This is a genomic window from Streptomyces sp. NPDC051636, from assembly GCF_044453765.1.
GTDB lineage: Bacteria > Actinomycetota > Actinomycetes > Streptomycetales > Streptomycetaceae > Streptomyces.
The window spans coordinates 87,138-143,599 of record NZ_JBITDA010000013.1; the positions used below are offsets into that span (position 1 = coordinate 87,138).

Annotated in this window: 49 protein-coding genes and 2 pseudogenes (1 of these 51 only partly in view); 25 read left to right on the top strand and 26 right to left on the bottom strand. The window is 73.3% G+C overall.

Translation table 11 applies throughout. The annotated features are described in order from the left end of the window. Positions 1-252: 252 nt before the first annotated feature. Together ACIBBH_RS22970 and ACIBBH_RS22975 are read right to left on the bottom strand one after the other, a co-directional pair. Positions 253-654, bottom strand: coding sequence for a hypothetical protein (locus ACIBBH_RS22970; protein WP_399407397.1), 402 nt, complete (start codon positions 652-654; stop codon positions 253-255). Positions 655-1,065: 411 nt separating this feature from the next. After that, positions 1,066-1,782 (bottom strand): aminoacyl-tRNA hydrolase, encoded by a 717-nt coding sequence (locus tag ACIBBH_RS22975; RefSeq protein WP_399407399.1) that lies wholly within the window; start codon positions 1,780-1,782, stop codon positions 1,066-1,068. Between the two features lie 76 nt (positions 1,783-1,858). Between ACIBBH_RS22975 and ACIBBH_RS22980 the strand changes: the two genes are divergently transcribed. Together ACIBBH_RS22980 and ACIBBH_RS22985 are read left to right on the top strand one after the other, a co-directional pair. Then, the gene (locus ACIBBH_RS22980) at positions 1,859-2,743 is read left to right on the top strand and encodes an ATP-binding cassette domain-containing protein (RefSeq protein WP_399407401.1); all 885 of its coding nucleotides are present in this window, start codon (positions 1,859-1,861) and stop codon (positions 2,741-2,743) included. Next, entirely contained in the window at positions 2,740-3,411 is a 672-nt protein-coding gene (locus tag ACIBBH_RS22985; protein ID WP_399407403.1) for an ABC transporter, read from the top strand. The genes ACIBBH_RS22980 and ACIBBH_RS22985 overlap by 4 nt, the downstream gene beginning before the upstream one ends. 116 nt (positions 3,412-3,527) lie before the next feature. On the opposite strand, the gene ACIBBH_RS22990 is transcribed toward ACIBBH_RS22985, so the two are convergent. From ACIBBH_RS22990 to zapE, 9 genes are all read right to left on the bottom strand, one after another. Continuing rightward, positions 3,528-4,370, bottom strand: coding sequence for a polysaccharide deacetylase family protein (locus ACIBBH_RS22990; RefSeq protein WP_399407405.1), 843 nt, complete (start codon positions 4,368-4,370; stop codon positions 3,528-3,530). 86 nt (positions 4,371-4,456) lie between these two features. Continuing rightward, a complete protein-coding gene (locus ACIBBH_RS22995) occupies positions 4,457-5,977 on the bottom strand; it encodes an FAD-dependent oxidoreductase (protein WP_399407407.1) in 1,521 nt (506 codons plus the stop codon). Between the two features lie 45 nt (positions 5,978-6,022). Then, entirely contained in the window at positions 6,023-6,844 is an 822-nt protein-coding gene (locus ACIBBH_RS23000; protein WP_399407605.1) for a PPK2 family polyphosphate kinase, read from the bottom strand. A 134-nt stretch (positions 6,845-6,978) separates the two neighbouring features. Next, entirely contained in the window at positions 6,979-7,248 is a 270-nt protein-coding gene (locus ACIBBH_RS23005) for a YbhB/YbcL family Raf kinase inhibitor-like protein (protein ID WP_399407607.1), read from the bottom strand. A gap of 303 nt (positions 7,249-7,551) precedes the next feature. After that, complete coding sequence (locus ACIBBH_RS23010) at positions 7,552-8,349, bottom strand: slipin family protein (protein ID WP_399407409.1); 798 nt, start codon at positions 8,347-8,349, stop codon at positions 7,552-7,554. Positions 8,350-8,469: 120 nt separating this feature from the next. Further along, positions 8,470-9,960, bottom strand: coding sequence for a SulP family inorganic anion transporter (locus ACIBBH_RS23015; RefSeq protein WP_399407411.1), 1,491 nt, complete (start codon positions 9,958-9,960; stop codon positions 8,470-8,472). 8 nt (positions 9,961-9,968) lie between these two features. Next, a complete protein-coding gene (locus ACIBBH_RS23020; protein ID WP_399407413.1) occupies positions 9,969-10,547 on the bottom strand; it encodes a carbonic anhydrase in 579 nt (192 codons plus the stop codon). A gap of 76 nt (positions 10,548-10,623) precedes the next feature. After that, complete coding sequence (locus tag ACIBBH_RS23025) at positions 10,624-11,019, bottom strand: hypothetical protein (RefSeq protein ID WP_399407415.1); 396 nt, start codon at positions 11,017-11,019, stop codon at positions 10,624-10,626. Between the two features lie 192 nt (positions 11,020-11,211). After that, entirely contained in the window at positions 11,212-12,330 is a 1,119-nt protein-coding gene (zapE, locus tag ACIBBH_RS23030) for a cell division protein ZapE (RefSeq protein WP_399407417.1), read from the bottom strand. Positions 12,331-12,367: 37 nt separating this feature from the next. Here zapE and ACIBBH_RS23035 point away from each other — a divergent pair, with 37 nt between their 5' ends. The 4 genes from ACIBBH_RS23035 to msrB all read left to right on the top strand — a co-directional run bounded on the left by ACIBBH_RS23035 (position 12,368) and on the right by msrB (position 15,576). Further along, on the top strand, positions 12,368-13,162 hold the full coding sequence (locus tag ACIBBH_RS23035) for a pyrimidine reductase family protein (protein ID WP_399407419.1): 795 nt from the start codon (positions 12,368-12,370) through the stop codon (positions 13,160-13,162). 27 nt (positions 13,163-13,189) lie between these two features. Next, positions 13,190-13,660 (top strand): indole-3-glycerol phosphate synthase, encoded by a 471-nt coding sequence (locus ACIBBH_RS23040; protein ID WP_399407421.1) that lies wholly within the window; start codon positions 13,190-13,192, stop codon positions 13,658-13,660. Between the two features lie 106 nt (positions 13,661-13,766). Continuing rightward, positions 13,767-15,155: a UDP-N-acetylmuramate--L-alanine ligase gene (gene murC / locus ACIBBH_RS23045; protein WP_399407423.1), complete on the top strand. Its 1,389-nt coding sequence runs from the start codon at positions 13,767-13,769 to the stop codon at positions 15,153-15,155. 13 nt (positions 15,156-15,168) lie between these two features. After that, complete coding sequence (gene msrB / locus ACIBBH_RS23050; RefSeq protein ID WP_399407425.1) at positions 15,169-15,576, top strand: peptide-methionine (R)-S-oxide reductase MsrB; 408 nt, start codon at positions 15,169-15,171, stop codon at positions 15,574-15,576. A 168-nt stretch (positions 15,577-15,744) separates the two neighbouring features. Here msrB and ACIBBH_RS23055 read toward each other — a convergent pair whose 3' ends face one another. The 3 genes from ACIBBH_RS23055 to ACIBBH_RS23065 form a co-directional block, all read right to left on the bottom strand. Next, entirely contained in the window at positions 15,745-19,491 is a 3,747-nt protein-coding gene (locus ACIBBH_RS23055) for a CHAT domain-containing protein (RefSeq protein WP_399407427.1), read from the bottom strand. Between the two features lie 187 nt (positions 19,492-19,678). Beyond that, on the bottom strand, positions 19,679-20,575 hold the full coding sequence (locus tag ACIBBH_RS23060; protein WP_399407429.1) for a hypothetical protein: 897 nt from the start codon (positions 20,573-20,575) through the stop codon (positions 19,679-19,681). Between the two features lie 10 nt (positions 20,576-20,585). Next, positions 20,586-20,972 carry a hypothetical protein gene (locus ACIBBH_RS23065; protein ID WP_399407430.1) on the bottom strand — a complete coding sequence of 129 codons (387 nt, stop codon included), beginning with the start codon at positions 20,970-20,972 and terminating at the stop codon, positions 20,586-20,588. 332 nt (positions 20,973-21,304) lie between these two features. Here ACIBBH_RS23065 and ACIBBH_RS23070 point away from each other — a divergent pair, with 332 nt between their 5' ends. Genes ACIBBH_RS23070 through ACIBBH_RS23080 form a run of 3 tightly spaced genes read left to right on the top strand, consistent with a single transcriptional unit; the run spans position 21,305 to position 23,813 of the window. Continuing rightward, the gene (locus ACIBBH_RS23070; protein WP_399407432.1) at positions 21,305-22,435 is read left to right on the top strand and encodes an ABC transporter ATP-binding protein; all 1,131 of its coding nucleotides are present in this window, start codon (positions 21,305-21,307) and stop codon (positions 22,433-22,435) included. Continuing rightward, positions 22,432-23,148, top strand: a complete 717-nt coding sequence (locus tag ACIBBH_RS23075; RefSeq protein ID WP_399407434.1) for an ABC transporter permease — start codon at positions 22,432-22,434, stop codon at positions 23,146-23,148. Before ACIBBH_RS23070 ends, ACIBBH_RS23075 begins: the two co-directional genes overlap by 4 nt. Beyond that, positions 23,145-23,813, top strand: a complete 669-nt coding sequence (locus tag ACIBBH_RS23080; RefSeq protein WP_399407436.1) for an ABC transporter permease — start codon at positions 23,145-23,147, stop codon at positions 23,811-23,813. The genes ACIBBH_RS23075 and ACIBBH_RS23080 overlap by 4 nt, the downstream gene beginning before the upstream one ends. A gap of 4 nt (positions 23,814-23,817) precedes the next feature. On the opposite strand, the gene ACIBBH_RS23085 is transcribed toward ACIBBH_RS23080, so the two are convergent. From ACIBBH_RS23085 to ACIBBH_RS23100, 4 genes and pseudogenes are all read right to left on the bottom strand, one after another. Beyond that, positions 23,818-24,420 (bottom strand): GTP-binding protein, encoded by a 603-nt coding sequence (locus ACIBBH_RS23085; RefSeq protein ID WP_399407438.1) that lies wholly within the window; start codon positions 24,418-24,420, stop codon positions 23,818-23,820. Further along, positions 24,407-24,823 carry a DUF742 domain-containing protein gene (locus tag ACIBBH_RS23090; RefSeq protein ID WP_399407440.1) on the bottom strand — a complete coding sequence of 139 codons (417 nt, stop codon included), beginning with the start codon at positions 24,821-24,823 and terminating at the stop codon, positions 24,407-24,409. Before ACIBBH_RS23090 ends, ACIBBH_RS23085 begins: the two co-directional genes overlap by 14 nt. A 60-nt stretch (positions 24,824-24,883) precedes the next feature. Further along, positions 24,884-25,360 (bottom strand): roadblock/LC7 domain-containing protein, encoded by a 477-nt coding sequence (locus tag ACIBBH_RS23095; RefSeq protein WP_399407442.1) that lies wholly within the window; start codon positions 25,358-25,360, stop codon positions 24,884-24,886. After that, a pseudogene (locus ACIBBH_RS23100) lies at positions 25,357-27,944 on the bottom strand (ATP-binding protein). The gene ACIBBH_RS23095 and the pseudogene ACIBBH_RS23100 overlap by 4 nt, the downstream one beginning before the upstream one ends. Positions 27,945-28,224: 280 nt before the next feature. Here ACIBBH_RS23100 and ACIBBH_RS23105 point away from each other — a divergent pair. Continuing rightward, entirely contained in the window at positions 28,225-29,181 is a 957-nt protein-coding gene (locus ACIBBH_RS23105) for an ABC transporter substrate-binding protein (RefSeq protein WP_399407444.1), read from the top strand. Positions 29,182-29,723: 542 nt separating this feature from the next. Here the strand turns inward: ACIBBH_RS23105 and ACIBBH_RS23110 are convergent. Further along, the gene (locus ACIBBH_RS23110; RefSeq protein ID WP_399407446.1) at positions 29,724-30,179 is read right to left on the bottom strand and encodes a tellurite resistance TerB family protein; all 456 of its coding nucleotides are present in this window, start codon (positions 30,177-30,179) and stop codon (positions 29,724-29,726) included. Between the two features lie 139 nt (positions 30,180-30,318). Between ACIBBH_RS23110 and ACIBBH_RS23115 the strand changes: the two genes are divergently transcribed. After that, on the top strand, positions 30,319-31,053 hold the full coding sequence (locus ACIBBH_RS23115; protein WP_399407448.1) for a Type 1 glutamine amidotransferase-like domain-containing protein: 735 nt from the start codon (positions 30,319-30,321) through the stop codon (positions 31,051-31,053). 119 nt (positions 31,054-31,172) lie between these two features. Here the strand turns inward: ACIBBH_RS23115 and ACIBBH_RS23120 are convergent, their stop codons facing one another. Beyond that, positions 31,173-32,096: a lytic polysaccharide monooxygenase gene (locus ACIBBH_RS23120; RefSeq protein WP_399407450.1), complete on the bottom strand. Its 924-nt coding sequence runs from the start codon at positions 32,094-32,096 to the stop codon at positions 31,173-31,175. 460 nt (positions 32,097-32,556) lie between these two features. On the opposite strand from ACIBBH_RS23120, the gene ACIBBH_RS23125 reads away from it, so the two are divergent. Together ACIBBH_RS23125 and ACIBBH_RS23130 are read left to right on the top strand one after the other, a co-directional pair. After that, positions 32,557-33,204: a ScbR family autoregulator-binding transcription factor gene (locus tag ACIBBH_RS23125; RefSeq protein WP_399407452.1), complete on the top strand. Its 648-nt coding sequence runs from the start codon at positions 32,557-32,559 to the stop codon at positions 33,202-33,204. A 22-nt stretch (positions 33,205-33,226) separates the two neighbouring features. After that, complete coding sequence (locus ACIBBH_RS23130; RefSeq protein WP_399407454.1) at positions 33,227-34,405, top strand: damage-control phosphatase ARMT1 family protein; 1,179 nt, start codon at positions 33,227-33,229, stop codon at positions 34,403-34,405. A 148-nt stretch (positions 34,406-34,553) separates the two neighbouring features. Here ACIBBH_RS23130 and ACIBBH_RS23135 read toward each other — a convergent pair whose 3' ends face one another. Next, positions 34,554-35,300, bottom strand: coding sequence for a hypothetical protein (locus tag ACIBBH_RS23135; RefSeq protein ID WP_399407456.1), 747 nt, complete (start codon positions 35,298-35,300; stop codon positions 34,554-34,556). Between the two features lie 96 nt (positions 35,301-35,396). Here ACIBBH_RS23135 and ACIBBH_RS23140 point away from each other — a divergent pair, with 96 nt between their 5' ends. From ACIBBH_RS23140 to ACIBBH_RS23155, 4 genes are all read left to right on the top strand, one after another. Beyond that, the gene (locus ACIBBH_RS23140) at positions 35,397-36,263 is read left to right on the top strand and encodes a LysR family transcriptional regulator (protein WP_399407458.1); all 867 of its coding nucleotides are present in this window, start codon (positions 35,397-35,399) and stop codon (positions 36,261-36,263) included. Between the two features lie 243 nt (positions 36,264-36,506). Continuing rightward, a complete protein-coding gene (locus ACIBBH_RS23145) occupies positions 36,507-37,067 on the top strand; it encodes a PDZ domain-containing protein (RefSeq protein WP_399407460.1) in 561 nt (186 codons plus the stop codon). 127 nt (positions 37,068-37,194) lie between these two features. Further along, positions 37,195-38,322, top strand: a complete 1,128-nt coding sequence (locus ACIBBH_RS23150) for a M24 family metallopeptidase (protein ID WP_399407462.1) — start codon at positions 37,195-37,197, stop codon at positions 38,320-38,322. A 51-nt stretch (positions 38,323-38,373) separates the two neighbouring features. Further along, positions 38,374-39,318 carry an aminoglycoside phosphotransferase family protein gene (locus ACIBBH_RS23155; protein ID WP_399407464.1) on the top strand — a complete coding sequence of 315 codons (945 nt, stop codon included), beginning with the start codon at positions 38,374-38,376 and terminating at the stop codon, positions 39,316-39,318. A gap of 44 nt (positions 39,319-39,362) precedes the next feature. Here ACIBBH_RS23155 and treZ read toward each other — a convergent pair whose 3' ends face one another. Continuing rightward, a complete protein-coding gene (gene treZ, locus ACIBBH_RS23160; RefSeq protein ID WP_399407466.1) occupies positions 39,363-41,111 on the bottom strand; it encodes a malto-oligosyltrehalose trehalohydrolase in 1,749 nt (582 codons plus the stop codon). A gap of 175 nt (positions 41,112-41,286) precedes the next feature. On the opposite strand from treZ, the gene ACIBBH_RS23165 reads away from it, so the two are divergent. The 3 genes from ACIBBH_RS23165 (at position 41,287) to ACIBBH_RS23175 (ending at position 43,761) form a co-directional block, all read left to right on the top strand. Beyond that, positions 41,287-41,838 carry an FHA domain-containing protein gene (locus ACIBBH_RS23165; RefSeq protein WP_399407468.1) on the top strand — a complete coding sequence of 184 codons (552 nt, stop codon included), beginning with the start codon at positions 41,287-41,289 and terminating at the stop codon, positions 41,836-41,838. Positions 41,839-42,010: 172 nt separating this feature from the next. After that, positions 42,011-43,336, top strand: coding sequence for a M14 family zinc carboxypeptidase (locus ACIBBH_RS23170; RefSeq protein ID WP_399407470.1), 1,326 nt, complete (start codon positions 42,011-42,013; stop codon positions 43,334-43,336). Then, positions 43,333-43,761, top strand: coding sequence for an SSI family serine proteinase inhibitor (locus ACIBBH_RS23175; RefSeq protein ID WP_399407472.1), 429 nt, complete (start codon positions 43,333-43,335; stop codon positions 43,759-43,761). Before ACIBBH_RS23170 ends, ACIBBH_RS23175 begins: the two co-directional genes overlap by 4 nt. A gap of 41 nt (positions 43,762-43,802) precedes the next feature. Here the strand turns inward: ACIBBH_RS23175 and ACIBBH_RS23180 are convergent, their stop codons facing one another. Next, on the bottom strand, positions 43,803-45,053 hold the full coding sequence (locus ACIBBH_RS23180; protein WP_399407474.1) for a M14 family zinc carboxypeptidase: 1,251 nt from the start codon (positions 45,051-45,053) through the stop codon (positions 43,803-43,805). 126 nt (positions 45,054-45,179) lie between these two features. Next, entirely contained in the window at positions 45,180-46,598 is a 1,419-nt protein-coding gene (gene lpdA / locus ACIBBH_RS23185) for a dihydrolipoyl dehydrogenase (protein ID WP_399407476.1), read from the bottom strand. 77 nt (positions 46,599-46,675) lie between these two features. Between lpdA and ACIBBH_RS23190 the strand changes: the two are divergent. Beyond that, positions 46,676-47,676: pseudogene (locus ACIBBH_RS23190) on the top strand (LysR substrate-binding domain-containing protein). A gap of 27 nt (positions 47,677-47,703) precedes the next feature. Here ACIBBH_RS23190 and treY read toward each other — a convergent pair. Further along, positions 47,704-50,073: a malto-oligosyltrehalose synthase gene (gene treY, locus ACIBBH_RS23195; protein WP_399407478.1), complete on the bottom strand. Its 2,370-nt coding sequence runs from the start codon at positions 50,071-50,073 to the stop codon at positions 47,704-47,706. A 72-nt stretch (positions 50,074-50,145) separates the two neighbouring features. Continuing rightward, complete coding sequence (glgX, locus tag ACIBBH_RS23200) at positions 50,146-52,263, bottom strand: glycogen debranching protein GlgX (RefSeq protein WP_399407480.1); 2,118 nt, start codon at positions 52,261-52,263, stop codon at positions 50,146-50,148. Positions 52,264-52,459: 196 nt separating this feature from the next. Here glgX and ACIBBH_RS23205 point away from each other — a divergent pair, with 196 nt between their 5' ends. The 4 genes from ACIBBH_RS23205 to ACIBBH_RS23220 form a co-directional block, all read left to right on the top strand. Further along, positions 52,460-53,275 carry a Tat pathway signal sequence domain protein gene (locus ACIBBH_RS23205; RefSeq protein ID WP_399407482.1) on the top strand — a complete coding sequence of 272 codons (816 nt, stop codon included), beginning with the start codon at positions 52,460-52,462 and terminating at the stop codon, positions 53,273-53,275. A gap of 68 nt (positions 53,276-53,343) precedes the next feature. Then, positions 53,344-54,663, top strand: a complete 1,320-nt coding sequence (locus ACIBBH_RS23210) for a copper amine oxidase (RefSeq protein ID WP_399407484.1) — start codon at positions 53,344-53,346, stop codon at positions 54,661-54,663. Positions 54,664-54,765: 102 nt separating this feature from the next. Continuing rightward, positions 54,766-56,007: an SAV2148 family HEPN domain-containing protein gene (locus ACIBBH_RS23215; protein WP_399407486.1), complete on the top strand. Its 1,242-nt coding sequence runs from the start codon at positions 54,766-54,768 to the stop codon at positions 56,005-56,007. Between the two features lie 112 nt (positions 56,008-56,119). Then, a protein-coding gene (locus ACIBBH_RS23220) for a 3'-5' exonuclease (protein WP_399407488.1) crosses the window boundary here: on the top strand, positions 56,120-56,462 show its 5' portion. The gene runs 380 nt beyond the window's last position; 343 of the gene's 723 nt are visible here — the first part of the coding sequence; the start codon lies at positions 56,120-56,122; its stop codon lies off the right edge, out of view.

A 56,462-nucleotide genomic window follows, 5' to 3' on the forward strand; every position in this document is an offset into this window, starting at 1 on the left:
TGGTGACGCGTCGGGTGAGTGTGCCCGTCTTAGGGCTGCGATGGCAGGACCTCGTGCCGCGACTGCATGATTGCCGGGTTCAGGATGGGCAGGCCATGATCCGGCCTGGGCCGTGGTGACGCGTCGGGTGAGTGTGCCCGTCTTAGGGCTGCGATGGCAGGACCTCGTGCCGCGACTGCATGATTGCCGGGTTCAGGATGGGCAGGCCATAGGCGTGACATCCGGTCGGCGGTGTACACCGACGCCCAGCACTCACCCCCGACGAGCTGATCCCTCCGGCCACACGACGTCGACAGGCAAGCCGACGCTGCGGGCCTCGAGCACCGTGTCCGCCGTGCCGCCGCCCTTTCCGGACGGAGGTTCGCCGTTCCAGACGGCGACAAGACGGTCCGCACGCTGGAGGACCGTGCGGTTGGCGTCCTCGTACGCCGAACGGTTCGCGGTCTCGTGGTCCAAGACGAGCACTTCGGCGGCGGCCTCGATCAGCCGGTCGAACGTCTCGGCGTGATCCGGCTTGACCTTGTTCTGCCGGTAGTCCCTCGATGGGATGACCGCGACCAGACGTCCGCCGAGGTCCAGCACAACGTCGGCGAACAGCGAGTCGGCCCCCTTCGCGATGCACGAGACGCCGGTCAGGTCCGCCGCGTGCGGCATCAGCGTCTCCCGCAGGACAGCACGCGCTGGCCGACGCGGAGGCACTTGATGCGACGTGAGCGCCTTGTGATGATCACGTACCTCGCGGCCCGGTGACAGGGGCCCATGGCGGCCGTTTCGGGTCAGGGCCGCACCCCGATCGCCCTTCCCGTCGTGGTCCGGAAGACACGGCGGGAGGGGTCTGCAAGACGCCCGTCTCGGCGCCGACCTTGCACAGGTCGAGACCGGGGCGGGCCGTACGCGCACATCAGCTCACGGAGAGAGGACTTTCGCATGACTGTTGCGCCCGAGAGGCTCGCCGTCGCCCTGCGGCACGGCCGGGATCTCGTCCCGCCGGAACTGTTCGAGCGGCTCACCGACTTCTGCGCCGAGGAGTACGGCGCCGAACGCTGCGTCGCCGAACGCGTCTCGTCATCGCAGTGCGGGATGGTCGGCGACCACCGTGCAGGAGCCGGGAGCGATCTCCGTGAAGCCCGCGTCGCGCACCAACGGCAGGCCCGAGTCCGTCAGTTCGGGCCAGCGGTCGGGGTCGGCGGTGCGCACGGCGAGGGCGAAACCCGTGTCACGCCAGGCGGTCCGCTCCTCGTCGGACAGTTCCCACCAGGCGAGCTGGGCGCCGTGGCCGGCCTGGGCCATCGCCTTGCCCGCCGACATCTCCAGGTCCGGGTTCAGCCACAGCACGGGTGCCGCGGGGCCGGCGTCGACGGGCGGTTCCGGGTCGTCCAGCTCGGTGCCGGACACCTGGAGCCTGGCCAGGTCCTTGGGCCAGCCGTCCAGCGGGACGGGCGGGAAGACCCGTGCCTCCGCCGTCTTTCCGGTGACCGAGATCCCTGGCAGCGCCTCCGCCCGCCGCCACTCGGCGCCCCGGGCCCGCCTGACCACCTTCCGGATCCGGGCGTCCTGCCAGTCCCGCACGGCCTGCGCCCACTCGCCGTCCCCCGCCGACCGCTCGTCGGCGAGCATCATGAGCACGGCACGGGCGGCGGTCTCCAGCGCGTCGGTACGCGCCGGCGGTGCCGCCTTCTCGATCCGCACGACCAGGGGCAGGACGAACTGCGGGCCCTTTTCGCGCGCGGTGGGCTCGGAGCGGAAGGGGCTGTCGCCGGGAACGACGGGGTCACTGGTCACGTCCTCCAGTCTGCCAGGCGGAAGATCCTTCTTCCGTGCGCGTACCGAGGCGGGACGAGGAGCGAGGATCTCTGCCATGCAACGTGAGCTACGGCTCGAACGGGTCGGCCGGCGCTACGGCCTGCGCGGCCCCTGGGTGCTGAGGCACATCCATCTGACCGCCGCCCCCGGAACACTCACCCGCGTCGAAGGCGCCAACGGCACCGGCAAGTCCACGCTCCTGCGCCTGCTCGCCGGGATCGACGCCCCCACCGAGGGCCGCGTCACCGGCCGCCCGCGCACCGCCTACGTCCCCGAGAGGTTCCCGTCGGCCCTGCCGCTCACCGCCGTCGACTACCTGACCCACCTCGGCCGCGTGCACGGCCTGTCCCGTACGGCGGCGGCCCGCGCCGCCGGCGAGTGGCTCGACCGCTTCGGCGCCGCCGCCTACGCCCGTACTCCCATGGCCCAGCTGTCCAAGGGCAGCAGCCAGAAGGTGGCGGTCGCGCAGGCCCTGCTCGCGGAGCCGGAGCTGCTCGTCCTCGACGAGGCCTGGACCGGCCTGGACACCGCGGCCCGGGCCGAGCTGGAGCGGGCGGTGGCCGAACGTGTAGCCGCCGGGGGCGCCGTCGTGTTCGTCGACCACGACCCGCGCCGCCTGGCGGGGGCGGCCGACGCCACGTACGCGGTCGTCGACGGCGGGCTCGACCACCGTACGGAACAGGCGACGTCACCGACCGGGCCGCACACGCTCGTGACCGTGCAGGGCCCGCCGGGCGGCCGCCTGCCCGACGACGTGGCCAAGGCGGTCACCACGACGGTCACCACAGCGGAGGAGGAGACACCCGGCACCCACCGGCTCCTCGTTCCCGCCTCCCACTCGGACGTCGTTCTGCGCGCCCTGCTGACGGACCGCCCGCCCTGGCACGTGGTGAGCGTGCGCCCAGGCCACCGTGACCTCGACCCGGAGGGCCGCGCATGACCGCCCTCCTGCGCTACCAGGCCGCCCTGCTGCTGCGCTCCCAGCGCTGGCTGCCGCCGTTCATCCTGTACGCGGCCTTCCTTGCCGTCGGTGTGCAGGGCGGGCAGCCGGTGCTCGACTCGCTCGGGTACAACGCCGCCGCCCTGCTGCCGGTCGCCGCCTGGCTGGTGCGGATCTGCGTCACCAACGAGCCGCCCGCGGCCCGTACCTGCGTCGCCGCCGCGGCCGGACCCGCCAGGGCCCACCTCGCCTGTCTGCTGGTGGCCCTGTCCGCGTCGGCGGTGCTCGGCGCGGCGGCCACCCTGGTCGTGACGTGGATCAGCGATCCCGCGAGCGCCGGGCACCGCGTCCACGTCGCGCGCCCCGACGCCGGTGCCGCCGGGATCCTGGCCGCCCTGGCCTGCGCCCTGCTGGGTACGGCCGTCGGCGCCCTCACCAACTGGCCGCTGCTGCGCTCACCCGGCCGGGCGGTGCCCACCATGCTGCTGGCCGCGCTGCTGTTGCTGGTGGTGGCGGGCTCCCCGGCGCAGGCGGCGGTGCGCGGCCTGGTCAGCGGCTCGCGGTCCGGCCAGGTCCCGGTGCCGCTGCTCCCGCTGGCCGGGGCGGCCCTGCTCGCCGCCGCGTCCGGCGCCGTGGCCTGCGCGCTCACCGGCCGCCGGTCACCTTGAGCAGGCGGTGCGCTGCGCCCCCTGCCTCCCCCACTCTCGGCTTCGCTCGAGCCGGGGACCCCCATCGCATAAGGCGGCCCGTCGGCCCTGGCGGCTTCGTGGCATCGGTGAGCGGGTCACCGCCGTGCGCCCGTGGCCCCGATCAGCTCCGAGACCTTCACGAACCGGTAGCCCTGCCTGCGCAGTTCCGGCACGACCGTGCGCACGGCTCGCTCGGTCGTCGGGGCCGCGCTGCGCGTGCAGTGCATCACGACGACCGACCCCGGCTTCACCCCGTCCAGCACCTGCCGGGCCACCGCGTCGGCGTCCGTCGCGAACGCGTCGCCGCTCACCACGTCCCACTGCACGGCCGTGACCCCGAGGCCGCTCAGCGCGCGCAGCGCCCGCTGGTCGTAGCAGCCGCCGGGGAAGCGGAAGTACGGCAACGCGTGCGGCACGCCCGCCTTGCGGATGGCGGTGTACGCCCGCTCCACGTCCGCCCGCATCCGGTCCGCGGAGACGGCGGGCAGGCCGTAGCAGTCGCCGGTGAAGGCGTAGTGGCTGTAGGAGTGGTTGGCGACCTCGAACCGCGGGTCGTGGCCGAGGGAACGGGCCTCGGCCGGGTACTCGTCCGCCCACCTGCCGGTCATGAAGACGGTGGCCGGCACCTTCAGCGCGCGCAGCGTGGCGATCAGCGCCGGGTTGTCGAAGTGCTCACCCCTTGCCGCGCGCGGCCCCTGGTCGGCGGTCATGTCGGCGTCGAAGGTCAGGGCGACCGTCTTGCCCTTCGTCCGCGGCCCGTGCTCGAAGACCGGGGTCAGGCCGCCCGGTCCGGCAGCGAGGGTGGGCGGGCGCACGGCGGAGGGGGCGGGCTTGGCGGGGGCCGGGTGGCCGGCCGGGGGTGCTCCGGCGGTGCCGCAGGCGGCGAGGGCGGCGCTCAGGGCGCAGGCTGCGGTAATGCGTCGTACAAGTCCGATCACCGTACGAACGTAGGGCGGTATGTCCTGATGTATGACGATCCGCAGTGCGGCTCGACGGTACGGTCACCCGCCCGGCGGCAGCCCGGTCACACGTCCCGCTGCTCCAGCGGCTTGATCGCCGGGCCCTGGATCACCTTGCCGTCGACGTCGAAGCGGGAGCCGTGGCAGGGGCACTCCCAGGCGCGTTCGGCCGCGTTGAAGGCGACCAGGCAGCCCATGTGGGTGCACCGGGCGGAGAGGGCGTGCAGGTGGCCGCCCTCGTCGCGGTGCACGGCCATCCGCTCGTGCCCGGCCTGCACCACCGCGCCCTCGCCGGGGCCGATCTCGTCCACGGAGGGCGAGGACCGCAGCCGGTCGCCGACGAAGTGCCGGGCGACCTGCGCCTGGTGCTTGAGGAACGACGGCGCCTCCCGCACGGTGGACTTCACCCGGCGCGGGTCGTACAGCTCCCGCCACGGGCAGGCCCGGCCGGTGATCAGCGAGGTGAGCAGCAGACCGGCCATCATGCCGCCGCTCAGGCCCCAGCCGCCGAAGCCGGTGGCGACGTACGTGTGCCGGGCGCCCGGGTGCAGCGGGCCGACCAGCGGCACGGTGTCGGTCGGGTCGTTGTCCTGGGTGGCCCAGGCGTGGGTGAGCTCCACGCCGGGGAAGTGCTCGCCGGCCCACGCCTCCAGGCGCTCGAAGCGGGCCGGGGTGTCGCCGGTGCCGGGCGTGAAGTGCTCGCCGGTGACGAGGAGCAGCCGCTGCCCGTCCTCGCCGTACGGCGCCGTGCGCACCGAGCGGGTGTCCTCCTCGGGGGTGATGTACATGCCGTCGGGGTCCCGGCTCGCGTCCAGGCGTCCGGCGACCACCAGTTCCCGGCGCGGGGAGAGACGGGTGAACAGCAGGGCCCGGTCGAAGATCGGGTAGTGGGTGGCGACCACGACGTGGCGGGCGGTCACCGTGGCACCCGAGGCGGTCGTCAGCCGGCACGGCTCGCCCTCCTCCAGGCCGGTGACCGTGGTGTCCTCGTACACCTGCCCGCCACGCGCGAGCAGGTCCTGGGTGAGGGCCAGCAGGTACTTGCGCGGATGGAACTGCGCCTGCCCGGTCACCCGGACCGCGCCCGCCACCGGGAACGGCAGGCCCGTCTCCGTCACGAACGAGGCCGGCAGCCCGGCCTCCCGGGCGGCCTCGGCCTCCGCCCGCACCTCGTCCACCCGGCTCTCGTCGCGGACGAACGTGTAGGCGCTGCGGGTCTCCCAGTCACATGCGATGCCCAGTTCCCCGACCAGCGCGCCGGCGTGCTCGATCGCCTCTGACTGGGAACGCGCGTACAGCCGGGCGCCCTCCGGCCCCCGCGTGCGGCGCAGCTTGTCGTAGATCAGCGTGTGCAGCGCGGTCAGCTTGGCGGTGGTGTGCCCGGTCACCCCGGCCGCCACCCGCCGCGCCTCCAGCACCGCCACGCCGAGCCCGGCCCGCGCCAGCTCGTAGGCCGTGCTCAGCCCGGCCACGCCCGCGCCGATCACGGCCACGTCGACGTCCAGGTCCTCGGTCAGGGCGGGGCGGGACGGCCCGGGCGCCGTCTCCAGCCAGTACGAACCACTGACGTGCCGGTACTCGCTCATGGCCGCCGGGTACCCCGTCCCGGCGCGCTTGACCGTGTCCTGCCGTCAGCCCTCCTGCAGCAGCCGTTCCCGGCACTCGGCCACGTCGAAGTCCGCCGGCGGATAGCGCGGGTCCAGGTCCTCCAGGTGCGCCAGGAGGAGGCGGCTGATCGCCCAGTTGCGGTACCACTTGTGGTCCGCCGGGACCAGGTACCAGGGGGCGGCGTTCGAGCAGCGCTGCAGGGCGGTCTCGTAGGCCTCCCGGTAGGCGGGCCACCTGGCGCGCTCGTCGATGTCGCCGGGCTCGAACTTCCAGTGCTTGTCCGGGTTGTCGAGGCGTTTGAGCAGGCGGCGCCGCTGCTCGTCGTAAGAGAGGTGCAGGAAGCACTTGACCACGGTCACGCCGTCGTCCCTCAGGGCCCGCTCGAAGTCGTTGATCTGCGGGTAGCGCAGCTCGATCTCGGTGCTCGGGGCGAGGCCGTGGACCCGGGCGATGAGGACGTCCTCGTAGTGGGAGCGGTCGAAGATGCCGATCTCGCCCGGCTCGGGGAGCGCCCGCCGCACGCGCCACAGGAAGTGGTGCCGGCGCTCCTCGTCGGTGGGCGCCTTGAAGGCCTGGATCCGGCAGCCGGACGGGTTCAACTGGCCGATCACGTGCTTGACCGTGCCGCCCTTGCCGCTGGTGTCCATGCCCTGCAGCACCAGCAGCACCCGGCGGCGGTCCCCCGCGGTGCTCGCCGCCCACAGGCGCTCCTGGAGGCCGGCCAGGCGCTTGCCGGTCCGCGCGGTGGCGGCCTGGGCGGCGGCCTTGCCGCCGGGGGCGCCGGGGGTGGCCGCGGCGTCGTACGCGGCCAGGTCGACCCGCTCGCCGTCGGGGAGGCGCAGCAGCTCGCGAAGGTCGGGGAGTGCGCCGTTCTTCGTGTCCGCCCTCTTCGTGTCCGTCCGCGGGTCCTTGCCGGCCACGGCTGCCCCTTCCGCTCGGGATCCCTCGATCGTGCGCCGCACGGCCGGGGCTTGCCAAGTCAGCGGCCGTAGCGGCCGGTCAGCGTGCCGTGGGCGAGGGTGTGGCCGGTCAGGGCGCGCCGGACGGCGTCCGCGGTGGCGCCGGAGGCCAGATCGTCCAGGCGTCGGTCGGTGGCGTACACGGAGAAGACGTAGTGGTGCGGCCGGCCGCCCCTGGGCGGGCACGGGCCGCCGTAGCCGTCCTTGCCGAAGCCGTTGCGGCCCTGCGTCGCGCCCGCGGGCACCTGTCCAGCGGCCAGCCGCGTCTCGTGCGGGTCGATGCCCCACACCAGCCAGTGCGTGAACGTGGCCGTGCGGGGCGTCGGGGTCCTCGGCCAGCAGCACCAGCCCCGCGGCCCCGGCGGGCACCCCGGAGAAGGCGAGCGGCGGGGAGACGTCCGCGCCGGTGGCGACGCGGAATCGTGCCGCCCTCGGCGAAGGCCGTGCTCGTCACCGTGATCCGCCGCGTGGCGGTGGGTGAGAGGGCGAAGGCGGGCGCACCACCGCCGTCGCCGTTTCCGCACCCGGCCGCGACGGTCACCGCGGCCACCGCGGACACGACGCTCGCGAGGCTCCGGCGCATGCCCGGCACGCTATCCCGGCCGGACGCCCGCGTCACCGTTGGCCGCCGGCTGCTGGGCCCTCTCCAGGAAGCGCAGCAGCTCCACCGGGAACGGCAGGACCAGCGTGGAGTTCTTCTCCGCCGCCACCGCCACTATCGTCTGAAGCAGCCGCAGCTGCAGCGCGGAGGGCGTGTCGGCCATCTGCTGGGCCGCCTCCGCCAGCTTCCTGGACGCCTGCAGTTCGGCGTCGGCGTTGATGATCCGCGCCCGGCGCTCACGGTCGGCCTCGGCCTGCCGGGCCATGGAGCGCTTCATCGTGTCCGGCAGCGACACGTCCTTGATCTCGACCCGGTCGATCTGCACGCCCCAGCCGATGGCCGGGCTGTCGATCATCAGCTCCAGCCCCTGGTTGAGCTTCTCCCGGTTGGACAGCAGGTCGTCCAGGTCGCTCTTGCCGATGATCGAGCGCAGCGAGGTCTGCGCCATCTGCGAGACGGCGAACCGGTAGTCCTCGACGTTGATGACCGCGGCCGCCGCGTCCACGACCTTGAAATACACGACCGCGTCCACCCGCACCGTCACGTTGTCCCGCGTGATGCCCTCCTGCGCGGGCACGGGCATCGTCACGATCTGCATGTTGACCTTACGCAGCCGGTCCACGGCGGGGATGATCACGGTGAACCCAGGCGATCGCACCTCGCCACGCAGCCGCCCGAGCCGGAGGACCACCCCGCGCTCGTACTGCTTGACGATCCGCGCCGCGCCGGCCAGGTACACCACGCCCACGCCGGCGGCCGCCGCGATCGCACCCAGCAGCTCCTGGAGCATGTCGACCCCCTCGTCGAGAGGTCCTTTGTATGGTGTTGCAACGATATGCCCGGCCCGAGACCCGGGTCGAGTCCAGGACCGGGCATCATGGTGTGCCGCTGGTCAGCGGCGTACGTGCGGCTAGGCCGCCATCAGCTTCACCGGCTCCGTGCCCGCCGCGCTGTGCCGTTCGGCCCAGTTCTCCAGGGCCGTGCGGCAGGCGTGGTCGAGGTGGTGCAGGCCGGTCAGGTCCAGCCGGACCGGGCGGTCCTGGGGCAGCGCCTCCAGGGTGTCGAGGATCTTCGGCAGCCGCAGGAAGGTAGCGTTGCCGGTCAGGTACGCCTCGACCGGACCGGCGCCCTTGTCGACGACCTCCAGCCTGACGTGCGAGGCCTCCCAGGCGGTCTTGACGACGGCCAGCGCGAGACCGATGAGCACGCCCTCGAACATGCTGACCGCGACGATCGACACGGCTGTGACGGTAAGGATCACCGCCTCGCCGCGGTGCTCACGCCACAGGGCGGCGAGCGCGCGGACGGGGACTAGCTTGGCGCCCGAGTAGATCAGGATGCCCGCGAGGGCCGGGATCGGGATGTAGCCGAGCACGTCCGGCAGCAGCGCCGCGAACAGCAGCAGCCACACGCCGTGCAGCACCCGGGACGCCTTGGTCCGCGCGCCCGCCTGGACGTTGGCCGCGCTGCGCACGATCACCGCGGTCATCGGCAGCGCGCCGAGCACCCCGCACACCGTGTTGCCCACGCCCTGGGCGAGGAGCTCCTTGTCGTACTGGGTGCGCGGCCCGTCGTGCAGCCGGTCCACGGCCGCCGCGCTGAACAGCGACTCGGCGGACGCGATCAGGGTGAACGCGACGATCGTGCCGAGCACCCCGACGCCCGCCAGCTCGCCGAAGGAGCTCAGCGGCGGCGGCTGGACCGAGTCGAGCAGCCCCTTGACCTCGACGGTGGCCACCGGCAGGGAGAGGACGAGGGCGGCCAGCGTGGCGAGACCGACCGCGGCGAGCGGACCGGGTACCGTACGCACCTTCGCCGGGGCGTACTTCCACAGCAGCAGGACGGCTGTGGTGCCCGCGCCGAGCGCGAACGAGGCCATGGCCCCCGTCTTCCCGAGGGCGTCCGCGAACGCCCCGGGGAGCCCGGCTATCTTGCCCAGGCCCGAGCCGGGGGCCTTGGCGGCCAGGGCGGGGTAGAGCTGTCCGGCGATCAGCACCAGGCCGATGCCGGCCAGCATGCCCTCGACGACCGAGACGGAGATGGCCCGGAAGTACCGGCCCAGTTTCAGGGCGCCCATGAGGATCTGGAGCAGGCCGGTGGCGAGCACGATGGCGCCGAGCGCGGGCAGCCCGAACTCCTCCACCGCCTCGAAGACGAGCACGGTCAGCCCGGCGGCCGGCCCCGACACCTGCAGGCTGCTGCCGCGCATCAGCCCGGTGACGATGCCGCCCACGATGCCGGTGACCAGTCCGAGCTCGGCCGGGACGCCGGAGGCGACGGCCACGCCCACGCACAGCGGGAGCGCGACCAGGAAGACGACGAGGGACGCGGCGAAGTCCTGCTTGAGGTACGGGAAACGGGACTTCGGGGGCGTCGGGGATATGGGGGTCACGTTGGTCATCGGCGCGCTCACAGGGCCTCGAAGGTGTCGGTCTGCGGGCGGTGCGCCCGTACGGCGCCGGTGTGCACCTCGTAGTACCAGGCGTGCAGCGTGAGCTGACCCCGTGCCAGCTTCTCGTCGACGCACGGGTACGAGCGCAACCGCAGCAGCTGGGTCAGGATGTGGCTCTGCACGCCCTCGGCGACCGTCGGGTCCTCCACGGCCCCCTTGGGCCGGGGAGTCGCGTGCGACAGCCAGTCGCGCACGGCGGGTACGGCGTCGAGGTCGTCGCCGCGCACCAGCGCGCCGACGGCTCCGCAGTGGGAGTGGCCGCAGACGACCACGTCCCGGACGCCGAGGACCTCGATGGCGTACTCGATGGTGGCGGCCTCGCTGGTGGGGTGCTCCGAGGCGTACGGAGGCACGATGTTGCCCGCGGTGCGCAGCTCGAAGAGCTCGCCGGGACGGGCGCCCGTGATCAGGGCCGGGACGACCCGGGAATCGGAGCAGGTGATGAACAGCACCTGCGGGGACTGGCCTTCGGCGAGCTCGGCGAACTCCTCAGGGCGCTGTCCGAACGTACGGGCGTTGTCGATGAGGGGCTGCATGTGGGGTCTCCTCCTGGCGCGCCTCGACGGCGCGTCGGGCTTGCACGACGGATGGGGGGGGAACGGCACCCGGCTCTCAGCAGCGGAAGACCTGCAGCGCGGCCGGAGAGAGGGCTCTCCCGGATCTTGCTGTGCGGTGGTGCGTGACGCGCGGTGCGGCCGCCGGGTGCGCGGCCGCCGGATCCCGGATCGGCAGCGGGCGTTCGTGCGCCCACCCGGAGGCGGCGGTGCGGTGGCGGTCGCGGGTCTGCGGTGGACCGGACGGGTCCCCGCCGGAGTCGAGATCGCGGAACGTGTCGGAATCGTCGCGCAACGGCATTGGGGAGGGCTTAATTCCGGGCGGAGCCTTGGCCTCCACCTGACGGGAAGTGTGCGCGGATGCGAAGATTCCACCGGGTGCGAAGAGCTGCAGGGTGAGCAGAGCCGCGGTGAGGAGGGCGAGCACGGTCCGGGCCGTCGTACCTCGGAACATGAGCCCCCCTCTCCTTTGTTCACGCGTTTGGTCCATGCCAAGGGTTGGTCAATGGATGGTCAAGAAACACGTTAACCCTGCAACGTTGTTTGCAGGGTCAACTCGGTGTTTCCCGCGGAAGAGAGCGTGAAAACTGCTGGTGGCGTGGCCTGAAATGATCCTTGACCGGCGCGTTTGGACCGGCTATGGGCCCTACTTGGCCGGCACGAGGCCCTTGGCGTCCCGCGCGAGTGCGGTGAGCCGGGATATCGCGCGGAAGTACTTCTTGCGGTAGCCGCCGTTCAGCATCTCCTCGCTGAACAGCTGGTCGAACGGCAGCCCCGAGGCCAGGACCGGCACCTCACGGTCGTACAGCCGGTCCGCGAGGACGACGAGCCTGAGGGCCGTCGACTGGTCGGGCACCGGGCGCACACCGGTGAGGCAGACGGCCCTCAGGCCGTCGGTGAGCGCGCCGTACCGGCTGGGGTGCACCCGGGCGAGGTGGTCCAGCAGGTCCGGGAAGGCGTCGAGCGACGCGCCCTCGGCGGCGTGCGCCGCCCGGGTCACCTGCTCGTCGGAGAACGGCGCAGGCGCCTCGGGCAGACCGCGGTGACGGTAGTCCTCGCCGTCGATGCGCAGGGTCCGGAAGTGGGCGGACAGGCCCTGGATCTCGCGCAGGAAGTCGGCCGCCGCGAACCGGCCCTCGCCGAGCTTGCCGGGCAGGGTGTTGGAGGTGGCGGCGAGCGCCACGCCCGCCTCGACCAGCTTGCCGAGCAGGGTGGACACGAGCACGGTGTCACCCGGGTCGTCGAGTTCGAACTCGTCGATGCACAGCAGGCTGTGCCCGGAGAGCGTCTGCACCGTCTTCTGGAAGCCGAGGGCGCCGACCAGGTTGGTCAGCTCGACGAACGTGCCGAACGCCTTGCGCGACGGCTCGGCCGGGGTGGCGTGCCAGAGGGAGGCGAGAAGGTGGGTCTTGCCGACGCCGTAGCCGCCGTCCAGGTAGACACCGCGGGGCCCGGCCGGGGCCTTGGCCGTCTTCGCCCTGCCCTTCGCCCTGCCGAAGCCGAACAGGCTCCGCTTGACGCCGCCACCGGCGCTCGCGCCGTCGATCCCGGCCGCGAAGCCCTCGAGCACCCGTACGGCCTCGGTCTGGCTCGGCTGGTTCGGGTCCGGGATGTACGTGGCGAAGCGCACCGAGTCGAAGCGCGGCGGCGGCACCATCTCGGCGACCAGCCGGTCCGCGGGGACGTGCGGCTCGCGGGCGCACAGGGACAGCGGGGCCGCGTCGGCCAGGGAGCCGGTCCCGGAGGCGGCGGTGGAAGTAGGCACGCTTCCCTACTGTAGGCGGCGTGGAACACTGCACCGCATGCGACGCCTGTTCCCTGTGACCGAAGAAACAGCAGCCCGGGACTCCGGCGAGCTCGCCGACCGCGAGTGGAGCCTCGCCGAACTCGCCGCCGCCTACGCGTACCCCGAGCCGACGGCGACCGGCGGGCGGGTGCCGTGGCTGCGGGCCAACATGGTCTCCACCCTCGACGGCGCGGCCCAGCACGAGGGCCGCTCGCACCCCATCTCCAGCGCGGCCGACATGCGGATCTTCGGCACGCTGCGGGCGCTGGCGGACGTCGTGGTCGTCGGCGCGGAAACGGTACGTCAGGAGGGGTACCGCCCGGCCCGGGAGCGCGCGGAGTTCGCCGCGCTGCGGGCCGCGGCGGGCCAGGGCCCGGCCCCGGCGATCGCGGTCGTCACCGCCAGCCTGGAGCTGGACTTCTCGCTCCCGCTGTTCACCTCGCCCCTTGTGCCCACCCTCGTCCTCACCGGTGCCGCGGCGGCCCCGGACCGGGTCGCCACCGCCGAGAAGGCCGGCGCCCGCGTGGTGATCGCGGGCGACGGCGTCGGCGTGGACCCGGCCCGCGCCGTCCAGGCCCTCGCGGACCTCGGCCACACCCGGCTGCTCACCGAGGGCGGCCCCCGGCTGCTCGGCCAGTTGGTGGCCGCGGAGGTGCTCGACGAGCTGTGTCTGACCGTCTCGCCGATGCTCACGGCCGGGGACGCGCAGCGCATCGCCGGGGGGCCGTCGGTCGCCGTGCCCCGGCGGTTCGAGCTCGTGTCCCTGCTGGAGGAGGCCGGATTCCTGTTCAGTCGTTACCGTCGGTCCTGAAAAGTTTCCGCAGGAGAAGGGGCGCTGGTGTTCACAAGCGTATTGATGATCGAGAAGGCCCTGACGTCCGCCGACGTGGAGTTCGTCACCACCTTGCACGGTGACGAGCCGGTCGTCTTCCACGTACTGCTCCAGCCACGCGGCGACCAGGCGGACCGCCTGCTGAGGGCCATCGACGACATCGCGCTCGGCGAACTCGACGAGGCGGCGCGCGAGGTTGCCACGCCGGAGACAGACGCCGAGGCGACCGCGCGGCAGGCCCTGGACGTGTCCCTCACCGCCCTGCGGTCGGCCGGCAGCGAGGCGGAGGGGCGGCTGGTGGAGGACCATCCGCTGGACGCGCTGAAGACCCTCGTCGACGAGGTGGGGGCGGACGAGGTGATCGTGCTGACGGATCCCCACTACGTGGAGGAGTTCTTCCACCGGGACTGGGCTTCGCGGGCCCGGCACAAGGTGGGGGTGCCGGTGCTGAAGCTCTTCTCGCACAGCAAGGCGTAGCGGTCCCTCGGTGTCCGAGTAGGTGGACAGCACGCAATAGGGTGGGGGCGCGCCCCTTGCACGGGGCGCGCGCTGACCGTCGTACCGCATCCTGGGAGATACGCACATGGCACCCGGCCTTCCCTCCGCCATGGACCGACCGCACTTCATCGGCATCGGCGGCGCCGGGATGTCGGGTATCGCGAAGATCCTCGCGCAGCGCGGGGCCGAGGTGGCGGGCAGTGACGCGAAGGTGTCGGCGACCGCCGAGGCACTGCGGGAGCTCGGGGCGACCGTGCACATCGGGCACGCGGCGGAGCACCTCGCCGACGACGCCAGCTGTGTGGTCGTGTCGTCGGCGATCCGGAAGGACAACCCGGAGCTGGCCCGCGCCGCCGAGCTGGGCATCCCGGTGGTGCACCGCTCCGACGCCCTCGCCGCGCTGATGGACGGCCTGCGCCCGATCGCCGTCGCGGGCACCCACGGCAAGACGACCACGACGTCCATGCTGGCGGTGTCGCTGACCGAGCTGGGCCTGAACCCCTCGTACGCCATCGGCGGCGACCTGGACGTGCCCGGCTCCAACGCACTGCACGGCGACGGCGACATCTTCGTGGCCGAGGCGGACGAATCGGACCGCAGCTTCCACAAGTACGCCCCCGAGGTCGCGATCGTCCTCAACGTCGAACTCGACCACCACGCCAACTACGCCTCGATGGACGAGATCTACGAGTCCTTCGAGACCTTCGCGGGCCGGATCGTGCCCGGCGGCACGCTGGTGATCTCCGCCGACCACGAGGGCGCGCGGGAGCTGACCCGGCGGCTGGCCGGGTCGGTGCGGACGGTGACGTACGGAGAGGCGCGGGACGCCGACGTACGCGTGCTGTCCGTGGTCCCCCAGGGCCTGAAGAGCGAGGTCACCGTCCTCCTGGCAGGCGAGGAGCTCACCTTCGCGGTCTCCGTCCCCGGCCGCCACTACGCGCACAACGCCGTGGCCGCGCTCGCGGCGGGCGCGGCCCTGGGCGTCCCGGCCGCGGAGCTGGCGCCCGCGCTGGCCGCGTACACGGGCGTCAAGCGGCGCCTGCAGCTGAAGGGCGAGGCGGCCGGCGTCCAGGTGATCGACTCCTACGCCCACCACCCCACGGAGATGACCGCCGACCTGGAGGCGATGCGCGCGGCCGCGGGCGACGCCCGGATCCTGGTCCTCTTCCAGCCGCACCTGTTCTCCCGCACCCAGGAGCTGGGCAAGGAGATGGGCCAGTCCCTGGCCCTCGCCGACGCCTCGGTCGTCCTCGACATCTACCCGGCCCGCGAGGACCCGATCCCCGGCGTCACCAGCGACCTGATCATCGAGGCGGCGCGGGCGGCGGGCGCCGACGTGACGGCGGTGCACGACAAGGCCCGGGCGCCGGCGGTGATCGCGGGAATGGCGAAGGCCGGTGATCTCGTTCTCACCATGGGCGCGGGCGATGTCACGGACCTCGGACCGCGGATCCTGGACCAGCTGTCGAAGTAAGGGGCTGAGGCTCATGTCGTACGACGTCGAGAAGCCGGACGAGCAGTGGCGCGCGGAGCTGAACCCGGCCGAGTACGCGGTCCTGCGGCAGGCCGCCACGGAGCCCGCCTTCACCGGTGAGTACACCGACACCAAGACCAAGGGCGTCTACTCCTGTCGCGCCTGCGGTGCCGAACTCTTCACCTCCGACACCAAGTTCGAGTCCCACTGCGGCTGGCCGTCCTTCTACGACCCGAAGGACACCGACGCCGTGGAGCTCGTCGAGGACCGCGCCCACGGGATGGTCCGCACGGAGGTCCGCTGCGCCCGCTGCGGCTCCCACCTCGGGCACGTCTTCGAGGGCGAGGGCTATCCGACCCCGACGGACCAGCGGTACTGCATCAACAGCATCTCCCTGCGGCTGGCTCCGGAAGAGGACTGAACCGGGGGTCGCCGGCGCTCCGCGGGCCGCCGACCGGTGCGCTTCGCGCTGTTCTGTTGTGTCCTGATCGTTTGCAGCTCCCCCATCACTCGCGGACCAGGGCGGCGGATTCGCCGCTTGCGCAGCGGATCACCCACGAGTCCCGCTGACATCCGGGCCCCGCCCCGCTCACGCCCCCGCGTGCACCAGGGCCGCCCAGGTCCAGGGCCGGTCCGGGTCCGCGGTGCGGAGGGCGCGGACGGTGTGGTGCAGGGTCAGCGCGGCGGGCAGCGGGCCCGGGTCGGACAGGGCGGGGGCGAGGGCGCGGTGGAAGTCGGCGGCGGCGGTGGCCGCGAAGGCGTCCCCGACCTCCCAGAGCGTGGCCACGGACTGGGCGTAACCGGCGAGCTGGAAGGCGGAGGCGAGGTGGATGACCTCGTCGACCAGGGCGGGCGCGGCGCTGCCACGGGCCGTGCCGCAGGCCGAGAGGTAGGCCAACTCCGCTGTCTCCAGGCGGAGTTCGGCGATGTCCCGGATGAGCAGGTCGCCGTCGGACAGCAACAGCCGCCCGGTCGCGGGGTCCTCGGGGTCGCTGTCGGCGTGACAGGCGAAGTGCACCACGGCCGCGTCCAGCACGGCCGTGCGTACCGCCTCCCGGGTGGCGTCCGGCCCCACCAGCGGCACGCCTCCGCCCGCTGACGCCGCCGCGGTCGCCTCGGTGACCGTACGGCCCAGCGGCGCCTGTCCGGCGGTCTCCGGCATGGCCACGGCGAGGACGCGCCGCCGGCCGGGTGCCGCGCGCCGGCGAGCCCGGCTGTGGAGCAGGGCGCGCAGGGTCGGGGTGTAGGAGGAGGCGACCCGGTCCAGGACGGCCGCGCCCTGCGGTGCGTCGGGTTCGTGGTGGCCGGCGGCGTGCAGCGGGAAGGAGTTGAGCACGCCGGACGGCGACCACCACAGTCGGGGCCAGGGCGCTCCCGGGAGCGGCGGCCGGGTGTGTCCGAGGGCGTCCAGGACCGGTTCGGCCAGGACGTCCCACAGCCAGGCCAGCGTCCCGGTGAAGACGTCCCGCGCGTCCTCGAACAGCGGGTCGCGCGGCCCGGCGGCCAGTACCTCGACCGCGAGCCGGAACGACTCGGCCTGGGCGACCAGGTCCGAGGCGCACAGCCGGGGCAGCGGCACCGTGCGCAGCCCGTCCGAGCACAGCGCGAGGGCGTCGCAGCGGCGCGGGTTGACGTTGATGCTCACCACCGGGCCCTCCTCGGCGGCGGGCCGCAGGTCGTCCAGGCCCAGCGGCAGCGGGGTGAGGAAACGCTGGAAGCCGGGCCGCCGCTGCAGTTCGGCGACGAGCCGGGCGGCGTCCTCCACGGCGGCGCGCAGGGTGGCCTCCTCCTCCGTGGTGGGCCGGTGTCCCGGTTCCATCGCCCGGTACAGGGCGCGCTGCCGTTCCAGCGCGGCGCGCAGCCGGGCGTGCAGGTCGGCGTCCGCGCCGTGCAGGACCTCCATCTCCCGGCGGGCGTTGAGCGCCTGGGACAGCAGGTGCGCCCGGCCGTCCTCCAGCGTCTCCAGCGCCTCCACGGGGTCCCGCCGGTCGAGCGCCTGGGCGGCGCCGTCGGAGGCGAGCCGGGTGGTCGGGTTGGGGGACTGGCCGGCCTGCGGCGGCTGACTCCCCACCAGCCGGGCGCTCTGCAGGCGCGACTCGGCGGCGGAGGTCCAATACGTCAGCAGGCCCGCGGAGCGCGGGTCCGGTTCCGGTCCGGCGGTCAGCTCGCGGGCGATGGCCCTGGCCTCCTCGTAGTCGGACTCCTCGGCCCACCGGGTGTGCCGGACGAAGAGGCAGATGGCCAGCGAAGCCAGCGCATCGGCGCGCTCCGGTGCGTCGGGGGCGAGGTCCGCGAGCCTGCGGCGGGCCGCCCGCACCCCCTCCTGCATGGCCTCCAGCTGGTCGAACGGTGACTCCTCGGCGAACGCCAACGCCGTGTGGCCGCCGAAGAGTTCGGGTTTGATGCCCATCTCCTCCAGCTGGGCCGGCAGGCTCGTGAGCAGTTCCCGCATCAGCGGCAGGGTCGCCCGCATCGACCGCAGCCGTTCCTCCGTGCCGTCCGGCGCGTTCGCGGCCTCGTGCATGAGCTTCACGAGACGCAGGTGTTTCTGGGTGGTGCTCAGCAGGGGGCGCATGCGGTCGTCGGCCGGCAGACGGGGGAGGACACGCTCGTGGATCTCCAGCAGCTCGTCCAGCTCGCTGGTGTCCACCGGTCCCTCGAACAGACCGGGTAACCCGTCCGGCGCTTCGCCGCCTTCCAGGAACTCGGCGAGGGCCTGATCCCGTTCCTCCTCGGGCAGCTGGGCGATGTGCCGGGCCTGCCGCTCCACGACCTTGGCGAAGATGTCGCTCAGGGAGACCTGGTCCGGGTAGCCGAGCACCAGCTCGCCGAACTCCATCAGCTCCTGGCCGCGGCTTTGACTGCCGCTCCCGCCGCCGGCCGTCCCGCCGAGGCCGAGCAGCTTCAGTACGGCGCCCAGCGGATGATCGGACGCCTCGCCGGACAGCAGGGAACGCATCAGGTCGTCGATGGCCTGCTCGTCCGCCAGTTGCTCGGTGGTGAGGTCGTCCCGGGAGGACAGCTCCGCCTGCACCATGGCCGCCTCGAACAGCAGCGCCTGGGCCTGCTCCTGCCGTTCGGTGTCCCCGGCGAACAGGGGCTCGGCCTCGGCCAGCAGGCCCAGGGCCTCCTGCGGCTGCCTGGCCACCACCAGGCTGTGGGCCAGCCGCAGCAGGACGTCACCGCGCTCGGGATGGTCGTCGGAGGTGAGGTGGAGCAGCAGCCGCAGGGCCTCCACCGCCTCCTCCGCCTGCGCGGCGGCCCGCGGCCGGTCGCCCTCCGGCAGGCCGATCAGCGCGGCGGCGGCCAGCCGGTCGAGGCGGTCGCGCAGCGCGGCCTGCTCCTCGGCGGGGGTGAGTTCCAGGGCGCGACGGAGCGCGGCGACGGCCTCCTCGCGCACCTCCGGGCCCACCTCCTCGCCCTCGTCGGCGCTCAGGGCGTAGGCGGTGAGGGCGTGGCCGAGGTCGGAGTGCATCTGGGCCACGTTCGCGTCGGCCCCGGTGGCGGTCCGCGTCGCCGTCCGCAGCATCGCGATGGCCTCCGGCAGGCGGGTGCGGTCCTCGGCCTGCGCGGCGGAGGCGACCAGGGCCAGACCGAGGCCGTTGGCGCAACGGGCGTGGTTGGGGTGGCTCTCGGGGGTGGCGGCGAACGCGGTGCGCAGCACCTCGACGGCCTCGGTGATCCGCTCGGGCGGGGCCTGGCCGGAGTGGGCGCTCACCAGCAGCGCGTACCCGAGGTTGCAGCCGGCGAGCGCCCGGTCGGGGCCCTCGGGCGACAGGTACGGCATGGCCTCGCGGGACAGTCGGGCCGCGACCTCGAGGGCCTCCGGGTACGGCAGCGCAATGCCCGTCTCCAGCAGCAGTATCGCCACGTTGACGAGGGAGGCGGCATGCTCCCGGACGATCTCGTCGGGGTCCTCGGGCCGCCCGCCCCCGGGACCCAGCATGTGGTCGAGCCCCGCGCGCAGGGGCGGGGGAAGCGCGTCCGGCTGACCGGGGAGATGGCAGTAGAAGGGGGCGAGCAGCAGCAGGCCGTACCGGCCGTCCGCCTCGGCGGTCGGCGCCTCGGGCCGGTCGTCCGCGCGCAGCAGGCACGTCACGCCGAGGACGTACGCCACCTCCGGGTCGAGCCCGAAGCCGCCGTCCGGCGCGGGTCCGACCAGGTGCCACAGCAACCGGTCGGTCTCCCCGCGCGCCTCTTCGGTGTGCAGACGGGCGTTGCCCTGCGGACCGCCGGCCCGGTCCAGCCGCTGCCGCACGGCCTCCAGTAACCGCTCCCGTTCGGCCTGCCGGTGCTCCTCCGGCGGCCGGTGTGCGTCGGCCGTGTGCGTCGTCATGTGCGGTACTCCCGATGTCCGGCGCCGGGTGCTGTGCGCGTCTCTTCCGGTGGAAGCCGTGCGGTGTCCGTGTCCGGGGCGGGGCGCTCGCGTCTGGGCGCCCGGTGCCGGTCCGGTGTGCCTGTCGTCATGTCCGTACCCATATCCGCACCCCCTCGTCATGCTCTGCCCGCTTCCCGTGGCCCCGTCAGGACCGCCGCGGCCCCGCCCCCTTGCGGAACCGCTCGGTGACCGCCGGGCCCAGGCTCGCCCGGGCCGGGTGGGTCTCCTCGTCGAACCGTTCGAAGAGGTCCGGGAGATGGACGTCGACGGCCGACTCGACGAGTTCGGCGTACTCCTCGGCCCGCTCGCGGCAGCGCCGCCAGGCCACCAGGGCCGCGCCCGTCCCGGCCAGGGCGCTCGGCCACCACAGTGCGCCCAGCGGCAGGTACAGCAGGGCCCAGCCGCCGAGCCGCATCGCCTCGTCCAGGCGCTGCCGGGCCTCGGCGAGCGGCTGGCGGGTTGAGTCGGGCAGCAGCAGCCACAACCGGGGCCAGCTGTCGGCCAGTTCGAGCCGGTACTCCAGCCTGATCCGTACCGCCGGGGCGCGCAGCCGGTCCCCGATCCAGGTCGGGCATTCCGGCCGGACCAGCGCCACCTCGTTGCGCCGCGCCTCCAACTCGCCCACCAGGCCCGTGTCCGCACCCTCGGCGCGTGCCGCCCGGCAGGCCTGGTCACGCGCCTCCCAGATCCGGTGCCGCCGCCCGGTGAGCGCGTCGCCCACCCGGCCCAGCGGGCCCGGCCAACCCCCCAGCAGCGCCTGCTCGTACGGCCCCGCCAGCGCGTCGGCCAGCAGCCCGGCGGCGAAGGACGCGGCCAGCACGCCCAGCAGCAGCACCGCCGTACGCGTCGAGCCGGAAGCGGCGCCCTCCCCGGTCAGCGCGGTCAGCTGCCGGTGCAGCAAGTCCATGTCCCGCCAGTGCCGCTGACGCAGTGTCAGCGCGGTCGCCGCCACTGCCGTGAACACCAGTCCGGGCAGCACCACCGCGCCCGCCCAGCGTTCGGCGAGCTTCCGGCCGACATCCGTGACGAATCCGGAGAGCATGCCGGCCCGTTCAGCTCTCGGGGTCGAAGCGCAGGGCCAGGTCGAAGACCTCGCACACCGGCCGCTCCGCGTCGGCCGGCCGCTGCTCCCGGCGCGTACAGACCCCGCGCGGGCAGACGTGGGCGCCGAACAGGGCCCGGGGCGCCGCGTCCGCCACCGGGGTCGGGAGCGCCGGCCCGCGCTGGGCCGGCGCCGCACGATCCACCGTGGGGCCGGTGCGCAGCCCCAGGGTGTCGAGGTACTCGCCGATCGGCTCACCGGCGCGGGCGGCGCGCACGGCGCGGTCCATCACCCGTCGCCCGGCCGCACCCACCGGCCCCCGGTGCAGGACGCGCAGCCGGGGCAACTCCTCGCAGAGCAAGGCCAGTTGTTGGTCACGTTCCTCCTGTGACGACACCTCACCCATGGTAGTCCGATCCTCCGCCCTCGATCCGGGTTCCGCCGAGACCGTTCAGGCCCGCGCAGCTGCCGGGTGCGCCCGTCTCCTGGCCGTCACCGGAACCGGTCGGCGTGCCGCTGCCGCTCCTGCCGCTGCTGGTCCCCGGCCCGACCGGTCATCCCGCTCGGCCGCTGTCCGCCGCCCATGCCTGCGCCCATGCCCCCGGCCAGGCGGTCGTCCGCCGGAGTACGGAAACACTCGCGGTCTAGACTCTCCCCGCAACGGCCTGCGCACCGACGACCGTGGCCGAGAACGGGCAGCGTCTGCCACACCGAAGGGTATGCGGCGTTTTGATACGGATAGATTCAGTCACCAAGCGGTACCCGGACGGCACGGTGGCGGTCGACCGGCTGTCGTTGGAGATCCCGGACCGCTCGGTCACCGTCCTGGTGGGGCCGTCCGGCTGCGGCAAGACGACGACCCTGCGCATGATCAACCGGATGGTCGAACCGAGCGAGGGCACCATCCTCCTCGACGGCGTCGACATCCAGAAGCAGCCCGTCAACACGCTGCGCCGGTCCATGGGATACGTCATCCAGAACGCCGGTCTCTTCCAGCACCGCACGATCGTCGACAACATCGCCACCGTGCCCCGCCTGCTCGGCTGGAGCAAGGACAAGGCCCGCAAACGAGCGGCGGAACTGATGGAACGGGTGGGGCTCGACCCCTCGCTCGCCAGACGCTACCCCTACCAGCTGTCCGGCGGGCAGCAGCAGCGCGTCGGCGTGGCACGGGCGCTCGCCGCGGATCCGCCGGTGCTGCTGATGGACGAGCCGTTCTCGGCCGTCGACCCGGTGGTGCGCAAGGGCCTCCAGGACGAACTCCTGCGTCTTCAGGCGGAGTTGGGCAAGACCATCGTCTTCGTCACCCATGACATCGACGAGGCCGTCAAGCTGGGCACGATGGTCGCCGTACTGCGCACCGGCGGCAGGCTGGCCCAGTTCGCCCCGCCCGCCGAACTCCTCTCCGCCCCCGCCGACGCCTTCGTCGAGGACTTCCTCGGCGCCGACCGCGGCATCCGCCGGCTGTCCTTCTTCCCGTCCGCGGGGCTGGAGTTGCAGACCGCCCCCGTCGTCGCCGTCGACGCGAGCGCCGAGCAGATCGCCGCGCGCGCCACCGCCGACGTACCGTATCTCCTGGTGACCGGCCTCGACGGCAGACCGCTCGGCTGGAGCGCGCCGAAGGACCTCACCCACGGCGAGATCGCCCCGGAGCGGCTCCTGCCGTACGGGCGGCCCTTCGTGCCCGGCACGGACTCGCTGCGGGCCGCGCTCGACGGCGCCGTACTCTCCCCGACCGGCTGGGCGGTCGCCGTGGACGGCACCGGGCGGGCCGTCGGCGTCGTCTCGCAGCAGGTCATCGGCGAGGCCATCCGCAGCGCCCACGCGGCGCAACCCAGCGCCGCGAAGGTGGCCGGATGAACGACCTCTTCCACCTCCCGAGCGACCTCCAGAACAGCTACTTCGGCCTGGTCGGAGTGCATCTGCGCGAGGCCCTGCTGCCGGTCCTGGGCGGCCTGCTGGCGGCGCTGCCGATCGCCCAGCTGTGCGTGCGGCTGCGCTGGCTGTACGCGCCCGTGCTGTGGGTGACGACCGTGCTGTACGCGATCCCGTCGCTCGCCTTCTTCGTCGTCCTCATCGACTACACCGGCCAGACCGAGACCACCGTGATGATCCCGCTGGCCGTCTACAGCCTGGTCGTGCTCGTCCCCGCGATCGTCGACGGCGTCCGCTCGGTGCCGCAGGAGACCCTCGCCGCCGCCACCGCCATGGGGCTCGGACCCGTACGCCGGTACGTCCAGGTGCAGTTGCCGATCGCGGTGCCCGCGATCATGGCCGGACTGAGGGTCGCGACCGTCTCGAGCATCTCCCTCGTCAGCGTCGGCGCGCTCATCGGCAACCAGGGCGCGCTCGGCAACCTCCTCCACGACGGCATGGTCTACCACCAGCCGCGCCTGGTATGGCTCTCCGTGATCGGCACGGCCGTCCTGGCCGTCCTGGTGGACGCCGCGCTGGTCGTGGTCCGCCTGCTCCTGACCCCCTGGATGCCGCGCGGCTCCCGCGGGGCGCGCCCCGTCGACGCCACGGCCCGGCCAGAACCGGCCGCGGTCGCCCTGGAGGACGCCGTCCGATGAACGTACTCCACTTCGCCAACGCCTTCTTCAGCGACAGCGCCCACTGGCACGGCTACGACGGCATCCCGACCCGGCTGCGCGAGCACGTCCAGTACTCACTGCTGGCGCTCGCCATCGCCGCCGCCATCGCTCTCCCGGTGGGTCTGCTCACCGGTCACACCGGACGCGGCGGCAACGTCCTCGCCCTCATCGCCACCGCCGCCCGCGCGTTGCCCAGCTTCGGGCTGCTGGTGCTGATGTTCGTCCTGATCGGCTTCGGCCTGGTCCCCGTGATGATCCCGCTGGTCGCCCTGGCCGTCCCGCCGATCCTGGTGACGACGTACGAGGCGGTGCGCTCCGTCGCCCCGTCCCCCGTGGACGCCGCGCGGGGCATGGGCATGGCGGAGCCGCGGATCCTGTTCCAGGTCGAACTGCCGGTCGCGCTCCCGCTGATCCTCAGCGGCCTGCGCTCGGCGGCCGTCCAGATCATCTCGACGGCCACCATCGCGGCGTACGTCAGCCTCGGCGGGCTGGGCCGGTACGTCATCGACGGCCTCTACCAGCGCAGCTACGAGAAGGTCGTGGGCGGCGCCACCCTGGTGGCCCTGCTGGCGCTGGTCACCCTCGCGGTGTTCTCGGCCGTGGCCCGGATCGCGGTGTCACCCGGGGTGCGCCGCGCCGACTGACCGGTCAGCGCGCCTCGGTGCGGTCCAGCGCCAGCTCCAGTACGACGAGCAGCGCGTCCCGCACCGAGCCGCGCTCGCGCGCGTCGATGACCAGCACCGGGACACCGTCGGTGAGGTCGAGCGCCCAGCGGACCTCGTCCAGGGTGTGCTCCACCTTCCCGTCGAAGGCGTTGACCGCCACCGCGAACGGGATGCCCTTGTGCTCGAAGTAGTCGACGGCCGCGTAGCAGTCGTCCAGGCGCCGGGTGTCGACGATGACCAGCCCGCCGACCGCGCCCTCCACGATGTCGTCCCACATGAACCCGAACCGCTCCTGCCCGGGCGTGCCGAACAGGTACAGCTTCAGCGTCGGGTCGATGGTGAGGCAGCCGAAGTCCATCGCCACCGTGGTCGTGGTCTTGCGCGGGGTGTGCGTGAGGTCGTCCACGCCCGCCGCGACCTCGGTGATCGCGGCCTCGGTGGTCAGCGGCTCGATCTCCGAGATCGCGCCCACGGCGGTGGTCTTGCCCACACCGAAGCCGCCCGCGACCACCATCTTCACCGGCAGCGGCGGCCGTACGGCCGTCCGTCCGGCCGGGCCGCCGGTCGGAGCTTCAGTCGGTGTCACTCAGTACCCCCCGGGAGTCGGGGATGGCGCGGAGGCCATCGATAACCCTGCGCAGGACGGACGCGTCGTGGGTGGCGTCGGAGTCGGGCACGTACACCGTCAACTGCCCGGCCGCCCGCAGATCCTCGGCCAGCACCCGGACCACGTTCAGGTGCAGCCGCAGCCGGGCCGCGAGCTCGGCGATCGACTGCGGCAGCCGGCAGGCGGCGATGATGTCGTGCTGCTCGAAGGAGAGCCGGTCGAGCGCGTCGAGACCCTCCGCGGTGGCCACCACCTGGGTCTCGACGGGCACCGTCCGGCCCGAGCCGCTGTCCGCGACCCGGCCGGCGGTGACCAGGAACGGCCGTACGGCGGGGGCGGGGCCGACCGGGTCGGGGCCCGGGGGCGGGGAGCCGTCCGCCATGACTGCCTACTCTTCCTCTCTTGACTGTCTCGAGCGGCGCCTTACGACCGGACGGGCCGGTCAGCGCGTCGACGGGACGCCGACGGTGTTCTTCAGTTCGAGCACCAGCTGCGGGCTGAGCGCCGCACCGGCGCGGTTGGCGAACAGCGTCATCTCGTACGCGATGTTGCCGAGCTTGGCCTCCTTGTCGGCGACCACGCCGAGGACGGCGCCGCTGCCGATCGCGGAGACGATGACGTGGCCGCCCTCCAGATCGATGATGACCTTGTTGAGGCCGCCCAGGCCGTAGTTGCCGGACGCACCGGCGGCCAGGCTGGTGATGCCGGAGACGATCGCGGCCAGCCGCTCGGAGTGGGCGCGCTCGCGCAGCTCCGACACGGCGATGAGCAGCCCGTCGGAGGACACGGCTATGGCGTCCACGACGCCCGCGGTCTCGGTCGCGAAACGGTTGAGCAGCCACGTGAAGTCGGCTGCGGCGGCCTGCAGGTCGGTCGGCGGGGTGCCGCCCGCCGGGGTGTCACCTGTCGACGTGCTCACTGCTCGGCTCCTTCCGGGTGGTGGTCCTGGTCGTGCGTGTGATCCGCCGTCCGGGGCCCGCCGGTCACGCCAGGCCGGGGGAAGCCGCCGGCGTCACTGTCCCTCCGGGCGCGTTCCACCGCCGCCTCGAACTCCTCCAACGCGTCCCGCACGGCGTCCGCGTCGGTGGCCCGCGCCACCTGCGGTACGACCCGCGCGGCACCGGCGGTCGTACGGAGGGTGGCTCCGCGCACGCGGCGGCGGAGGGCGCGGGAGCCGGCCGAGTCGGTGTCGGCGGAGGAGGGTGCGTCGGTGTGTGTGCCGGGAGTCCCGGTGGGGGCGCCGGACGTGCGCGGGACCGGGCCGTCGGTCGGCGCCGGTTCCTCGCCCGCCGACTCGCGGCGCGGGACCCGGCGGGGGAGCGGGGCGGGGTGCTCGTGCCCGAAGGCCGCGCCCGGGGACGCGGGGTGGCTGCGGACGGTGGCCGGGGCCGCCGCCGACGCACCGGAGGACGCCGGGGCACCGGCGGTCGCGGGCGCGCCGGAAGACGTGGGGCCGACGGGAGCGGCGGACGTACCGAGCGCGGAGCCGCCGGAGGCCGACGCACCGGACGCCCCAGAACCCCCGGCAGACGCCGACTCGCCGGCAACCCCCGTCCCCGCCGAACCGCCGGAGGCAACCGTCAGCAGCAGCCGCGCGGGCAGTGTCACCTCCGCCGTCACGCCCCCGCCCGGGGTACGGCTCAGCTCCACCCCGATCTCCCAACGGCGCGCCAGTGTGCCGACCACGAACAGGCCCAGCACCTTGGTGGGCACGACGTCCAGGCGTTCGCGGCGGATCAGGCGGGCGTTCTCCTCGGCGAGGCGTTCGGCGCTCATGCCGAGGCCGTGGTCGGTGATGACGATGTGGGTGCCCTCGGCGCCGGAGCGGACGGCCACCTCGACGGGGCTGCCCTCGGGTGAGAACGACACCGCGTTCTCCAGGAGTTCGGCCACCATGAGGGTGAGGTCGCCGATGATGTCGGGCTCGACCGTCGCGTCCGCCGCGGCGTGCAGCCGCACCCGCTGGTAGCCCTCGATCTGACCGAGCGCGGCCCGTACGACGTTGCTGAGCGCGGCGGGCCCGGCGTCCAGGACGGTCTCCCGGATGCCGGCCAGCAGCATCAGGCTGTCGGCGTTGCGGCGCAGACGCACGGCGATGTGGTCGATGGAGTACAGCCGCTCCAGCAGCGCCGGGTCGGTCTCGCCCCGCTCCACCGCGTCGATCAGCGCAAGCTGCCGGGTGGTCAGATTGCTGACCCGGCGGCCGACGTTGCCGAACATCTCGGCGACGTTGCGCCGGCTGAGCACCTGCCGTTCCAGCAGCGCGGCCGCGGTGGTCTGCACGCGGTTGAAGGCGTCGGCCAGGTCGCCGATCTCGTCGCGCGCGGTGACGGGCATGTCCCGCAGCCGGGGCGGCCCGTCGTCCTCGGCGTCGTCGTCGGCCACCCGGGCCAGTTCCCGGCCCGCGACGTCGGCGACCTCCTGCGCCACATCGGTGAGGGCCTGAACCGGCCGGATCACCGAGCGGCGGACCACGACGGCGAAGGCCAGCCACAGGGCGAAGCCGATCAGTGCGACGCTCAGCAGCAGGCCCGCCCGCCACTGGGCCGAGCCCGCCGCCTCGTCGGCCCGGTCGGCGATCCGGTCGATCAGCGAGGTGGTGATCTTCAGCCGGTCCCCGGCCTGTTCGGCGTAGTCGGGGTAGTCGCTCAGCGCGTCCTTGACCGCCGCGCGGATCTCGGCCTGGCTGCCGGCCGCCAGCGGCCGGGGTCGATCTGCAGTTCGGCGTACGACTCGGCGATGTTGCGCTGCGCGGGGGTGTGGTCGATCCCGGCCAGCGCCTCCGCCTGGTCCTCGTCGGCGAACCGGGCGAACCGGTCGGCCTGGTGGTCGTACAGGTCGTAGGCGCCGACCGCGTTGGTGAACTCGATCAGCGCGTTGGTGTCCCCGGTCGTCGCCGAGAACACGCTGGTCTCGAAGGAGCTGTGGGCGGCGTCCGCGCGCAGCAGCGAGTCCAGCAGGTTGCCGGTGAAGGTCGAGGCCAGGGACGCGTTGCGGTCCAGGCCGAGGCCGTCGATCAGGTCGCCCGCGGCAGTGGTGTACGCCGGGTCGATGTTGTCGGCGGGGAGGTAGCCGCCCTCGACGGTCCGGCGCAGGCTGGTCAGGCCCTCGACCTGCCGCAGGGCCTGCGCCTCGCTGTCCGGCAGCCGGTCGCCGAAGGTGCCGCGCACCTTCTCCGCCTGCGCCTTCACGGCGTCCTGCGCCGCGCGGAAACCGGCGGGCGAGGGCTTGCCGGCGCCCGCCTCGTAGTGCGCGGAAAGCAGGATGGCCTGCTGGTGTTCGGCCTCCACCAGGTTCACCAGCCGGGCGACCCGGGCGCTGTCGCGGACGAGCCGGGCCGCCGACCGGGCGCTGTTCGACTGCTGGACGAGGTCGGTGATGAGGTAGGACAGCAGTACGGCGATCACCGCGAGCGGCACGCCGACCAGGATGTTCAGCTTGCGCCGGAAGGGCCAGCGGTCGGCGAAGCCCCGGCCGGGCGCGTCCACCGCGTTCGTGGACACCGGGCCTCCTTGGTAGGGGTGTCTCCACCCGAACTGATGAGCATCGACACCGAAGCGCGCCCCGTACACCGCTGTGACCGACGTCAACTGCGGCGAGACTACAGCGTCCTTGAAGCGTCGATCGGCTCGACTTGTGTCAAGAATCCGTTACAAAACAACCGCAACTAGCAAGGGATTGAAGTCAATCGGTGACCAAGGGCCTCTTGACTGACCGAGAAGTGGCTGGATTGGATCAGTCGCAGAGTTGTCCACCGCCCCATCTGAGCCCGGAACGGGAACCGTGACCTCCAACACCCACACCAGCAGGTCCATCCGGAGACACCCCGGCGCGGTGATCGTCGCGCTGGCCGCGGCGACGGCCCTGCTGGCGGGCTGTTCCTCCTCCGACACGTCCGACGACCCGCTCGCGGGCGAGAAGGCGAGCAAGGGCACCGTCGTCGTCGGATCCAACAACTTCCCCGAGAGCATCCTGATCGCCGACATCTACGGCGAGGCTCTGAAGGCCAAGGGGATCAAGATCAGCTACAAGCCGAACATCGGCAGCCGCGAGACCACCTACGGTCTGCTCAAGAACGGCACCATCTCGGTCCTGCCCGAGTACAACGGCGCCCTGCTGGCCTACCTCGACCCGAAGGCCACCCCGAAGAGCGTCGGGGAGACCACGGACGCCATCAACGCCAAGCTCGACTCCAGGCTGACCCTGCTGAACCCGGCGTCGGCGCAGGACAAGGACTCCGTCACCGTCAACAAGGAGACGGCGGACAAGTACCACCTCACCGGGAAGTCCTCCGTCGCCGACCTCAAGGACGTCGCGAAGGACCTGGTCATCGGTGCCTCGCCGGAGTTCCAGACCCGGCAGCAGGGCCTGGTCGGCCTGAAGTCCGTGTACGGCCTTCGGTTCAAGTCCTTCAAGGCGCTCGACGCGGGCGGCCCGCTCACCCAGGCGGCGCTGAAGAAGAACACCGTGCAGGTCGCGGACATCTTCACCACGGACCCGACCATCTCCGAGGAGAAGTTCGTCGTCCTGCAGGACCCGAAGAACCTCTTCGGGTTCGAGAACGTGCAGCCGCTGGCCTACAAGTCCGCGCTCGACCAGAAGGGCATCGACACCCTCAACGCGGTCTCCGCCAAGCTGGACACGGCCGCGCTGCTGGACCTGGGCACCCAGGTGCAGTCGCAGAACAAGGACCCGCTGGACGTCGCCAAGGCCTGGCTGAAGCAGGCCGGCCTCGACTGACCCTCCGCCCACGGACACGACCGCCGGCAGAGCGACGCGGGTGCCCCCGGCCTCCGGGGACACCCGCGTCGTGCTCGGCGGCCGCGGCCTGACCGGGATCGTCCGGCTCGCCGACGCCGCCGCCGAACCCGCCGTACCGCCCGAGGCGCTGGGCCGGGTCCGCCGCTCCTGGGAGACGGCGGCGCGGCCGGCCGCCGGGGGTCGCCTGTGCGGGCGCGGCACCGGCGTCGGCGCCCACCGCTCGGTGGCGGTCGGCCCCGACGACGAGACGGCCACGGCCTGCGGCTGCTGCGCGGCCACGCGGGCGGCGCCGGCCCCCTCCTCCCCGGCACCGTCCTGGCGGCGACCGGCACCGGCCCGGTCGGCTACCCGCCGATCGTCGCCGACCTCACCCAATTCCCCGCGCGCAGCGGCGCGTTGCTGTGCACGGGCCTGCTGGTCCTGGCCGCCTTCGCGGTGCACCAGCGCCGGATGGCGGCCACCGGCCGCAGCCCCCTGCTGGAGCGATGCCCCCATCCTCGCGGACGCCACGGGAAGAGGGCTCAGAGGTCGAACTCGTGCGGCGGCAGCTCCAGCGTGAAGCAGGCCTCGCGCACCACGGCCTGCTCGGTCTTGTCGAAGTTCCCGTCCGCACCGCCGATGACGATCCCGATCTGGATGACGGCACGCGCCTCCGCGGGCTTCTTCTTCGCCTTGGCGATCTCCTGCAGCACGCTCACCTTGCCGAAGGCGAAATCGGTGGTCAGCTTGTTCAGGTTGTCCTCGAAGCGGCGCCGCAGGTCGTCGGCGGGGAAGTTCTGCAACACCTCGTTCGTGGCGATGAGCTGCGCCACGCGCTGCCGCTCGGACGGGTCGATCGTCCCGTCGGCGGCTGCCACGAGCGCGCACATCGCCATGCTCGCGTCGCGGAACGCACCGCTCTTCAGATCGTTCTTCTTCGCCACCAGCTGGGTCTGCATCGTCGACGCGGACTCCTTGACGCGGTCCCACAGAGCCATGCGAACTCCTCACACAAGCCGAAACACCCAGTCGATCACCTCTACAGCGAAGTGGAAACTACTGGGCCGGCCGACAAGTTCCGGCGCCCGTGACCTGTTCGGGGGACCGCGGCGGCGATCGGCGGTTAACATCCGGATCATGGCCACCGCGGAACCCACCATCCTCGCGACCTCCGGCGGACACCGCGGGGGCAGCCGGACGATGGTGGAGTTCGACGCCCTGGTGCACCACGCGGTCGACCTGTCGGGGGCGCACGGCCGCCGGCCGCGCGTGATGTACGTCGGTACGGCCATCGGGGACGCCGAACACTTCACCGCGCGGATGACCGAGGCGGCGCGGGTGGCGGGGTTCGACCTCACGCCGCTCCACCTGTTTCCCCGGCCCAACCTGGACGACGTCGAGGGCGCCGTCCTCGAACAGGACGTCGTCTGGGTCATGGGCGGCTCGGCGGCGAACCTGCTGGCCGTGTGGCGGGTGCACGGCCTGGACCGGACCATGCGCCGGGCCTGGGAGTCCGGTGTGGTCCTCAGCGGTGTCAGTGCGGGCTCCATCTGCTGGTTCCGGGGTGGCACCACCGACTCCTTCGGCCCCGAACTCCGCCCGCTCACCGACGCGCTCGGCTTCCTCCCGTACGGCAACGGCGTCCACTACGACACCGACCGGGGCCGCCGCCCCCTGGTCCACCGCCTCGTCGCCGCCGGGACCCTCCCCGTCACCCACTGCACGGACGACGGCGTCGGCCTCGTCTACCACGGCACGGAACTCACCGAGGCGGTCACCGAGACGCCGGGCAAGGGCGCCTACGTCGTCGCCCGCGACGGCGACACGGCGGTGGAGGAACGGATCGAACCGCGGAGGCTGCCGGGGGTGTGAGGCCGCGGCGGCAGCGGCGTCCGCCCCCGCCGGGAGCTAAACGGGTTCCCCCGCCCTCTCCGGGAGGTCACCGACGCGGGCGCCGCGGTCTACGTCAACTGACCGTCACGGGCGAGGCGTCAGCGCCGACGCAGACGCAGAGCGAGGGCGGCGCCCCCGATGAGTACCAGTACCGCGGCGGCGCCGCCCGCCAGCAGGGGGGCGGAGGGTCCGGATCCGGCGTCCGTGTCGGAAGCCACCGGAGTGCTGTCGGCGGCGGTGCTCGCGGCCCGGGGGGCGGTGGTCGCCGACCGGGCCGCCTTCCCGGTTGCCGCACCGGCCGAAGCGGAGGCCGATGCCGGGGCCGACGCCGAGGCGGATGCGGAGGCCGAAGTCGGAGCCGGAGCCGGCGCGGCGGCCTTCTTCTCCGGAAACACCACGTCGGAGCACGAGTAATAGGTGTCCGGTGTACTGCTGTTCTGCCAGATCGTGAACAGCACGTGCCGCCCCGTCCGGTCCGACGGGAGCGTGCCCCTGATGTGGTACGCGCCGTCGGTCAGCGCCGGGTCCGTGACCTGGGCGAAGGGCCGCGCGGGCAGGTCCGCCCACGTCAGCGGCTCGGCCGGGTCGTAGCCGGGCTTGGTCAGGTACAGCTTGAACGTGCCGGTGTGCGCGATGGTCGAGGCGTACGTCATCGTCAGACGGGCGCCCGGGGTCAGCCGGGTCGACGGCCAGTCCGTACGGGCCAGGTCGAGACCCTTGTAGGCGGGCAGGCCGCCGCTGCACAGCCGCCCGTCCGGGATCACCTGCCGGTCGCGGCCGTTCACGCCCGCCACCCGCAGGTTGTCCCACATCGTGAAGGACGCCTTGTTCGCGGCGACAGCCGCCCGGCACGCCGCCGACCGGGCCGCGCTGCCGCCCTCGGGGGAGCAGGCGTACACCCGGCTGACCGGATCCGTCGGCGCGCCGTGCGCCGCGGCCGGTCCCGCCGCCCACAGCGACAGCAGGGCCGAGGCCGCCACGGCGGCACCCGTGACCCTCAGGTGTGCGGTCATCCGAGTCATCGGGGACGCCTCCTCGGCCGGTGCGGCAACGGTGTGTCCCCTGCAGTACGGGAACCGGGCCGGGAGTGTTCAGATCAACTCCTCGCCTCCCTTGCCTCCTCGGCCACGACTTCGGTGACCTCCAGGGCCGGTTGGTGCGCGCACGCACCGACCGGCCCGTCCGTTTGAGGTCCCGTTGAGAACCGCCCGACCTCCTCGTATCGTGGCGATCACCGGCGCCGGGGCCCAGGGTTCGCCATGGCCTCCGGAAAACGGCCAAAGACCGAGGAAGGGGCCCGCTTTGACCTCGTCCACTTGTGGACCTTCACAGGTGCCGGGGCCGTCCTCTACGTCACTTACACGTGTCGGTCACCGAGTCCGCACAACCTGCTCCGTCGCCGCATGGTGAGCTATCGTATGCGCGGGGTAAAAAACAAACGGCACGCCCCGTTGGTTTCTGGAGTCAAGGAGTGTTCCGTAGATGGCGAGGCAGTTACGCGCCGAGCAGACCCGAGCGACGATCATCACCGCCGCGGCCGACCTCTTCGACCGTCACGGCTACGAATCCACCAGCCTGAGCGACATCGTCGAGCACGCCCGGGTCACCAAGGGCGCGCTCTACTTCCACTTCGCCGCCAAGGAGGACCTGGCGCGCGCCATCATGGAGCTGCAGGCCCAGGCTTCGCGGAAGGTGGCCCGGGAGGCGGAGAAACGCGGCTGCTCCTCGCTGGAGTTCCTGATCCGCACCACGTTCGGGATCGCCCGGCTCGCGGTCGAGGACCCGATTCCCCGGGCGGGACTCCGCCTCGCCACCGCGGACGTCGCTGTACGGCCGCCGCTGAAGCACCCCTTCTCGCAGTGGCTGGAACTCTCCACCCGCAAACTCCTCGGTGCCGTCAAGGAGTCCGACGTGCACCCGGACATCGACGTCGACGCCGCCGCCCACTCCCTTGTGTACTTCTTCGTCGGCACCCGTGTCGCGGGCCGCTCCCTCGACCCCGACGGACGGCTGCCCCGCAGGGTCGCCGAGATGTGGCACCTCATGATCCGGGGCATCGTCCCGGTGCCCCGCCGCGCCCGCTACCTGACCCTCACCACCCAGCTGGAGCGGGAGGCCAGAACCGCCTGACCCGCGCGGTACGGTGACGCCCATGCCCGACACCCCCGCCGCGCCCGTGATCCTGGGCGACGAACCCGGCTCGTTCCCGCGGAGCGTGCTGGCCGAGCGGCATCCCGCGATCATCCGGCAGGTACGGGACGCCTTCCCGTACGGCCCCGAGCAGCACCGCGCGCTCGACGCGCTGCTGACCAGCTGTACCGAGGGCGTGATCGAGGCGCTGCCCGCCGACGCGCCCGACCGCGACCGGTGGCTGACCTGGGGTGCGGACCGCTGCGCCGGCCGCTCCTGGTCCGACGTGCCCTGGCTGTGGTCCGAGAGCTACTTCTACCGTCAACTCCTCGGCGCCACCGGCTACTTCGGACCCGGACCCTGGACGGGCATCGACCCCTTCCGCCCCTTCAAGCGCGCCGAACTCGACGCCGAGGAGACGGACGAGGAACTGGCCGCGCTCGACGCGCTGGAGGACCTCCCCGCGGACGAACGGGCGCGCGCCCTGCTGCACGGCTCGCTCTGGGGCAACCGCGCCGACCTCGGCTTCCGCCTCTCCGCCGCCGGCGCCGAGGCCCAGGAGGCCGTTCCCGCCCTGGTCGCCGACGACAGCGAGGCCCTTTGGGCCCTGCTCCCGCCCTCCGGCACGGGCACCCTGTGCCTGGTCGCGGACAACGCGGGCCGCGAACTCGTCCCCGACCTGCTCCTGATCGCCCACCTCCTCGCCGAGGGGCGCGTCGGCCGGGCCGTGCTGCACGTCAAGCCCCACCCGTACTACGTCTCCGACGCCACCACCGCCGACGTGGCCGACGCCCTGCGCCGGCTCGTCTCGGCTCCGGGCACGGCCGCCGGGTACGGTCGGCGCCTGTGGGCGGCGATGGCCGACGGCCGTCTCTCGGTGCGCGCCCACCCCTTCTCCTGCGCCCCGCTGCCGTACGCGGACATGCCGGACGACCTGCGCGCCGAGTTCGCCGCCGCCACGCTGACCGTCGTCAAGGGCGACCTCAACTACCGGCGCCTGGTGGGCGACCGGCTGTGGCCGCCGACCACGCCCTTCCAGGACGTCACCGCGTATTTCCCCGGCCCGGTCGCCGCCCTGCGCACGCTCAAGTCCGACGTGATCACCGGCCTGGACGCCGGTACCGAGGCCGCTCTCGTCGCCGCGGAAGGACAGCGCTGGCGCACCGGAGGCACCCACGCGCTGATCCAGCTCAAGCGATAGTCGGCCGAGGCGCACCGGCAGTGACTTCAGCCCGTTGACGAAGTCCGACACCAGCCGCTCGGCACGCCCGGCGAGCCGGAGTGCGGGCAGCGCCCGCAGCGCCTCCTCGTACTCCCGGACCGGCCGCCCGCCGCCCCCGCGCTGCCCGTCAGCCGACCTGCGGCACCCGGGCCGCCGCGTGCCCGGCCGCGGCCCGCGCCAGCGCCCGCAGCACCGGGTGCGGGCGCGAGCCGTCACCGGACAGCTCCGGCTGGAAGAGGGTGGCCAGGAAGAAGGGGTGGCCGGGGAGTTCGGCGACGCGGACCTGGCCGTCCTCGTCGTGCCCGGAGAAGCGCAGACCGTGCGCGCGCAGCACCTCCAGGTGGCGCGAGGGGCCGTACGCGCAGAAGTACCGCTCGACCGTCCGCTCCGAGCCGATCACGGACTCGGCGAGCGAGCCCGGCTCGATCCGCACCGGAGCCTCGTGGCCCACGAGGGAACAGGCCAGCGGCTCGATGAGCGGGTCCTGCGCGTCGGGGTCGTTCTCCGCGTGCGCGACCCGGGTCAGTCCGCACACGTTCCGGGCGTATTCGAGCAGCGCGTGCTGGAAGCCGCCGCACGTGCCCAGGAAGGGAATGCCGGACTCGCGGGCGGTCCGTATCGCCGCGAGCACGCCCGCCTCACTGCGGTACGGGCTGCCCGGCAGCACCCACACGGCGTCGAAGCCGCGCACCGTGTCCGCGGCCTCGGCGTCCTTCGACGGGATCCAGTAGGCGTCGAGAACGAGCCGGTCGCGTGCGGTGAGCGCGTCGAGCAGGCGCGGGATCCGGGCGTGCGAGACGACGTTGGGGGAGCGGTCCCCGACCAGGGCGATGGTGGCGGTGTGCGTCGCGGGGTGGGCTGCGGTGTTCGGCATGGCTCTCATCCTGGGTGCGATCTCGTGTTCACGTCCAACGATGATCAGTGCACCTTCGATAAGCACTGCTGATGGGCGGGTGGGATCCTGATCGCCATGGATCCGCACCTGCTGCGCACGTACGTCACCGTCGCCCGCCTCGCCTCCTTCTCCGAGGCCGCGCGCGAGCTGGGCTACACGCAGTCCGCCGTGTCCCAGCACATCGCGGCGCTCGAACAGGACCTCGGTGCGCCGCTGCTCACCCGCCGCCCCGTCACGCCCACCGCGGCGGGCGAGCGGCTGCTGGAACACGCGGGTCCGCTGCTGCTGCGCCTCGACGCGGCCCGCGCGGACGTCGTGCGGATGGCGGCCGCGCCCGAGCAGGGGCTGACCCTCGCCGCGACCCCCACCGCGCTGCACCCCCGTGTACTCGCCGCGCTGCCGGGCGTGGGCGTGACCCTGCGCGTCCTCGCCCGGGACGCGATCCCGGCCGCCGTCGCCACCGGCGCCGCCGACCTGGGCCTGGCCGACGGGCTGGCCGCGCCCAGTGACCCGCTGCGGCTGCCCGACGTGGCGCCACTGACCACGCACGGCGTCGGCGAGGATTCCGTCGCCGTCCTCCTGCCCGTCGGCCACCCGCTCGCCGGCCGCCCGGGCCTGCGCCTCGGCGACCTCGCCGACGCCCGCTGGCTCGACGCCCCCGAAGCGGGCCTGCCCCTCGCCCAGCTGCGCACCGCGGCCGGCGGCGGCGCCTTCCGCCCCGCCCTGCGCTACGAGGGCACCGACGTCCGCACCCTCACCGCCCTCGCCGCCGCCGGTCACGGCCTGGCCCTGCTGCCCCACCCGACGGCCACCGGCGTGCCGGGCACGGTCGCCGTCCCGCTGACCGAGCCGCGGGTCGTCCACCGCACGGAGCTGCTGTACGCCGGGACACCGGGGGGAGCGGCGGGGGCGCTGGTGGAGAGGCTGCTGGGAGGGGCCTGAGCGGCGGGCGGGTGGAGCTGCGGGGCGCGTCGGCGGTGCGGGGCCGGCCCGCGGCGGGCACGGCCGCGTGGGGCGGGCGCCTCTCACGCGGGACTGCCGACCTGCGGCGGGTCCCGCTCGTCCGGGGCCGCGACCCCTGTACTTTCCCGTTGCTGACCCGGGTTCAGTCTCACTCGTTCGTGGCTCGTCGTACCCCGGTGCGCCGGGTAGTGCGCCTGGTAGAGCACCAGCCGGAGGCGATCCATGGAACAGACTGCGTTGCGCCCCAAGCCGATGCCCGGTCAGCAGCGCCGGGGCGACGGTCCCGGCGGGCCCACGCGGCGCCCGCACGCGGCGCGCCGCCGCGGCCGACGGCTGCGGACCGTGCTGTTCGGCCTGTCCGTCGGTACGGTCCTGGTGCTGTCCGGCATCGGGCTCGGCACGGTCGGCGCCACCGTGATCGGCATGAGCAGGCTCGCCGAACTGCGCCACCAGGCACCGACCGGCCCCTCCGTGCCGGCCACGCCCTTCGCCGCCCACAACCCCGCTCAGGCGCCGCCCGCCGCGACCCTCGGCCTGGAGGTCATGGACGCCGAGAAGGCGGGCGCGCTGGTCGTCGGCGTCCACGTACCCGGCCCGGGCTACACGGCGGGCCTGGTCCGCGGCGACGTACTCCTCCAGGTCGACCGGACCCGCGTCGACACCGCCGCCGACCTCGCCCGGGCCGTCTCCCACGCCCGCCCCGGAGCCCGGATCACCCTCACGGTGCGCCACCGCAGCGGCGGCTACCAGCAGCTGACCGCCGTCCCGGGACTCGTCACGTGAGCACGGCCCCCGGCCGGGCCCGTACCGGGGCGCAGGACTCCGTAACCGGCTCGCGCCGCCCTCCGTGTCCGGGCAGGATGCTGCCGTAGCCCTCGCCCAGCACCTTCCCGCGTTCACGGAGGCCCGGATGACCGGTCGTACGCCCGTGCCCTTCACCGCCGACGACTACAGGGCCCGCATGGAGCGCGCCGCTCACGCCGCCGCCGACGCCGGTCTCGCCGGGCTGCTCGTGGCGCCGGGCCCGGACCTGGTCTGGCTCACCGGCTACGCGCCCACCGCGGTCACCGAACGGCTCACCGTGCTGGTCCTCGCCCCCGGCCAGGACCCCGTGCTCGTCGTGCCCACGCTGGAGGCCCCGGATGCCGAGAAGGCGCCCGGCGCCGCCGCCCTGGCCCTGCGGGACTGGACCGACGGCAAGGACCCCTACGCCGTCACCGCCGCCCTCCTCTCCCACGACGGCCGCTTCGGCATCAGCGACAACGCCTGGGCCATGCACCTCCTCGGCCTGCAGAAGACGCTGCCCGGTACCTCCTACGCCCCCCTCAACGACGCCCTGCCCATGCTGCGCGCCGTGAAGGACGCGGCCGAGCTGGAGCTGCTGGCGGCGGCCGGAGCGGCCGCCGACGCGACGTTCGAGGAGATCCGGAAGGTGCCCTTCGCCGGCCGCCGGGAGTCCGACGTCGGCCACGACCTCGCCGGCCTGCTGCGGCGGTTCGGACACTCCCAGGTCGACTTCACCATCGTCGGCTCGGGCCCGAACGGCGCCAACCCGCACCACGAGGTCGGCGACCGCGTCATCCGGCGCGGCGACATGGTCGTCCTCGACTTCGGCGGCCTGAAGGACGGCTACGGCTCCGACACCACCCGCACCGTCCACGTCGGCGAGCCGACCGAGGAGGAGCGCAGGGTGCACGACGTCGTGCGCGCCGCCCAGGAGGCCGGCTTCCGCGCGGTACGGCCCGGCGTCGCCTGCCAGGAGGTCGACCGGGCCGCCCGCGCGGTGATCACCGACGCGGGCTACGGCGAGTACTTCATCCACCGCACCGGCCACGGCATCGGCGTCACCACGCACGAGCCGCCGTACATGATCGAGGGCGAGGAACAGCCCCTTGTGCCCGGCATGTGCTTCTCCGTCGAACCCGGCATCTACCTGCCCGGCCGCTTCGGGGTGCGCATCGAGGACATCGTCACGGTCACCGAGAACGGCGGACGCCGCCTGAACAACACCACCCGCGAGATGGTCATGGTGGACTGAGAGGGCAAACGGGTACCCACTGACGAACCTCCGGACGACAACGGCGCGACCATGACCCAGGCACCGACACCCACCGCGGACACCGTCCGCCGACTGGTCCGTTCGCTGCTCAAGGAGAGCGCGGAGGGCACCCACGGACCCGACGTACGGCCCGTCGCGGAGGGCGGCGAGCACTCCACCTGGTGGGTCGGCACCCGCTACGTGCTCCGCCTCGCCCCCGACCGCGACGCCGCCGCCCGCCAGCGCCGCGAGCTGCGCCTGCGCGACCTCGTACGCCCGCACCTGCCCGTCGCCGTCCCCACCAGCGTGGCGCACGGAGAGTGGGCGCCCGGCCTCACCTACACGCTCGACACGAAGGTGCCCGGCGGCACGGGGGAGGAGCACGACGTCTCCGCCGTCGGCGAGGCCGACCTGGCCGGGCTGCTGACCGGGATGCGCGAGGTGCCCGTACGGCAGGCCGAGACGCTCGGAGTCCCGCGCACCGCCCCGCGCTCCCTGGAGGCGCTGCGCCGGATGGCCGTACATGCGGCCGAACGCCTCGGCGCCGCGGACGAGTTCGACCCCGCCCGGATGACCCAGCTGACCCCGCCCGGCGCGGCCCAGCTCGCCGCCCAGCCCGGTACGGCCGTCCTGGTCCACCACGACCTCAGGGGCGAGCACCTCGTGGTCAGCGCCGACGGGCGGGTCCGCGGCATCCTCGACTGGACCGGCGCGGTCGTCGGCGACCCCGCCGAGGACATCGCCGGCCTCGCCGTCGCCGTCGGCTCGCCCGCGGCCGTCCGCGCCGCCACCCTCGCCGGGTACGGCGCCCGCCCCTGCCTGCGCGGGCTGTGGATCGCCCGCTGCGACACCGTCATCCGCCTCACCGGCCGCCTAGCGGGCCGCGACACCACCCCCCTCCCGCTCCTGCGGACCCAGCTGCGGCGCGCCTGGGAGGCGATCCTGCTGGAACGGGTGACGGAGTTCCGGGAGGACGAGGCGGACGGCGAGCCGTAGGAGAACTCACCGCAGGTGTGAAGGCACTGCCCGAGCGCCCCGGGTCACTCCTGCGCCAGCACCACGCACGACTCCCCGGGCACCTGCAGCAGCCCGTCCGCCCCCGGCGTCTCCACCGGGTCCCACGCGGCCAGGACCTCGGCCCGGCGGGTGCCGAGCGGGATCGCCGCCACCTCCTTGCCCAGGTTGACGGCCACCCGGACGTCCCCGCGCCGGAAGGCGAGCCAGCGGGCCTCGCCGTCGTAGGCCACCTTGGTGTCCGCGAGGTCGGGGTCGGTGAGGTCCGGCTGCTCGTGGCGCAGGGCGACGAGCCTGCGGTACCAGGCCAGCACGCGCGCGTGGGGCTCCCGCTCCGGCTCCGACCAGTCCAGGCACGAGCGGTCCCGGGTCGATGGGTCCTGCGGGTCCGGCACGTCCTCCTCGGCCCAGCCGTGCGCCGCGAACTCCCGCCGCCTGCCCCGCCGTACCGCCTCCGCCAGCTCCGGATCGGTGTGGTCGGTGAAGAACTGCCAGGGCGTGCCGGCCGCCCACTCCTCGCCCATGAACAGCATCGGCGTGAACGGCGCGGTCAGCACGAGCGTGGCGGCGCAGGCCAGCAGGCCGGGGGAGAGGGCGGCCGCGAGACGGTCGCCCTGGGCGCGGTTGCCGACCTGGTCGTGGGTCTGGCTGTAGCCGAGCAGCCGGTGCCCCGCGACGCGCGCGCGGTTCAGCGGGCGGCCGTGGTGCCGGCCCCGGAAGCTGGAGTAGGTGCCGTCGTGGAAGTAGCCGCCGGTGAGCGTCTTGGCGAGGGCGGCGAGGGGGGCGCGCGCGAAGTCGCCGTAGTAGCCCTGGGACTCGCCGGTCAGCGCGGTGTGCAGGGCGTGGTGGAAGTCGTCGTTCCACTGCGCGTGCAGGCCGAGGCCGTTCTCCGCGCGCGGCGTGATCACGCGAGGGTCGTTGAGGTCGGACTCGCCGATCAGGAACAGCGGCCGGCCCAGCTCGGCGGCCAGTTCGTCCACGGCCGTCGACAGCTCTTCCAGGAAATGGCACGCGCGCGTGTCCCGCAGCGCGTGCACCGCGTCCAGCCGCAGCCCGTCGATCCGGTAGTCCCGCAGCCACGCCAGCGCGCTGCCGACGAAGTACGCGCGCACCTCGTCCGACCCGGGCGCGTCCAGGTTGACCGCCGAGCCCCAGGGCGTGTGGTGGGTCTCCGTGAAGTACGGGCCGAACGCGGGCAGGTAGTTGCCGGACGGGCCCAGGTGGTTGTGCACGACGTCGAGGACCACGCCGAGGCCGCGTTCGTGCGCCCGGTCGACAAACCGTTTCAGCGCCTCGGGCCCGCCGTACGGCTCGTGCACCGCCCACAGCGAGACACCCTCGTATCCCCACCCGTGCCGTCCCGGGAAGGGGCACAGCGGCATCAACTCCACGTGGGTGACGCCCAGTTCCACCAGGTGCTCCAGCCGCCCGGCCGCCGCGTCCAGGGTGCCCTCACGGGTGTACGTGCCCACGTGCAGCTCGTACAGCACCGCACCTGGCAGCCCGCGCCCCGGCCACGCCCCGGCACGCCACGCGTACCGCCCGTGGTCGACGACCGCGCTCAGGCCGTCCGGGCCGTCCGGCTGCCGGCGCGAGCGCGGGTCGGGCAGCACGGGACCGTCGTCCACCGCGAACCCGTACCGCGAGCCGTCGCCCGCCTTCGCCTCACCGGTCCACCACCCGGCCCGCTCCGGATCGCGCTCCAACGCGCGCGTGGCGCCGTCGCACTGGAGCGTCACACGGTCTGCCTGCGGTGCCCACACCTCGAACTGCACGGACGGTTCCCCTTCGTCTGTTCACCGTGATGTAGCCCGTCCATCGTGCTGCAAACGCGATCAATCCGCCCTCGAATCCTCCCTTTCCCGGCAGGTGTCGCCGGAAGGACGCGCGCGTGGCGGCCGTTTCCCCGTCTTCTGGACACCCGGAGTCCACTGACCGACAATCACCTGCGTGACGTCGTCCTTCGAGTTCTCCACGTACCCCGCGCGGCTGTCCGACGCGGAGCGCGACAAGGCGCTGCGGGTGCTCCGCGACGGCGTCGCCATGGGCCGGCTGTCGCACGACACGTTCGTGCGCCGCATGGAACTGGCGCTCGCCGCCCGCCGGTCCGACGAACTCGCCGCCCTCACCGCCGACCTGCCCCAGGAGAACCGCTTCGCGCGCGTGCTGTTCGGCAGTGTCGAGGCGGTCTCCGGCTTCACGCTACGGCTGCGCCGGGCCTGGCAGGCCGAGCGGTTGCCCAAGCTGCTGCTGCCGCACCCCGGCAACGACCATCCGCTGCGCATAGGCCGCGATCCCGCCAGCGGGCTGCGGCTCAATCACGAGACCGTCTCCCGGGTGCACGCCGAACTCCGCCGCCAGAGCGGCATGTGGGTCCTCAGGGACCTCGGCTCCACCAACGGCACGACCGTCAACGGACGGCGGGTGATCGGCGCCGCCGTCGTCCGCGAGGGGGACCAGATCGCCTTCGGGCGGATGGCCTTCCGCCTCGCCGCCCAGTGAGACCCGCCCCGGCACCGCGGCTCGCCGGTGGCCGAAACCCGGTGGGTCTCCGCGGTGTTGACGTACCCCCGAAGTCGTGACTGACTGTGTGTACATCATGCACAAGATGTGAACCGACGGCACCGCACAGTGGAGGTGTGCTCCCCTGCCGCCACTCCTGCGTTACCCGTCCGTGGACGAGCTGGGCGCCCGCGCGGCGGCGCTCGTCGCCCGGCACCCCGGGGCCGTCCGGCTGCGCCGCGTAGGGACCTCCCGCGCGGGCACGCCGCTGTGGCTGCTCTCCGTCGGCCACGGCAGCCGCCACGTCCTGGTCGTCGCCGGGCCGCACGCCAACGAGCCGGTCGGCGGCGCCACCGTCCTTCGCCTGGCCGAACGCGCCCTCGCCGACCCGCGGCTGACCGAGGGCGCCGACGCCACCTGGAACCTGCTGCTGTGCCTCGACCCGGACGGCTCCCGCCGCAACGAGGGCTGGCTGGCCGGGCCGTACACCCTGGAGCACTACTTCCGGAACTTCTTCCGGCCCGGCTTCCTCGAGCAGCCCGAATGGCTGCCCGACGGCGCCGACGCCGTCGCGCTGCCGGAGACCCGCGCCCTGCTCGACCTCCAGGACGAGCTGCGGCCCTTCCTGCAGTGCTCGCTGCACGGCGTCGACGTCGGCGGCGGTTTCGTCGAGCTGACCCGCGACCTGCCCGGCCTCGCCCCGCGCGTCGCCCACACCGCCGCCCGCCTGGGCATCCCGCGCGAACTCGGCGCGTACGACACCCTGTACTGGCCGTGCGTCGGACCCGCCGTCTACCGGATCCCGCCGCCGCGCCGGGGCGGCCTGGCCGCGGCCATCACCGAGGCGGCCGTCGAGTCGACCTGGTTCCACCCGTACCGCTACGGCACGGTGACCGCGGTCGTCGAGGCCCCCATGTGGGGCGTGACCGCCGTGGAGGACCCCTCCCCGCCCGCGGACCGCGACGCGGCGCTCCGTGCCATCAGCCGCACCCTGCGCCACGACATGCGGCTCCTGGACGGCGTCCTGGCCCGCGTCCGGCCCCATCTGGCCGCCGCCCCGGACGCGGTGCGCCTGCTCGCCCCGGTCGACGACTACCTGCTGGTCTGTCCCGGCCTCGCCGACGCCTGGGACCCCGACACCGGCGGCGGCGGAACATGCCGGCTGCCCGCGCTCAGCACCGCCCATCTGGCGGCCCTGCACATCGCCGGACGGCGCCTGGCGCTGAGGACGGCCGGGCTGCTGCACCGGGTGGTGCGCGGCACCGGCCACGACCCGGCCGGCGCGCTGCCGGACCTGGACCGGCTCCTCGACGCCTGGTGCGCGGACTACCGCGACAGCCACTCGGCCCGCTGGATCCCGGTCGGACGCCAGGCCGAGTACCAGACACGCGTCGTACTGAGCGCCTTCGAACTGGCGCAGCGGTACGCGCGTGTGCGCTCCCGTTCGGGTGAGTCGGGCTGGGGTACGCAGGCCGCCGTGCCGATGCACCGGGAATGACGCACACCACCCAAGCGACAGCGGTACGGGGCGCCCTGCTGGCGGCCGTCGCCCTCCTCGCCGCGAGCCCGGCATCCGCCGCCGCCCGGACCGCGCCCGGTGACACCCACCGCGGCGACTGGCTCTACCTCACCGTCACCCGCGGCGACGCCCGCTACGCCGAGACGCGCGGCACCCTGCTGCGGTGCGGCCCGCCGCGGGGACACGCGCGCGCCGCCGAGGCCTGCGCCGAACTGACGGCGGCGGGCGGCGACATCGGCGCCATCCCGCAGACCAAGGACGTGTTCTGCCCGATGATCTATGCCCCGGTGACCGTCCACGCGCGCGGGGAGTGGCACGGCCGCCTCGTCGCGTACCGGGAGACGTTCTCGAACGCCTGCGCAATGGGGGCGCGGACCGGGGCGGTGTTCGCGCTGGACGGCTGAGCGCCGGGCACAGCAGGGGCGGCGTGCGGCCGGTCCAGGTCTCACGCCGCCCGTTCGCGCGCGTGCAGCGCCGCCGCGAGCACCGTACGGGACTGGTGCTCGACCTGGTGTTCCAGGGGCACCCAGCGGGCACGGAAGCGCTCCGCGAAGGCGTCGCACCAGGCGGCGACGAGCTGTTTTAGCCGGGGCGCCGCCCGGTCGTCCGCCTCCTGCAGGACCCGCAGCAGCATCGACGCCGCCCGCAGCGGCAGCCGGCGGCCGAAGGCGTCCACGCTGCCCACGTACGCCATCGTGGTGTCGGCGGGCGGCGTGCCGGCCCAGTCCGCCGCCAGGCCCGGCACCACCTCCAGCGCCCACCGGGCGGCCCGCAGCAGGGGCACGTCGGTGTCGTCCAGCCGGGGCAGGGCCTCGGCGAGCACCCGTTCCACCTCCAGCGCGTCCCGCAGCAGCCGGCGCGCCAGCCGCCGCAGCGCCGCCGCCGGGGCGGGATGCGGCGCGGGGTCGTCCACCAGGTCGCTGGCCCACATCGGCACCTCCACCACCGCCGTCAGACCGCCGTAGCGGTGGACGCGGTACCAGGTGCTGTGCCGGGCGTCGTCCGGCATGCTCGGGTAGGCGGCGCCGGAGTCGGGGCCGGGCATCACGTGCACGCCGGGGCCCGACGCGGGCCAGCCCGCCGCGTCCGAGGCGCCCGTCTCCACCGGGATGTGCAGTTCCGCCGCGGACTTGGCGAACGGCTCGGCGAGCCCCGGCACGTCTCTGGTCAGCTGCACCCAGCTGCCGCCCAGGTCGGTGCCGTGCAGGGTCACCTGGAGGTAGGGCCGCAGTTCGTCGATCACCCCGGTCAGGGCCCGCGTCTCGGGCGGCAACCGGTCGGGCGGCAGGACCGACGGCGACCACTCCGGCTGCTCCGGCTGCGCGGGACGGTAGAAGCCGAGGTGGTAGTCGAGCAGGCTGCGCGGCGCCGGGGTGACATGCAGGCTCGCCCCGTCCGGGTCCGCGCACAGCAGGAAGTGCCAGGAGGTGTCGGCTCGTAACTCCCGCTGATACACCACCCGTTGGGCGAGGTCGAGAAGCGTGGAGCCGCCGGTGGGTTCGTTCGCGTGGGCGCCGGCGACCACCAGGACGGCCCGCCGCCGGTGCCCCACGGACAGCAGGTGCAGCGGTCTGCCCGCCCGGGAGACGCCCACTTGGCGCAGGGCGCAGACCCCGGGCTCACGGGCGGCCAACGCGCGGGCGGAGGAGACCAGTTCGCCAACGCTGGGATACCGCAGCTCCGGCACAGGACTCACCCCCGACTTGTCCGCCCGGCTTCGCCCTCCCAGTGCCGCACGGCATAGGTGAACTGTCAAGAAATCGCGGGGCGGATCCAGGGGGCGCCCGGGTGCATTCACCCCACGCCGCCACGGCTTTCGCACTCACTGCTGGTGCAGGCCGCGTCCGGCGAGGGTCAGGAAGGCCTCGCCGACCGCCTCCGACAGCGTCGGATGCGGATGGACGTGCCGGGCCACGTCGGACGGCTGGGCGTCCCAGCCGACGATCAGCTGGCTCTCGGCGATCATCTCGGACACGTGCGGGCCCACCAGGTGCACGCCGAGCACCTGTCCGCCGCCGGGCTCGGCGACGACCTTCACCATCCCGCCCTGCCCGTGCACCATGCCCTTGGCGACGGCGGTCAGCGGCATCGTGTTGGCCTCCACCTCGTGCCCACGCGCGCGTGCCTGCGCCTCGCCCAGGCCCACGGACGCGGTCTGCGGGGACGAGTACGTGACCCGGGGCACCGCCGCGTAGTCGACGGGCACCGACTCCAGCCCCGCCAGCGTCTCGGCCACCAGCAGGCCCTCCGCGAACGACGCGTGGGCCAGTCCCAGGGACGGCGGCGGCAACAGGTCGCCGACCACGTGCACGCCCGGTACGGCCGTCTCCAGCCGCCGCCAGTCGGCCGGCGCGACGAATCCCCGCTCGTCCGGCGCCAGGCCCGCGGCGGCCAGGCCGAGGCCGTCGGTGACCGGGACGCGGCCGACGGCCACCAGGAGCCGTTCCGCCGTCACGGTGCGGGTCTCGCCGCGGGCGGTGCGCACGCGCGCGCGTACGCCGTCCGGCAGCAGCTCGGCGTCCAGCAGCCGCGCCCCCGCCTGGACGTCGATGCCGCGCTTCTTCAGGCCCCGTGTCAGGTGGCGGCTGACGTCGGCGTCCTCGAGCGGCACGAGCCGCTCGGCGGCCTCCACCAGGGTGACCTCCGCGCCCATGGAGCGGTGGAAGGACGCGTACTCCACGCCGATCGCACCGCCGCCCAGCACCAGCACGGACGCCGGGAGTCCCGGGGCGAACAGCGCGTCGTCGCTCGTCACCACGCGTCGGCCGTCCGGTTCGAGCCCCGGGAGCGTGCGCGGACGCGAGCCGGTCGCGAGCACGATTCCACGGCGGGCGGTGAAGTCGCTCGCGCCGAGCGCGGATCCGCTGTCCACGGATACGCTTCGCGCCCCGGTGAGCCGCGCGCTGCCCCGCACCACCCGCACGCCCGCGTGCGCGAGATGGGACTCGACGCCCCGGTGGTTGCGCGCCACGATGTCGTCCCGCGTGGCGACGAGCGCGGCCCAGTCGACGGCGTCCAGCGTGGCCTTCACGCCCCAGCGCTCGCGGGCCTCGGCGATGCCGTCCACGAGTTCTGCGGCGTGCAGCATCGCCTTGCTCGGGATACAGCCGCGGTGCAGGCAGGTGCCGCCGACCTTGTCGCGTTCGACGAGGACCACGTCGAGACCCAGGGAGGCGGCGCGCAGGGCGGTGCTGTAGCCGCCGGTGCCGCCGCCGATGACGATGACGTCCGTTGTGTTCATGGCCTCCACCCTCCGCCCGCCCCCTGCCATGCGTCCAAGGCAAGGTTCTTCTCGAATCCATGCAGCATGCTTATGGCATGAGTCTGCGTCAGATGGAGTACTTCCTCACGGTCGTCGAAGAGGCGTCCTTCACGCGCGCGGCGGAGGTCCTGCACGTGACCCAGCCCGCGCTCTCGCACCAGATCAAGGCCCTGGAGAGGTCGGTCGGCGGCGCGCTCCTGGAACGCCTGCCGCGCGGCGTGCGCCTCACCCCGATGGGCCGCGCCTTCCTGCCGCACGCCGAACTCGCCGTCCGCAGCGCCGTCCAGGCCCGCCGGGCCGCCCGGGCCGCCGCCGGCGCGGAGGGCGGCGAACTGCACGTCGCGGCCCTGCACTCCGTCGCGGTGGGCGTCCTCCCCGACGTCTTCGCCCGCTGGCGCGCCGCCCACCCGCACGTCCTGCTGCACCTCCACGAGTACGCCACCTCCGAAGCCCTCCAGGAGGCGGTGGAGCGCGGCACCGCCGACCTCGCCGTCGGACCGGCGCCCGCCGACGACCGGCCCGGCACCGTCGTGCCGGTCGGCGAGGAGGAGATCGTCCTCGTGGTGCCCTTCGACGACCGTCTCGCGGGCCGTACGACGGTGACGCTGCCGGAACTGGCGGACCGGTCCTGGGTGCGCTGCGCCATGGAGCCCGTGGTGGACGGTGAGCGCTTCCTGGACTGGGCGTGCGGCGAGGCCGGCTTCCGGCCGCGCACCACCGTGTACACCGAGCACACCTCCACCGCCGTCCGCATGGCCGCCGCCGGCGTCGGGGTGTGCGCGGCGCCCTCCCACATCGTGCGCGGCGCCGTCGGCGAGGACTGCGTGTCCTCACCCCCGACCCGCCGTGGAAGCGCACCCTGACCGTCTACGCGCGCGTACGGCCCACCGGCGCGGCCGAGGCCTTCGTAGGCCTCCTGCGCGAGGCGTTGCCGTTCCCGGGGACACCCGCCCCGTCCGACCCGGGCACCCTCTGCCTCGCGCGACGGGCCGCCTCCAGGAAGCCCGCGGTACCGGTCGAGCCGTTGCGGCTGCGGGCGGCCGCCGGACCCGCGTAGGTCCCGCCGTTCGAGCGAAGGAGGATCTCAGGCCGCCCCGCCCGCCTCCCCGACCCGCTCCAGCAGCGCCACCGGCAACGGCTCGAAAAGCTCCGCCACGCGCGCGTACCCCTCGAACTCCCGCTCCGGTGCCAGCACGTCGGCCCACCGCCCCGGCGGCAGCGGCAGCCGCGTGTCTCCCCAGCCGCCTGCCTCCGCCAGCCGCAGCGACAGCCGTGTCACGGCGGTCACCACCTCCCCCGAACGCGTGAACGCCACGCAGTGCCCCGCGGCCGTGCCTTCGGCGGGCAGGGGGGCGTACGTCGCCCCGGCGCCGAAGACCTCCGGCCGCCGCGCGCGCAACCGCAGCGCCGCCGCCGTCACCGCGTCCTTGTCCCCGGGACCCTCCGGAGGAAGCCGCACCGGACGCCGGTTGTCGGGGTCCACCAGCGCCCGGTACTCGCCCTCCGTGCCCTGGTAGAGGTCCGGCACCCCCGGCATCGTCAGATGGACCAGGGCCGTCCCGAGGACGTTGGCCCGGATGTGCGCCTGAAGGGAGCCGCGGAAGGCGGCCACGCGCTCGCCGGGCGCCCCGCACGGCCCGGCCGCGACGAACGCCGCCACCGCATCCTCGTAGGGCGGCTCCTGCTCCGTCCAGCTGGTGTACAGCCCGGCCTCCCGCACATGCTTCAGCAGGGCCTGCTGGACGCGTTCCCGCTCCGCCGGGCCGAGCCCGAACACCGTCTGCCAGGCCGCCCAGGCCAGCTGCCCGTCCGGCACGGTCGTGCCGCCCTGCGGGGTGACCTCCGTGAGCAGGCCGGCCCAGCGCTGCGGGCACTCGGTGAGCACGGCCAGCGCCGCGCGCACGTCGGCGCTGCGCTTGGTGTCGTGTGTGGAGACCACGGTCCCGGTGACCGGCCAGTCGCGCTGCACGCGCGCGCAGTACGCGTGGAAGTCCTCCGGGGACACGCCCGGACTGCCCGGCTCGCCGCCCACCTCGGTCGCCGACAGCAGCGGCACGTAACGGTAGAACGCCGTGTCCTCCACGGACTTCGCGCGCAGCGCCGACGCGGTCTGCGCGAACCGCGCGCGGAACTCCGCGAGGTCCGGATCCACACCGGCCGGCCCGAGCAGCAGCCCGCGCACGAGGTCGACGACCTCCCCCTCCTCGGGCACGACGAAGGCTCGCCGGGCCTCCGCTGCGGCCTCCTCGGTGACGACGGCGGCCGCGTCGGTGGAGGCGTAGGGCCGGTACACCCGCAGCCGCACCAGCAGCTCCTCCAGCGCGGTGCGCAGTGCCCAGGGAGCGCGGTCGCGCAGCGCCGGGTCCGCGGAGCCCGCGCACAGGTGGCTCGCCACCCGGGTCAGCCGGTCCGTCTCCGCGGCCAGCTCGTGCGTGAGCACCTTGTACGCCGCCCGCCGCGCCGTGGCCGCCCAGTCGCCGCCCCGGTCCGTCTGCGGGGCCGCGAACCGCCGGTACTGCCCGAGCAGTTCACCCGCCCCCACCGGATCGGTGAACAGGCCGTCGACGTGCCGCAGGGCGTCGTACCCCGTGGTGCCGGCCACCGGCCAGGAGGCCGGCAGGCGCTCCCCGTCGGACAGGATCTTCTCCACGACCGTCCAGCGCCCGCCGGTCGCCTCGTGCAGCCGCCGGAGGTAGCCGTCGGGGTCGGCGAGGCCGTCCGGGTGGTCGACGCGCAGCCCGTCGACCACCCCCTCGTGCAGCAGCTGGAGGATCTTGCCGTGTGTGGCCTCGAACACCTCCGGGTCCTCCACCCGCACCCCGATCAGCTCCGAGATGCTGAAGAACCGCCGGTAGTTGAGCTCGGTCCGGGCCAGCCGCCACCACACCGGGCGGTACCACTGCGCGTCCAGCAGCCTCGGCAGCGGCAGGTCCTCGGTGCCCTCGCGGAGCGGGAAGGCGTGGTCGTGGTAGCGCAGGACGTCGCCGTCGACCACCAGATGACCCAGTTCCTCGCCGACCGGCCGCCCGAGCACCGGCAGTAGCACCTGCCCGCCCTGCGCGTCCCAGTCGATGTCGAACCAGCGCGCGTACGGCGACTTGGGGCCCTCACGCAGGACCTCCCACAGGGCGCGGTTGTGGCGCGGGGCCATGGCCATGTGGTTCGGCACGATGTCCACGACCAGGCCGAGGCCGCTCTCGCGCGCGGTCCGCGCCAGCGCCCGCAGCCCCTCCTCACCGCCCAGCTCCTCGCGCACGCGCGCGGGGTCCACCACGTCGTACCCGTGCGCGGAGCCCGGGACGGCCTCCAGCACGGGGGACAGGTGCAGGTGCGAGACGCCGAGCGACGCCAGGTACGGAACGGCCGCCGCCGCGGCCGAGAAGGGGAACTCGGGCTGCAGCTGAAGCCGGTAGGTGGCCGTCGGTACCGCCGGGTCGGGTCGCTCAGATGTCATGCAGACCTACGTACCCAACCCGGCGCCTTTCGTGTCACCGGCCCCGCACCTGCCCACGCGCGCGTGACGGTTCTAGGCCGGCCGCTGCAGCACCGCCATGCTGCGGTCCGGCAGGGTGATCCGGTCCCCGGCCTGGATCTTGGCGTCGCTGTCCGGCGGCACCCCGTCCGCGCGGGCGGTGTGAACCACCACCTGCCACTGCCGCCCGTGGTTGACCGGGACGACGAAGTCCAGGGGCTCGGGCGAGGCGTTGAACATCAGCAGGAAGGAGTCGTCGGTGATGCGCTCCCCGCGCGCGCCGGGCTCGGAGATCGCGTTGCCGTTGAGGAACACGGTCAGCGCCGAGGCCTGCGCCGAGTCCCAGTCCCGCTGGGTCATCTCCCGGCCGTCCGGGGTGAACCAGGCGATGTCGGACAGCTCGTCGTGGGTGCCCTCCACCGGGCGCCCGTGGAAGAAGCGCCGCCGGCGGAAGACGGGGTGCTCCTTGCGCAGCCACACCAGCGCGCGCGTGAAGTCCCGCAGCTCGCCGGAGCTGCTCTCGGATTCCGGCCACTGAACCCAGGACAGCTCGTTGTCCTGGCAGTAGGCGTTGTTGTTGCCGCACTGGGTGCGCGCGAACTCGTCGCCGTGGCTGATCATGGGCACGCCCTGGGACAGCATCAGCGTCGCGATGAAGTTCCGCATCTGCCGCGCGCGCAGCGCCAGCACCTCGGGGTCGTCGGTCTCGCCCTCCACCCCGCAGTTCCAGGACCGGTTGTGGCTCTCGCCGTCCCGGTTGTCCTCGCCGTTGGCGCTGTTGTGCTTGTCGTTGTAGGCGACCAGGTCGTGCAGGGTGAACCCGTCGTGGCAGGTCACGAAGTTGATGGAGGCCAGCGGGCGCCGCCCGTCGTCCTGGTAGAGGTCCGAGGAGCCGGTCAGCCGGGAGGCGAACTCCGCGAGCGCGCGCGGCTCGCCCCGCCACAGGTCCCGTACCGTGTCGCGGTACTTGCCGTTCCACTCCGTCCACAGCGGCGGGAAGTTCCCCACCTGGTAGCCGCCCTCGCCCACGTCCCACGGCTCGGCGATCAGCTTCACCTGGGAGACCACGGGGTCCTGCTGCACCAGGTCGAAGAACGACGACAGCCGGTCCACCTCGTGGAACTGACGGGCCAGGGTCGCCGCGAGGTCGAAGCGGAAGCCGTCGACGTGCATCTCGGTGACCCAGTACCGCAGCGAGTCCATGATCAGCTGCAGCACGTGCGGGGACCGCATGAGCAGGGAGTTCCCGGTGCCCGTGGTGTCCATGTAGTAGCGGGGGTCGTCCGCCAGCCGGTAGTACGAGGGGTTGTCGATGCCCCGGAAGGACAGCGTCGGGCCCAGGTGGTTGCCCTCGGCGGTGTGGTTGTAGACCACGTCGAGGATCACCTCGATCCCGGCCTCGTGCAGCGCGCGGACCGCCGACTTGAACTCCAGGACCTGCTGGCCGCGGTCGCCCCAGGAGGCGTACGCGTTGTGCGGGGCGAAGAAGCCGATGGTGTTGTAGCCCCAGTAGTTGTTCAGGCCCATGTCGACCAGACGGTGGTCGTTCACGAACTGGTGGACGGGCATCAGCTCAAGGGCCGTCACCCCGAGCTCGGTCAGGTGTTCGATGATGGCCGGGTGTGCGAGCGCCGCGTACGTGCCGCGCAGTTCCTCCGGCAGACCCGGGTGGCGCATGGTCAGGCCCTTCACATGGGCCTCGTAGATCACCGTGTGGTGGTAGTCGGTGCGCGGCCGCCGGTCGTCGCCCCAGTCGAAGTAGGGGTTGATCACCACCGACGTCATGGTGTGCGGCGCCGAGTCCAGGTCGTTGCGGCTGTCGGGGGCGCCGAAGTGGTAGCCGTACACCTCCTCGCCCCACCCGATCGAACCGCTGATCGCCTTCGCGTACGGGTCGAGCAGCAGCTTCGCCGAGTTGCAGCGCAGGCCGCGCGCGGGGTCGTACGGTCCGTGCACCCGGAACCCGTACCGCTGTCCCGGCATCACGCCCGGCACGTACGCGTGCCGCACGAACGCGTCGCTCTCCCGCAGTTCCACCGCCGTCTCCGAGCCGTCGTCGTGCAGCAGACACAGCTCTACTCGGTTCGCGGCTTCGGTGAAGACCGCGAAGTTGGTCCCGGCGCCGTCGTACGTGGCGCCGAGCGGATACGCCTCTCCAGGCCAGACCTGCATGGATACGACTCTCCCAGGTGTGCCGCGCGGCCGGGGGTGCCTCGGTCCCGAGTCTCCCGGAAAGTGATGGAACCACCTATGACTTACGCCCCTCTTACCGGGCGACCAGCGCACGCGGGGGCTCGTACGAGCACCGTGTGCCGAACCAGTGGGGCAGAAACGTACTCCCGTCGACCAGGGGGAGTAGGGGGAAGATGTGCGTGAGATAGTGCGCCGCCATCTGGGCAAGGTGGTGGCCGGCACGGCCATCGCGGTGGCCGGGACCGCCGTGATGGTCGGAATCACCCTGCCGGGCACGGCGGGGGCGAACGAATCGGGAGGCTCGAGCGGCGACGGCACGCAGGCCGCCCAGCAGTCGGGCCGGGGGACGGGCGCCGCCCGGCCGGGCGTGGTCGAGCGGGCCCCGGCCGAGGGTGGGAAGGGCACGGGCCGCGACCCGCTGACCGGCGACGAGATCCAGCGGGTCGAGAAGATCGCCGTGAACCGGCAGCTGCTCAACACGGGCGAGGACGTCGACGGAAGCCGCGGACCGCAGCGCCTCAGCGTCGACCTCGCCGACCCGGAGGCCGACGAACTGGACGACCCGAACGCGCCGCGGCGGGCCGACGTGACGTTCTACGACTACAAGAACGACACGCTGGTGACCAAGACGGTCAACCTGGACACCGGCAAGGTCGAGCAGACCGGCACCCAGCACGGCGTCCAGCCGCCGCTGAGCCGCGCCGAGAACGCCGAGGCGGCCAAGCTCCTGATCGCCGACCCGCTGGGCGCGGGCCTCAAGGCGGACTACAAGGACGCCACCGGCAAGGAACTCACCTCCCCGGACCAGCTGCTGCTCAACGGCGCGGTCTACCGGGCCACTCCGGGCGCCCGGCCCGCCGTCCTCGACAAGTGCGGCGAACACCGCTGCGTGCGGCTGTTCCCGAAGGTCAAGAACGGCCCGTGGATCGACGCCAGGTCGCTGATCGTCGACCTGAGCGCCCGCAAGGTCGCCAAGCTCGACCGCGGCTGAGCCGCCCTCCGGACACGCTGTCCGTTCACTTTTCAAACCTGCACCTCCTGCAAGGGAGTCATCTCTTCATGCGCGTCAACAGAATCAGCGGTGCCCGCACGCGGGCCGCCGTCGGCCTCACGGTGGCCGCGCTGGCCGCCGGTGCCACGGCCGGCGCGGGGCCGGCCGTCGCCCAGCCGAAGACCGCCGCCGCTGCGGCAGCCGACTGCAGCGCCGCCTACAAGATCGAGCAGAAGCTCTCCAGCGGCACCACGTGGCGGATGTGCTGGCGCTACGACAGCAAGGCCGGGCTCGTCCTGGAGAACGTCTCCTACCAGCCCAAGGGCGAGACAAAGCCGATCAAGGTCCTCAACAGCGCCCGGCTCGCCCAGATCGACGTCCCCTACGACGACGGCAGCGTCGAGTACGACGACCTGACGGGCTTCGGCTTCGCCCAGGGCCTGGTCAACCTGGCGCCGGGCGAGTGCCCCGGCGGCACCATCAAGAGCGTCAAGGTGCCGGACGCCTGGGACCCGCAGCACCCGAACGTCAACGGCCTGTGCACCACCACCCGCTCCCGCGGCCACGCCTACCGCATGCAGGGCGACACCGCGAACAAGGTCTTCCAGGCCCAGGGCAAGGACCTGCTCGTCTACACGGTCAACCAGGTCGGCTGGTACGAGTACATGACCGAGTGGCGCTTCCAGGACGACGGCACGGTCAACATGAACGTCGGCGCCACCGGCAGCCTCTCCTACGGCGACTACGACGCCGGCGACGGCCGCGGCTGGCCCATCGGCAAGGGGGCCAAGGCCTATGCCACCAGCCACAGCCACAACGTCTTCTGGCGGCTGGACTTCGGCCTCGACGGTTCCTCCAGGACGAAGGTCGAGCAGTACGACTCGGCCGTCAGCGCGCCCGCTCACGGCCAGGAGGCCCCGACCAACAAGACCACCCGCACCAAGGTCACCAAGGAACTCGCGGGCGACGCCAAGACCTACCGCTGGTGGCGCGTGGTCAGCGCGACCGGCAAGAACAAGGACGGGCACGCGCGCTCGTACGAGATCGTCCCCGGCCCCACCACGAGGTACCCGGGACGCAGTTTCACCAAGCACGACGTGTACTTCACCGAGTACAACAAGTGCGAGCGGTTCGCCAGCAACAACCCGGGCAACTGCCCCGCCGGAGCGGGCAAGTCCGTCGACAAGTGGGTCAACGGCCAGGCACTCACGCACCCGGTCGTCTGGATGAACGTGGGCTTCCACCACATCGCCCGGGACGAGGACCAGCAGCCCATGCCGGTCCACTGGCAGGGATTCGCCATCGCCCCGCGCGACGTCACGGCTATGAATCCGCTCACTCCGGACGAGCTTGCGTGGCAGAACGGGCACTGGCGGCCGCGTAGTTGAGAAACGACCTGTCCATCCGGCTGCACCGCCGACCGCTTGCGGAGTACCCTTCCTTGATCGTTGGGACGGGGAGAGCTCGGGGGAGCGGAAGGCGGTGCACGGGTGGGCTCGGGAGGGCTGGAGCTGCCCCCTGGTGACGAGGGTCACGAGGGGAACTCCACGGACGTCCCGCCCGGCGCGGTGTCCCTGGCGCGGCCGATGGACGCGGCGGGTTCCATCGGGCCGGAACTGGACTGGGACGCCGACGCCTGGCGCGAGGTCCGCACCCGCGCCCAGCGGGCCGGCCGGGCCTACATCTGGCTGAACCTCGTCGAACAGCGGCTGCGCGCGGTCGTGGCCGCCGTCCTGCGGCCCATCTACGAACCCGTCCACGGCGACGACTGGGTGGTCGCCGCGGCCGGCCCCGCCGGACAGGAGTGGGTGCAGCGCGCGGTCGCCGTGCGCGAGGTCAGCCGCCGCAAGGGCTACCTGCTCGACCCGGCCGACGACAACGTGCTCAGCTTCCTCACGCTGCCCCAACTGCGCGAACTGATGGTGCAGCACTGGCCGTGCTTCGAGCCGTACTTCGACGAGCGGCGGGACGTCGAACTCGCCCTGGACGAGCTCGAGGTCACCCGCAACGTCGTCTCCCGCAACCGGGCCCTGTCCGAGGCCGTCCTGAGCCAGGCCGAGCGGGCCTCGGCCCGGCTCCTCGAGATGCTCGGCGCGGGCGGCGACGTACCGTCCGCGCGCCGGCTGCCCGTGGACGCGGTCGAGGACCTGGTGGGCGACCGGTACGCGGACGTGGTGGCCGTGCACTCCGACCGGGTGCGGCTCATGCGCCGGTTCCCCGCCGAGGACCTCTTCGGCGGCGCCCGCCGCCTCGACGCCATCGGCATCGGCCTCAACCTGCTCGTGCAGAACTTCTCCGGACGGCGGCTGGTGCGCCTGGCCGAGACCGGCTGCCGGGTACGGCTGCTCTTCCTCAACCCGGCCTCCAGCGCGGTGAAGCGGCGCGAGCGCGAACTCGGGATGAAACGGGGCGAACTGAGCCGCTCCGTCGAGATGAACATCCTGCACATGCGCCGGGTGCGCTCCCGGCTGCGCGATCCGGACGCCTTCGCCATCCAGGTCTACGACGAGACTCCGCGCTTCACCGCCTACCTCGTGGACGGCGACGGTGCCGACGGCATCGCCGTGGTGCAGTCCTATCTGCGCGGGGCACGGGGCATGGAGTCGCCGGTGCTGGTCCTGCGCAACGGCAACCGCCTGGTCAAGTCGGACGATGTGGGCGAAGGCGGACTTTTCGCGACATACCGCGAGGAATTCGAGCTGGCTTGGGCGGATTCGCGACCGGTGTCCTGAACTGCTGCAGGGGGCAAGCGGAACGCGGACCTCGGATTGTCAGTGGCGCGTGCGAGGGTGGAGTCACTGAGAGATCACCGGGGGAAAGCACCACCAAGAAGGGGGGCCGCCCATGGGCTGGCACCGGGAGCTGCTGATCGGCTTCGACCTGGAGACGACCGGGACGGATCCGCGCGAGGCGCGCATCGTCACGGGAGCCGTGATCGAGGTCAGGGCCGGACAGCCGATAGGGCGCCGGGAGTGGCTGGCGGACCCGGGCGTGCAGATCCCGGCCGACGCGGTGGCGGTGCATGGCATCAGCAACGAACGCGCGGCGGCCGAGGGCGCGCCGGCCGACCGGGTCGCGGACGCCATCGCAAGCGTCCTCGCGGCCTACTGGAAGACGGGCGTGCCGGTCGTCGCCTACAACGCGGCCTTCGACCTCACCCTGCTCTCCGCCGAACTGCGGCGGTACG

Excerpts from the sequence above, each read along its gene's own strand:
- ACIBBH_RS22970 (WP_399407397.1), bottom strand. The coding sequence starts at position 654 with ATGCCGCACGCGGCGGACCTGACCGGCGTCTCGTGCATCGCGAAGGGG.
- ACIBBH_RS22980 (WP_399407401.1), top strand. The coding sequence starts at position 1,859 with ATGCAACGTGAGCTACGGCTCGAACGGGTCGGCCGGCGCTACGGCCTG.
- ACIBBH_RS22985 (WP_399407403.1), top strand. The coding sequence starts at position 2,740 with ATGACCGCCCTCCTGCGCTACCAGGCCGCCCTGCTGCTGCGCTCCCAG.
- ACIBBH_RS22995 (WP_399407407.1), bottom strand. The coding sequence starts at position 5,977 with ATGAGCGAGTACCGGCACGTCAGTGGTTCGTACTGGCTGGAGACGGCG.
- ACIBBH_RS23010 (WP_399407409.1), bottom strand. The coding sequence starts at position 8,349 with ATGCTCCAGGAGCTGCTGGGTGCGATCGCGGCGGCCGCCGGCGTGGGC.
- ACIBBH_RS23015 (WP_399407411.1), bottom strand. The coding sequence starts at position 9,960 with ATGACCAACGTGACCCCCATATCCCCGACGCCCCCGAAGTCCCGTTTC.
- ACIBBH_RS23020 (WP_399407413.1), bottom strand. The coding sequence starts at position 10,547 with ATGCAGCCCCTCATCGACAACGCCCGTACGTTCGGACAGCGCCCTGAG.
- ACIBBH_RS23025 (WP_399407415.1), bottom strand. The coding sequence starts at position 11,019 with ATGTTCCGAGGTACGACGGCCCGGACCGTGCTCGCCCTCCTCACCGCG.
- ACIBBH_RS23035 (WP_399407419.1), top strand. The coding sequence starts at position 12,368 with ATGCGACGCCTGTTCCCTGTGACCGAAGAAACAGCAGCCCGGGACTCC.
- murC (WP_399407423.1), top strand. The coding sequence starts at position 13,767 with ATGGCACCCGGCCTTCCCTCCGCCATGGACCGACCGCACTTCATCGGC.
- msrB (WP_399407425.1), top strand. The coding sequence starts at position 15,169 with ATGTCGTACGACGTCGAGAAGCCGGACGAGCAGTGGCGCGCGGAGCTG.
- ACIBBH_RS23055 (WP_399407427.1), bottom strand. The coding sequence starts at position 19,491 with ATGACGACGCACACGGCCGACGCACACCGGCCGCCGGAGGAGCACCGG.
- ACIBBH_RS23060 (WP_399407429.1), bottom strand. The coding sequence starts at position 20,575 with ATGCTCTCCGGATTCGTCACGGATGTCGGCCGGAAGCTCGCCGAACGC.
- ACIBBH_RS23075 (WP_399407434.1), top strand. The coding sequence starts at position 22,432 with ATGAACGACCTCTTCCACCTCCCGAGCGACCTCCAGAACAGCTACTTC.
- ACIBBH_RS23080 (WP_399407436.1), top strand. The coding sequence starts at position 23,145 with ATGAACGTACTCCACTTCGCCAACGCCTTCTTCAGCGACAGCGCCCAC.
- ACIBBH_RS23090 (WP_399407440.1), bottom strand. The coding sequence starts at position 24,823 with ATGGCGGACGGCTCCCCGCCCCCGGGCCCCGACCCGGTCGGCCCCGCC.
- ACIBBH_RS23110 (WP_399407446.1), bottom strand. The coding sequence starts at position 30,179 with ATGGCTCTGTGGGACCGCGTCAAGGAGTCCGCGTCGACGATGCAGACC.
- ACIBBH_RS23115 (WP_399407448.1), top strand. The coding sequence starts at position 30,319 with ATGGCCACCGCGGAACCCACCATCCTCGCGACCTCCGGCGGACACCGC.
- ACIBBH_RS23120 (WP_399407450.1), bottom strand. The coding sequence starts at position 32,096 with ATGACTCGGATGACCGCACACCTGAGGGTCACGGGTGCCGCCGTGGCG.
- ACIBBH_RS23125 (WP_399407452.1), top strand. The coding sequence starts at position 32,557 with ATGGCGAGGCAGTTACGCGCCGAGCAGACCCGAGCGACGATCATCACC.
- ACIBBH_RS23130 (WP_399407454.1), top strand. The coding sequence starts at position 33,227 with ATGCCCGACACCCCCGCCGCGCCCGTGATCCTGGGCGACGAACCCGGC.
- ACIBBH_RS23135 (WP_399407456.1), bottom strand. The coding sequence starts at position 35,300 with ATGCCGAACACCGCAGCCCACCCCGCGACGCACACCGCCACCATCGCC.
- ACIBBH_RS23140 (WP_399407458.1), top strand. The coding sequence starts at position 35,397 with ATGGATCCGCACCTGCTGCGCACGTACGTCACCGTCGCCCGCCTCGCC.
- ACIBBH_RS23145 (WP_399407460.1), top strand. The coding sequence starts at position 36,507 with ATGGAACAGACTGCGTTGCGCCCCAAGCCGATGCCCGGTCAGCAGCGC.
- ACIBBH_RS23150 (WP_399407462.1), top strand. The coding sequence starts at position 37,195 with ATGACCGGTCGTACGCCCGTGCCCTTCACCGCCGACGACTACAGGGCC.
- ACIBBH_RS23155 (WP_399407464.1), top strand. The coding sequence starts at position 38,374 with ATGACCCAGGCACCGACACCCACCGCGGACACCGTCCGCCGACTGGTC.
- ACIBBH_RS23175 (WP_399407472.1), top strand. The coding sequence starts at position 43,333 with ATGACGCACACCACCCAAGCGACAGCGGTACGGGGCGCCCTGCTGGCG.
- lpdA (WP_399407476.1), bottom strand. The coding sequence starts at position 46,598 with ATGAACACAACGGACGTCATCGTCATCGGCGGCGGCACCGGCGGCTAC.
- treY (WP_399407478.1), bottom strand. The coding sequence starts at position 50,073 with ATGACATCTGAGCGACCCGACCCGGCGGTACCGACGGCCACCTACCGG.
- glgX (WP_399407480.1), bottom strand. The coding sequence starts at position 52,263 with ATGCAGGTCTGGCCTGGAGAGGCGTATCCGCTCGGCGCCACGTACGAC.
- ACIBBH_RS23210 (WP_399407484.1), top strand. The coding sequence starts at position 53,344 with ATGCGCGTCAACAGAATCAGCGGTGCCCGCACGCGGGCCGCCGTCGGC.